The organism is Bifidobacterium sp. W8103, from assembly GCF_016100775.1.
GTDB classification, from domain to species: domain Bacteria; phylum Actinomycetota; class Actinomycetes; order Actinomycetales; family Bifidobacteriaceae; genus Bombiscardovia; species Bombiscardovia choladohabitans.
On the sequence record NZ_JACFRV010000001.1, the window covers coordinates 967,377 to 1,025,047 of the forward strand.

The following is a 57,671-nucleotide window of genomic DNA, read 5'->3' on the forward strand; positions in this document are numbered from 1 at the left end:
GGAAAAGTCGGCGTCGCGAGGAGTCCAGGTGAAGCTCGAACGGGACAATCTGAAACGGTCGGTGGCGGTCATGACCACCTTGTCCCCGGTGATCTCGGTCTTGACGCTGGTCAGGACCGGACGGCTCTCTTCCCTGGAAACAGCGACGATGGACTGGGAGATGGACTGGATAAAGGTCTCAGCATCCACCTGGCCCATGGGCTCGGGAACGGCAGGGAGGTCGGGATATTCACTGTCAGGCATCAGCTGCAGGGAAAAAGTCGATTTGCCCGAGGTTATGGTCATCTTGGATCCCTCGGTTGACAGGTAGGTCTTCTCCGATGGCAGGGATTTGGTGATATCCGCCAGCAGTTTGCCCAGCACCAATGTCGTTCCGGATTCATCGATCCCTGCCTCGATGTGGTTTCTTGCCGAAACCTCGTAATCGAAAGCAGAAAGCTTCAAAGTTCCGTCGGAGGCTTCCATCTTGATGCCCGCCAGAATCGGTGAAGCCGGTCGGGAGGGGATGATGCGCGTGGTCCAGGCCACTGCATCCGAGAGTGCGGATGAATTCACTTCTACTTTCATGGGAGCCTTCTTGTCGACGAATGAACTGGACTCATTCTATCGAATAGGCCGGGTGATGTGGTTGGAGTGAATGGATGTGCTTGAGTGTGAAGATCATTATTGCATAAATATACATAGAGTCATCGTAATAAGCTCGGTGGATGCTGTGGATAAGTTCTCGAATCCTTGCAACGAGGTGGATGGGCATTACCCGTGTGATGTGGATAAGTGGTGAGATTGATGTGAATAAAAGGTCAAGTTATCCACAAGCGCGGATTCTCGGCTAGTTGTCCACAAATGTCTGGTGGTTATTCGCTACAAATTCACCACTTGTCCCCGAAAAATCGGTGGGTTATTCCCAGGGTTTGCCCACATCCGGGGATAAGTAGGTGGATATCTTTTTCTGTTAATCCACACAGGTATCTGCGTGTCGTATCAGTTCTGAGGTTGCTTGAGCCGGACCGTCAGCTCCATGACGTAGTTGTAAATCTCCCGCTTTTCCTGCATCTCGTTGGATATGCGCGTATAGGCATGCATGACTGTGGTGTGATCGCGGCCGCCGAAGACCTCGCCGATATCTACCAAGGACATGCTGGTCATTTCCCGGGCCAGATACATGGCGATCTGCCGGGCCAGGGCGATGTTCTTGGTGCGGGTGCGGCCGACGATATCATCGAAGGTCAGATGGAAGTACTTGGCCACCTGGGAGATGATGTCAGTGGGCTTGATCTCCACATCCGTAGAGAAGAAATCCTGCAGCGTCTGTTCGGCCAGGGCCGTGGTGACAGGCTGATTATTGAGGCTGGCCACGGCGGTTACACGGGTCAGGGCACCCTCAAGCTCTCGGATGTTCTCAGTGAAGCGTTCCGCGATCAGATCCAGAACCTCGTTGGGGATGCTGACCCCGTTCATGGAAGCCATCATTCTGAGGATGGCCACCCGAGTCTCCCGGTCTGGCGGCTTGACGTCTACGGTCAGACCCGAGTCGAAGCGCGAGATCAGTCGTGATTCGAAGCCTTTCAGATTCTTGGGAGCCACATCCGAGGCGATGACGATGCGCTTATTGGCGTCATGGAGGGCATTAAAGGTGTGGAAGAACTGGTCCAGGGTGGCTTCCTTGCCCCCAAGAAATTGGATGTCATCGATAAGGAGCACATCCACCTGCCGGTAGCGGCGGTTGAATTCCGCGATTTGGCCCGATCCTTGGGTGGAGTTCTGCAGGGCGTCGATGAATTCGTTGGTGAATTCCTCCGAGTTGACGTATCGGACCTTGAGCGAGGGGTCCTTGACCAGAGCATAGTTGCCGATGGCGTTGAGCAGATGGGTCTTGCCCAGGCCCGAGCTGCCGTAGATGCACAAGGGGTTGAAGTCCTGACCTGATCCTTCGGCCACGGCCAGGGCCACGGTCCGCGCAAAGCGGTTGGAGTCGCCCGGGACGAAGGTGTCGAAGGTGGCGTTTTTGTTCAGGTGGGTCTGTGGATCGCGCTCCACCCGGTTCTGGCTCATGGGGAAGCGGGGCACGGTGAAGGCGGGCCGGGATGCGGTCCTCTCTGTCTCACTCGGCTGGTCGGCATCAGCGCCTGCCGTTGGTCTCATAGTGGGGGAGGGCTCGGACAGTTCGGCCTGCATATCCAGGGTCATGGGCACATAGGTACCCTCGTGGAAGTCATTGACGGAAACAATCGGGGACTTGGAGGTTCCAGCATTCTCGGTCCGCCAGCCCGAGCGGACCTCCGAGCTTGATGATCGGTCGGCACCGGCCTGACGCTGATAGTCGCCATAGGGATTCTGAGCTGGACTGGGAACCTGACGGAACTCGCCGCTGCCCGGGGCGGAACCAGCCATGGCTGATGCGTGTTGTTCGTTCGGCTGATCGGCAGCCTTCTGCTTGGCCATCTGCTCCGGATAGACGATTTTGATGGCCGGGAACATTTCCTGGTTGGTGACCAGCTGCAGTGCATTGAGGAGCGGCTGGCTGAGCGGTCCCTGCACAGCCTCCTGGGTGGCCTTGGAGGAGACCCGCAGAACGATGGTGGTGCCGAAGACCGCCTCTGGGGTGATGTCCTCAAGCCAGCCCTTGTCCCTGGAGGTCAGTGAGCTGCTGTAGCGGAGCACCTGCAGGACCGAATCCCAGATTCTCTTGGCCTGGGCAGCGGCATCCAGCGGATCCTGCGCCATCAGTGTGCTCCTCTCTTCTCGACGACGGATTTCCCGGTCTTCCTGCTTCTCTCAAAGTAGACAGTAGCCCATTGTTACACCGACTTTGCGCGGTTATCCACAGGATAGCGTGTTGTATCTGCGCCGAATGTGAATAACAGTGATGTAATTTGTGGATAAGTGAAGATGCTCTTTCTCCCTCTATGACAGGGTTTGCACAGGGTATGGAGCGGTTCTCGCCAGCTGGATGGCGGGGGCTCGTTTGACTCCGTCCCGGCTCATGTGTACCGTGATATAGCTTGACTCATAACGAGCCGTACTCGAGTATGTCTACACACGGGAGCAACGAATTATGAAGAGGACATTCCAGCCCAACAATCGCCGTCGTCACATGAAGCACGGATTCCGCGCTCGCATGCGCACCCGCTCCGGTCGCGCCCTGATCAACCGCCGCCGGGCCAAGGGCCGTCGGACCCTCTCCGCCTGAATCGGATCCCAATCCCTTTTCAGAAGGTGGAGCGGCTGAGGAGCCACCGGGAGTTCACGGCGGTGCTCAGGCGACGCCATCGGGTCAGCAGCAGGGATCTGGTCATACATTACTTGATACCCGGATCTGACCGGACGGCGACCCCGCTGCCGGTGACATCGGCTGTGCGTGAAGGGCGGCATGACATCCTGCCTGCAGGCAGACGCCGCATGGGGCTCGCTGTATCCAAAAATGTGGGTAAGGCTGTGACCAGGAACAAGGTCAAGCGCAGATTCAGGCAACTTGCCGGATCCAAGGAGGACCTGCTGCCATCCTCCTGTGATCTGGTCATGCGCGCCAAACCCAGCGCCGCCAATGCCACCTACAAACAGCTGGAAGAGCAAGTGGACAGGCTCTTCCGCGACCTCATGCGCAAGAGCGGAAAGACCGCCAACGGTCTCGATGTACAGGGACAGTCGGAGTTGCAGCTCGCCGCGGGATCCAAGCGTCAACCGGTTCAACTGCCGGAAGTCCGGGAAGGATGCAGGGCATGAGCGGCCTGGCCTCCCGGGCTCTGCAGGGTGCAGTCCGCTGGTATCAGCGCCACATCTCGCCCCTTTCGCCGCCGAGATGCCGTTACTACCCGACCTGTTCCCAGTATGCTTTGACCGCTCTGAGGAGGTTCGGGGCCTTGCGTGGAACCATCCTGGCCGTTCTGCGGCTCTTGCGTTGCACGCCCTTCAACAATGGCGGGATCGATGACGTGCCCCAAAGATTTTCCATCTTCTATCGGTTCTCGTGGTCCAAGGCCCATGAGGAGGCCCGGCTGACCCCCATGGCCCCAGACAAGGAGACGGCCTGACAATGTTCCAGAACAACGACACTTTTACTTTCGATACGGGCATATACGGCTTCTTCTACAAGATTCTGTACCCCATCGAGTGGCTCATGACCTACATCATGACCTACTGCCACAAGTTCCTGACTCTGATCGGGTTCCATAAGGGTCCCGGCGTGGCTTGGGCGCTTTCGGTAGTGATGCTGGTGCTGGTCGTCAACCTGTGCGTGCTGCCGCTTTTCATCAAGCAGCTGCGATCCATGCAAAAGATGCAGGCCCTGCAGCCGAAGTTGATGAAGATCCAGAACAAGTATCGCAACAAAAAGGATCCGGCCAGCCGAGAGGCCATGAGCCGTGAGACCATGAAGGTCTATCAGGACAACCATGCCAACCCCATGGGGTCCTGTCTGCCCGCGCTGGTCCAGGGCCCGGTCTTCATGACCATGTTCTACGTGCTTTCGGCTGTGCCCTTCATTGCCCGGGGCAAGCGGGCACCCCTGGGAGCATTCAATCGACAGGTGGCACGAGAATTCGAGGAGACCACCTTCTTCGGTCTGAGGATTTCTGACAACTTCATGTCCGCCCAGGGTGCCGGCCGCATAGTCATTGTGGTCTTCATCGTGCTCATGTGCCTGGCCATGTTCTACTCGCAGTTCCACAACGTCCGGCGGAACATGCCCCGGTCGGCCATGCAGGGACAGCAGTACAAGATGCAGCAGATGATGGCCTTCATCTTTCCGGTCATGTACATCTTCTCGGGTATCTACTTCCCCTTCGCCGTGCTGATTTACTGGTTGACCAACAACCTTTGGAACCTGGGCCGAACCCTCTTCCAGGTTCGCCATATGCCCACTCCCGGCTCGCCGGCTGCAGAGAGCAAGGAGGAGCGTGATCACCGACATGAGAACGCTCGTCGCAAGCGCCAGGGGCTGCCCTCTTTGGAGGAGGAGCAGCTGATGGAGGCCAAGCGGTTGGAGGAGGAAGCCCGCAACAACAAGAACGTCTCCCACCAGCGTTCTCAGCCCCACCGCAAACGTCGCGGCCGTTGAGGCGGCTGCTGACAGTGGTGACCGGCGTGGTGACCCAGCTTTCGGTCGGGTGGATACTGGAGTAGTCTGCAATCATCACGTCCGTGTATCCTCAATACTGGACACTCGATTGGTGACCAGGAATCAGACCAGGAATCCAGTGGACCTGAGGTTATGAATCGGATGTAAACGCGTGTAAGGAGAGCATAGATGTCTCAGTCTCTGGACCAGGGAAAGACCATCGAGCAACTCAATGAGGAGGCGGATGTCGCCGCCGACTATCTGGAGGGGTTGCTGGACATCGTCGATTACGAGGGTGATATCGAGATGGGGGTACGCAACCACCGTCCAACCGTGCAGATTGTGGCTGACGACGACACGGATATCAAGCATCTGATCGGCAAGGATGGCGAGGTAGTCGACGCTCTTCAACAGTTGACACGGCTGGCCGTGCAACAGAAGATAGGGGAGCGCTCCCATCTGATCGTGGATGTGGACGGCTTCCTGCGGCGCAAGCGTGAACATCTTCGCGAGCAGGCCCTGGACGTGATTGACGAGGTCCGTGAGACTGGCGAACCAGTCAATATGAAGCCTATGAACTCCTTCGAGCGCAAGATCGTCCATGACATGGTTCGCGAGGAGGGGCTGAAGTCACGCTCCCATGGCGAGGAACCCCACCGTTATGTCACCGTCTACCTGAGGGCCAAGAGCGAAGACGAGGACCTGCCTGACGATGTTGAGGGTGAGCCAGTCGGGTATGATGCCCCGCTGGAGGCGGATGAAACCGATCAGGTCGATGATGCGGCCGACTACGCGGCTGATGACGATCCTGCGGATGCCGATAGGGAGTGACTGTAGAGCCGCGCAGGGCTGTGCGCCGATGGAATACTTATGATGTCGGCCTTTTAGAGCGTTTACGGTTTGATGCGGTCGTACTCCCAAGGCTGTGCCATTTGGCGGGTGTATTGTGACAGCTGCCAGCTGTGTCGAGTCGTCTTGTTCATGATGGCGGTTAGTTCGCCATGATGTCTAATCAGAAATGCCCATGGTTGTTGATCCTCTATCGGAGACTGTACCTATGCTGTTTCCGATAGGATACTGATAAATGGCTCTCGACGCTCTTTTGCGGTTGAAGACCATATGTTGGTGGCAGTCTTAGGGATTCGAAGGTTTTCGATTCTGACAGTGTTAAGTCCCGCGGATACGAGACAGTATGACAATGTCGCAGTCTGTAGCTGTGACCAGACTGGGCGCCGAAGGTGAATGTAAGGAGTTGAAATGGCTGTTGTGGATGAAGAGCTGAACGATAGTCCCCTCTTGAGGCAGGTGCTCGGCGATGCTCTGTTGCCCATGCAGCGTTTTCATGACAAACTCTTGCGCGAGGGTGTAGAGAGGGGCATCATTGGTCCTCGCGATGAAGACATTATTTGGGAGCGACACATTCTCAATTCAGCGGCTGTTGTACCTTTCGTGCGAGAGCGATTAACCACTGACAGTCAGACAGCAACGGTGGCGGATATTGGTTCCGGTGGGGGCTTCCCCGGTATTGTACTGGCAGCTTGCCTGCCGCAGTGCAATGTTGTTCTTGTCGAGCCAATGGAGCGGCGTGTGATTTGGTTGCAGGAAGTCGTTGATGAATTGCACTTGACTAATGCGGTTGTGCTTCGAAAACGTGCAGAGGATCTGGTCCGGAAATCATCCCATGCGTCAACGCGGCATAACAAAAAAGATTTGCATGGCCGGCATCACGATCGCAAGCGAAATGCAGAACAATCTGTTTCCGTTTCCGGCAGTGGTTCCTCAGCTTTTGCTGCGGCAAGAAATGGTGACAGCCAACAAGATGCAGTTGTAAACAGTCATGACTCCTCGACGGTAACTGGTAGAGAAGGTCCAGTAAACGTCGACTTCAATCCTTCGGTTCGACAGAGTTTTGATGTCGTGACGTGCCGAGCTGTAGCCCCCATGACTAAGCTCTCAGGATGGACTCTACCTCTTTTGAGATCGGGAGGTCAGCTTATCGCTCTTAAGGGTCGTTCGGCTCAGGCGGAGCTTGATAAGGCTGCCAAAGAGATAAAAAAATTTCATGGAGAGAATCCACGAGTTTGCAAAGCTCCAGTTGCTCCCGGTCTTGAGGATACTCACGTGGTTCTTGTGGACAAACGCTAAAGCACGACACCGATATGCATTAATGAATGACTGCGGTGTCAGAAACTCGGCCTGATGGCACGTAAGAATCGACTATACAAGATAAAACATTATCTCAATTCAAGATAAAACCATATAGAGTCATTGATCGGAGATTGACTGATTATGTCAGATCAGATTTAGTCGGTCTTTTCCGCGCATCAGCTTGACTGATGCTTAATCAAGATGGATGGATTGATGGATTATAAGGGAATGTAAATAGGCGGGTCATCTTTACTGTCTGCCACGGATGTCCTTTCAGTCTGAAACTTACTAGGTTTTTTGATGTTATAGATTGACCTCAGCATCACAAACCACAGTCCACGCGATTTATCATTGCTATATTATTTGAAATATAGATGTTCTATCTCTTGGTTATTCCGAATCGGGCTGCGACTCTTTGGCTTTAGCCTGTCAGTATCATTCCATCCCGATCTAGTATTCCATACAATATTGCTCAAGTAGTATGATGTTTTATCTCGGACTTGGACGTACCGCTATCATTCTGACGTTGTATTTAAATTCTCTGGAGACGTCGTCCTTTAGCTGTTTAGTGATCCATCAATTGACTTGTTTCAATTATTAGACTTTTGTTGCTATGCTCGTCTTACTGTCCCTATATAGATGTTTCCTTCACATCAGGGGAGCCATTGCTTCTTGACCAGTGTGTTGATCTTTGTGCTTCCTCATTAACATTCATAGAGTCATGCAGTTCTAGCGTATGTGCGGAAATCATATGAACCATTGATTAATTAGCACAGAGAAGTCTTCGAATCAGTCCTCGGCATGTAATATTCCTGAGATGTCGGAGTACCGGGACAACTGAATTGAGCATTACGAATCCTATTCACCGGTATCAGATTAGTTCATTTGGTGATGTTTCACGTGAAACATCACCAAACAAATATTGGCTTTGATCCGTTTCAGGTAAACAGTACCCCATTGATTACTGGCTTGGTCGATCCAAATGGCTCAGTGGACCGTTGAAGGTAGGAATTTGCGTATGATTCTATTTTTGAGAAGCGCCGTTCAAACCTATTAGATTTTGTAGCATCAACGCACAGAATTTCATACAGTGAGTGCCACTGCTTGTCGATGGTTTCTAGATAGAGATCGGTTGGAATGTTTCACATGAAACAATCACTTCAAATAGCAAGAATCTAGATCAAGGTTATTGGAGCATAGGGGAAAGAATATCGCAATGCTATTTTAAGTATTAATAAGAAAAGTAGTTCATGGCCCTTTCTTTGATAGTGATGCTTTAACCATAATCGCACAAACTCAAATGAAACATTGATCGGTAAATGTCCGCCCATTACATGGCGATATGAAAATCCACGCTAGGAATAACAGGTTTAGTGGTGTTCACTAAAACCATAAGTAGTTAATGCTCTTGGATGAAAAGATGTGAAAATAAAACAGACAAAGCAATGTCGCTGGACTGTGTAGAACTGATAATCAGCGGAGCAACTATATTTCTGGGGAAGCCTAGATGTTTCACGTGAAACAATATTCTGTTGTTTTAGTATTGGGCTTGTCGCCCAAAGTTCAATCTGGGGATGCTGCAGTATTTATAGCGTCCATCCAATATGCGGATTGTTCATTGATTATAACCATGAATGTTGATGCTTAAATTGACGACGTAAGCAATTTATCGATTCGCTACACTTAAGTTATGCACAATTGAGACCCGGTGGTTGAATTATCCACATTATTGTCTGTGAACCATGGCAGGAGTTGTGAGGTGGCAGAATTGTCAATAATTGCAAGGCAAAACGAATAATCTAAGGGAAGGGTCCATTCCATAGGTGTTGATGAAGCTATCCACACTTATCCACAGTTATGAACAAGGACGGTGTATAACTTGCGGCCGCTCTGACATGTCCAACGAGGACGGGAAAATTGAATGGTTACCAAAAGGAGGAAGGTTCGTGACCGCATCGAAGAAGGTGAAACCCGTTTCGAGAAATACCCCGGAAGTCGGTGAGCAACCCACGCCGAACACATCAGGTATGGAAACGGCAACGGATATTCTGAATCGAATATTCGCTGACGGGACCGGTTCGGTGTCCGGTGCGGAGATGGCAGATCTATCTGCGCGATATCAGGCCTTGCGTAAGGCTGAGTTCCCTCACCCTGCAAAAACTCGCTTCATTGCCATTGCAAACCAAAAAGGCGGGGTAGGGAAAACCACGACCACCGTTAATTTGGCATGTTCGTTTGCTGAATTTGATCAACGTGTGTTGGTCATCGATATGGATCCCCAAGGCAACGCATCCACTGCACTGGGTGTGGCTCACGAATCCGGGACGCCGTCAACATATGATGTGCTTGAGGGTCGTCTTGGTATCGACGACGTTAAGGTGGTTTCCCCTGAATTCCCCAACCTTGAGGTCGTCCCATCTTCGATTGATTTAAGTGGTGCTGAGCTCGAAGTTGCGGATATGCCCAACCGCAATCAACTCATGAAAAAAGCAGTTGCCGACTATCTCAAAGTTTGCCATCAGCATTATGACTATGTTCTTGTTGATTGCCCGCCCAGTCTTGGATTGCTGGTTCTAAATGCTATGTGTTCAGTCAATGAGGTATTGATTCCAGTGCAAGCTGAATACTATGCTCTCGAAGGACTGCAACAGTTGCTGCATACCATAGGGCTTGTTCAGCAGAGCTATAATCCTTATCTCGTAATCTCGACCATGTTGTTGACTATGTATGACAGACGGACACTGCTCAGCAAAGAAGTGTTTGATCAGGTCAAGGAACATTATCCAGAGATAGTGCTTAATACGACCATCCCGCGTTCAGTCAAAATCTCTGAAGCTCCCAGCTTCCGACAAAGCGTTGTCACCTACGACCCTAAGGGAGCAGGTGCTATCGCATATGAAGAGGCAGCGTTAGAAATCGCCCAGAGGTCCGAGCAAGTGCTAGAACACATAGCCAATAGAAGACAGGGGGAGTGAGGACATGACAAGCCGTTCACGGTTGGGCAAGGGCTTGGGGGCTCTATTCCCCGCCCTGCCAGGTGAAGATGACGAAACCAATGTTGAAAAAAGTCGACAACAAGATGACAAAGTACCGAATTCAGGTAACGAGCAGCCTACCCTTCAAGGCTTGTCTAAGCAATCGGCCGGACAACAGGGCCCACTGACGGATGCCTCAGAAAAAGAAGGAGCCAAAAGAGAACGCAAGACAATGCATTCAGGTCGTGCAAGTTCTCAACTTGCTGCAACGGCAACTTCTTCCAAGAGCGGTCGCAAACGTTCCAAGACGGGACAAAGACGTGTCAGCATTTCTGAGTCTCTCGGCGAGGATGTTTCACGTGAAACATCCACTTTGAAGAGGACTACCAAGCGTCGGTCTGTCCCGTCCATCAGCAGCCTGGAACACCCAAGTGATCTGTTCTTTGGACCTACGACGACAAATGTTTCACGTGAAACATCGTCCATGATGGAATCGGGCGAGAGTGTCGACCGTCAGGCAAACGAGACTCGGCAAAGCACCAACCGTGCAGGTGCTGTTCGCAATGATAGCGAGCCGAATAAGACGGAGGGCAACAGCCAAGAGCTGTTGAAACCTGTCCAGGGTGGGTACTTGGCCGAAGTGCGTGTGGATGATATCAGGCCTAACGCCCAGCAACCACGGCATATCTTCGATGAAGACGAGCTGTTGGAGCTATCCCGCTCCATCAAGGAAGTCGGTGTATTGCAGCCTATAGTAGTGCGTAGGTCGACTCTTGCTGACGGCCCACGGACAATCGAGGATAAGACCACCTCGGTTGGCGATGGGAGAAGTAAATCCAAAGCAATTGATGCTGAGACCGGTGAGGAACGATCGAGTCAGCTTCCAAATCAGAAAGAGGCGAATCTGCGGCAAACAACTCATTATGAAATCATAATGGGTGAGCGTCGTTGGCGAGCTACCCGATTGGCTGGTCTGGATACCATACCTGCAATTGTGAAAACTACGAGCGATGACACCATGCTGCGCGATGCCTTGCTCGAGAATCTTCATAGAGTGGCTCTTAATCCCTTGGAAGAAGCAGCCGCTTATCAGCAGATGATTGATGAGTTTGGCTTGACTCAGGACGGTTTGTCCAAGTCAATCTCTAAGTCAAGACCACAGATCACCAACACACTTCGATTGTTGAAGTTGCCCCCGAGTGTGCAGAAAAAGGTTAGCTCAGGCGTGCTGTCAGCCGGACATGCCCGTGCCCTGCTAACTTTGCCGGATGAAAAGTCAATGGCTGCCCTGGCAGACAAGATCATTGCTGAAGGTTTGTCGGTAAGATCTACCGAAGAACTTGTCGCGTTGCAGACAGGGTCGGCGAAGAAGAAAGCAAAAAAGCCTAGAGTAAATGCCTGGGCGGATAGTCCTGTGCGCCAGGATTTGGAAAGTCACTTTGATACCAAGGTGGCTATTAAGGGCACGAAAAAGCACGGGAAGATAGAAATCGTATTTTCTTCACCTGAAGACATGGACCGCATCGTCGCCATTCTCTTGGAGAAGAATCAAACCGCAAGCAATGACGGTCATTCGGGCGATAAAGGCTGGATCTGATCCCGTAGTTTGATACGATTCTTAAAAAGCGACTGCGGGGGTTACTCATCCAAACCCCGCCGCTCATGCAAGCGATTGCTTCGTAGCTTAGTCTGGTTTTGTCTGAGCTGATAAGCAATCGCTGTCTTTCTCTTATTTGTCTTAGTGTCGGAATGATTCGGCAGTTATCAGCATGTGCTACTCAAAGAACTCTGTGTTTGTACTGAAAGATAGTGTGCAATACACATATTGCTGGCAAACTGTAGACTGTGACAACCTGCTGACGAACAAGCCTGGTCATTTTGGCAGGTAACTACTCCTGAGTGGATTGTTATCTCCAATCCTCGGTATCTCAAATGCATAGCTGTCGATAAACGGATGGGTATGTTCAAGAAAAAGATATGCAGTGAGGCGTTGACTGGTTGACTAATTGGCTGGTTGGGAATTATCGGATAGTTGCTTAGGTATGTGTCAGATAGCCATAAAAGTCCTTATGGCTTGTATACGACTTTTGAGGGAGGATAGCTCTGGCCCAAAAGGGAGTTAGCAAACCTCGACAGGCGAGGTTTGTAGGGTTTGCGATGTGTCGATGGGGGAGGGCTGGTCGTGGGGTGCTGTCTCGGCGGAGAGGGTCTTATATGTCAGCGGGGAACGATTGGAGCAGCTTTAGGATTTGTCGTTTTCCTGTTGGGTAGAGGGTCTGGTTGCGGTCAATGAATAACTAAAGGAAACTTGATAGGCAGCTGTGCGTAATCAATAAACAAAGTGCCTGGCATTTACAAACTTCCAGGCACGTAAATTCTTGTTTGTGAAGGCGTATCAAGCCTTATCGGTTATCCAAACTCGTAAGATATTCCTGAGCATCGAGTGCAGCACGGCAACCCATGCCAGCAGCGGAAATGGCCTGACGATAAATCTTGTCGGTGACATCACCAGCGGCAAAGACTCCAGGTACAGAAGTCTTCGTTGACCCACCCTCGACCAGGATATAGCCGTCCTGATCCAGGTCAACTTGGCCATTAAGGAAAGCAGTCTGAGGGGTGAATCCAATGGCGACGAAGACTCCGTTAACTGGAATGGTGGATTGCTGGCCTGTGGCTGTATTGCGTACGTCCAAGGAGGTAACGCCACTATCGTCGCCGTTGATCCGTGTGACGACCGAATCAAGAAGGAAGTTGATCTTGTCATTGGCCTTGGCACGGTCCACCATGATTTTTGAAGCGCGGAAGCCTTGGCGGCGATGGATCAGTGTGACAGAAGAGCCGAAACGGGTCAGGAAGTCCGCGTCACCCATAGCAGAGTCACCGCCGCCAACAACTACGATCGGCTTGTTTTTGAAGAAGAAGCCGTCGCATGTGGCGCAGTAGGATACCCCTCGTCCTGAGAACTCGCGCTCGCCAGGAATGTCCAATTTACGATACTGCGAACCAGTGGTGATGACGACGGATCGAGCTTGGTATTCTTGGCCGCCATCGGTGGTGATCCGCTTGATGTCTCCGTGCAAGTCGACTGAGACGACATCATCGTATTCGATCTGAGCACCAAAATGTTCGGCCTGGTCGCGCATCTGATCCATCAAATCGGGACCGAGCACTGCTTTAGGGAATCCTGGGAAGTTTTCAACTTCCGTCGTGTTCATAAGCTGACCGCCGGGCGTTAGAGCTCCAGCAATAACGAGTGGAGCATATCCAGCTCTGCCAAGATAAATGGCGGCGGTGTATCCAGCGGGTCCGGACCCTATAACAATGGCATCATGAACAGTTTGCTTCATAACGCTACTGTATCCATTTAGGATGACTGGGTCACACGCGGTGGGCGAAAAGGGCGCTTGTATCTCACAGTCAGCTGGGTTCTGACAGAAGCAGGCTATCCTTGAACCATGGAGAAAACCGTAATAGTAGCCATTGTAACCAATATTGGGACGATTCTGGTGCTGATTTGGTTTATGCTCCGAGTTAATCGGTTGCTGCGGGAGCACCCTAGCCACCAAATAGAGGACAAGAGTGAGGATGACAGCTGGTATAGCTGGCGTTTTTGGAATCCTCCGAGTCCCGATGAGAATGACGACGACTTGGATGCTGATTCTCCGATAACAGACAAAAGCTTTGATCCTGATGGAGATGTGACTGCTAGGACTGCCGACCAGTATGTACCCTCAGCTCAGGACGGACCTGGTGAAAATTCTTCGCACGCATCGGACAAGGGCGAGGGAAGCAGCAGGGACAAGTAAGATATATCTAGCCAGGCAGTAACATAGACGGTTCAAACACGGTGGGGCACAGTTTCAACAGATAGTTCGATCTTGCGAAAGTACGGTCTTTCGACAAACATGGATGCGCCTGGATATGTGTATATGTACCCTCTGATTTGCAGGGGATTGATTGTCTTGATCTATGGACTTTTATTGATAGGCTTTGCAGCGGGCGCGTAGGAGCAAACCGCGTAAGCAATATGACCCGATGGATTAATGCTGATATGAAGATCGCACTCTCAACGATGAGGATGAGCGATTCGACGAATGAATTGGTGCATCAATACTGGTGACAGAATAGCAATTTACTGATGCGGACTCAGCTCTCATTCGAAGTCTTGGTGGCAAGTAAAGAGGCTTCGATTCTTGAAGACACTAAAGCGGCGATGCCTATATATCGATATGTGTAGTCACGTCCGCTTGACCGATAACAAGGTAAAACATCCTGTGCTGAATGACGCAGAACTCATGGTGGTTGCGATTCCATGAAGGTTGTGTTCATTTTCATCCGTCCCATATCTTTATTCGACTCGCACTGTTGACGAGCGGGAATCGCTGTCAATCACAGGCGCTGTATCAGTGGGACCTACGCTGGAGTTGATGAAGTAAGTTGTTATTTCCGGGATGTTTCACGTGAAACATTTGATGCCGGCCACGATTGCATGCAAGGGTATGAAGCGATACAGCTGTCTATTGTGAGTTGAGTCCTGGAGAGCGACCAGCCATTCCGGTATTGGTAATTTATTCGCCTGCGTTGCTTCTGCACGTTAGCCTTGTCAACAATACAAAAACCGACACTGAACATCCCTTTGGATCAATCATGGCTTTGGCTGAGAAGTAAAGATGAGGTGGGGTAGTAAAGGAGAAGCGAGTTAGTAAAGGAAGGTAGTGAAGGAGGGGAGTAAGTGGAAACGGAGCATAAAGGGGAAACGAAGAGTCGAGCTTGACGCATGGAGGGAGGAAGGAAATAACCGACGAGGGGTGGTGGATGGTGAACAACTGGCATTTGATTGCCGGAGAAGAATGATGATGAGAATTAAGAATAATAAACGCAGAATAGAGCATCGGGTTTAATGAATACGAACTGTTAAACCTTACTGTGCCAAACTGTTTATCCGTACTGTGTGTAGAGTACCCGCCATGCGTATTATATGCTCTGCCTGTATTTGCAGGCTAGGGCTATTGCAGGTCCGCACGATGTATATCGCGCAAATTGCACACCATACATCGGGCGGATCTTGCTTATGAAAACCGAATGACAGGCAGAACCAGACGGGCCTTGAAGCTTCAGTTGGTCCGTTTTTGATTCAAAACTGATTGAACCAATGCAGTGTATAGCTCTGGTAGATTGTAGCCGGCAGCCAAGGCTGATTGTGGCAGAAGCGAGGTGTCCGTCATGCCGGGCGCTACGTTGGACTCCAGGAATTGTGGCTGTCCTTGGGCATCAACGATGAAGTCGGTGCGTGAGATGTCGCGGAGCCCCAAAGCCCGGTGGGCGGTCAGCGCGGCATCGCTCACAGCCTGTGTGGTCTTGGCATCCAGTCGGGCTGGAACATAGAACTCTGTCGGGCCGGGTGTGGAACGAGCTTCGAAATCGTAGGTGCCTGAGGGAGTCCAGATTTCAAGCGGAGGCAGCACCAGGGGGTGTCCGTCAAACTCGAGAATGGACACAGAGACCTCGGTGCCCGTGACAGCCTGCTCGATCAGCGCTACATCACCATAGGCAAAGCAGTTGATCAGCGCCTGAGTGAGTTGGCTCTGTTCAGTCACCATGGTGCACCCCATGGCTGAGCCGCCCATGGTGGGCTTGATGAAGAGCGGGAGCCCCAGCGAGCCGAGAAGCATATCGATAACGGGTTCGACACCCAGCTCGCGGAACATGGATTCGGGCAGCGTCACGGAATGCGGAGTGTGCAATCCGGCCATACGGACAACGTTCTTGGCGATGGGCTTGCTCCAAGCGGTCCGTGAGGCCTTGGCCCGGGATCCGATGTAAGGCAGTCCCGCCATCTCCAAGACATCACGGATGGAGCCGTCTTCGCCGTTGGCGCCGTGCAGCAGAGGCCAAACCAGATCGGGGCGGGTCGACTCGTCGGTCAGGTACGGCAGAAGCGAGCCATCCATGTCGTGGACGTGGACTGTCCACCCGGCCTCCTCCAGGAATCCCTGGACCCGATGTCCCGAGCTGATGGAGACATCACGCTCATGGCTGAGGCCCCCGCAGATCACCAGGATCGACTTATCAGCACGCTTGGTGGCCTTGCTGGCCAGGGAGGTGACATCGTCCATGGTGACTGGCGTAGCCTCACGGATGGAGCGATGTGAGGTCCGCCTGGCTTTTTTGGCCACTTCGCCAGCAGCTGTGGCTGAAGTGGTGGCCGCAGTGCTGGTCGGGCTTGCGACCGTGGTCGTTGTCGCGCTCGCGGTTGCCTTGGCCTTGCTGGCTGCCGCGGTTTTGCCCCTGGTCTGCTGCCTAGGTGTCTTGCTGTGCTTGGCCGCCATGATTCAGCCCCTTTCCTTGCCGCTGTCAGGCTCGAACAGCCGGACGGTGGCGAGTTCATTCTCGATGACCGTGGATAGTCTGCGTATTCCTTCGCGGATCCGATCGGGGGTGGGATAGCAGAAGGACAGGCGCATATGGTCTGCCCCCTCCCCGTTATCGTAGAAGGCTGTGCCAGACACGTAAGCCACCTTGGCGGTGATCGCCCTGGGCAGCATGTCCTTGGCGTTGAGCCCCTGGGGTATCTGCAGCCAGATGTAGAAGCCACCCTTGGGCTTGAGCCATGAACAGTAGGGCAGGTATTCCTTCAAAGCCTCGTCCATGGCATCGCAGCGTTCCTTGTACATCCCCCGGTAGTCGTTGATCTGTGACTTCCAGTCGAAGTTGTCCAGATAGGTGGTGATAGTCATCTGGCTCATGTTGGAAGGACAAAGGATGGCTGACTCGTTGGCCAGAACCAGCTTCTGTCGGATGCCAGGAGGTGCAACCATCCAGGCCACGCGCATACCCGGAGCGATGATCTTGGAGAAGCTACTCAGGTAGACAATGCCCTCGGAGTCGTAAGAGCGCAGGGCCGGATAGGTCTGGCCGTCGAAGGCCAGCAGTCCATAAGGATTGTCCTCCACAATGAGCACATGGTACTTTCGGGCGATTTCGATGATTCGCGGCCTCCGCTCGACGCTCATGGTGGCGCCGGCAGGATTGTGGAAGTTAGGCACGGTGTAGAGGAACTTGACCGCCTTGCCCTGGCGGCGCTGCTCCAGAATGGTCTCCTCCAGAGCCTCGGGGATCAGCCCGTCGCCGTCCATGGCCACGTTGACCACATCGACCTGGAAGGATTGGAAGACGCCCAGGGCACCTACATAGTTGGGCGCCTCAGCCAGCACTACATCGCCGGGGTCGCACATGATTCTGGTAATCAGGTCCAGTCCCGATTGGGAACCGTTGACGATGACCACATCATCCGGCTGGACGTCCTTGATGCCTTCCAGCTCCATAATGGGCAGCACGTCTTCGCGCAGGTGGGGATCGCCCTGTGCCGATCCATACTGCCAGGCCACCTGGCCCTTGCTCCGCAGCATGTCGCCAAGCTGGTCGGCCAACTTGTCGAAGGGCATCCGCCCCAGGTAGGGCATGCCACCCGCCAGGGAGACCACCTCGGGCCGGTTGGCCACGGCGAAGAGGGCACGGATCTCGGAGGCGCGCATCTGCTCGGCTCGAGTTGCATAGGAGCTGTACCAAGGATCGTTCTTGATGACCTTGGACGCGATATTGGGATCATCCGCCATAACTGACTTCCGCCTTCCTGCCGCCGTTGTCTAAGGAAACTGTATTACCTGTAGGCGCTATGTAGGAGGAAAAATCCAACACATTACCATTTCGGTACACCCATAGTATCGGCATGTGGATGGGTGGGTGGTCATGTCTGCTGATGGGGTCCATGGGGCTTGCAGGCAATTTGCGGCCGACAGATGGTCTATGGGTCGATGTCAGGATGATTCGCCTTTGTTGCCGTCGACCCACAGTCATGCTCAGAAGGCCTGAACGGAGGTGAAGCGCAGGCTGTTTCCCGGCATGCCGTCCATGGGCACCCAGACGACCAGGTCCTGAGTCGTCACCGCCTCGCGCAGGGTGACCTGGGTGGTGCCCGAGGCATCGAAGCTGAAGTCGGCCAGCGGCTGTCCCTGGTTGGGCTGAGCCGCCGTGGAATTCGCATAGACCTGGGCATGACCTCCGCTCTGAGGCGCGACGATGGTCAGGCGGGAGACCTCTTCCGGCTGGGTCAGGTGCATATACCATCCATAGCCCTGCAGGCCGGCAGGCTTGTTGAGGAAGAGCTGGCGACTGGTCTTATAGGCCGTAGTGTTCTTGGGCTTGGGCGGATCGGGAACCTTACCGGCCTCCTTGTCAGCGTGGCTGACCTTGTCTGCATCAGCATCCGCGCCAGCCTGAGCCTGATCGTTGTCATCGCCATTGCCATTGCTGGAGGGGGATGCCTCCTCGTCCCCATTGGTCTTGCCGGGGAAGGGCACGTTGGACATGACCGGCCAGCCACCCTCACTTTTGCCGACCTTGGATCGGGATCCGGTAATGGTCGAGAGGGCCCAGACCAGGGCCACCACAACGATTACAGCCGCTATGGCGATGACCACCGAGCGAGTCGTGAAGCGGCCGAACAGACGGGTGTCAGCCATATCGGCCTCGTCGTCCAGATCTTTATCCTGCTCATCGTCGGGAAGTACCGAGTAAGTCACCGGCACAGGCATGGAGTGGATTTCAGGCGTGAAGCTGGGGGGCAGCGGCTCCATGACCGTGGTCTGCTGCTCCTCCTCGTCGAAATCAGGGCTCTTGGAGGATCGGACTGTCTGGTCAGGTGCCTTGCCGGGCGCCTTGGTCTTGTCCGAAGCAGCGGCGGAAGAGGAGTGTTCATTCCGGGCTGCAGGTTCTCCACTGCCTCCGACAAGAGGTTCGGCGGCCTCAGCTCCTGTTTGGCGCGCACGCGAATCGACGTTGCCTTGTGGAGCGCTCAGGTTGGATGTTGCCTTGGCGGCCTGGCTGCTGCTGTCCGCCGCACCATTCTCCTCGCCGCTGGACTTGTGGAAGTCCCACTGGGAGAAGCCTCGCTCCACGGGGTTGTTGGCAGTCACGCCGTTGCCGCTGAGAGCCTCGGACGGTTTGCGCTGATCGTCTTTGACGGTCGGCATCCGTCCGGTCACAGCCTTGGACTCTTCCTCATTCACGGCTGCGGGTCTGGCCGCCGTAGCTCTGAGTGCGCTCACATCCATGGCTGCGGTCTTGCGGGAGGAGCTGTTCAGCGAACGCAGCCGCTGGCGCTCGTCAAAGAGCGAGAAGAGGTCGGTATCCGTATCCTCCGGATTGAGCATTTCGATCTCGCTGCGGCCGGGGAAGAGCAGTTGGTTGGTCTTCCAGTGCGGCTCATGGTGGGATACGGTCTGCCTGGCAGGCAGGGCCGAGGAGGTCAGCCCCTCGGGAAGCGGGAGTACGTTCTTGGGGTCCACTGGACGCAGGGCGACGGACTCGATGGAGGCACGGCCGTCCAGTCCGGGCCAGATCAGATCGCTGTCGGTCAGCTCCTCGGGCGGGACCCAGGGGCTGAGCAGGGCCGAGAGCTCCGCCAGGGTGACCAGCGGAACCGGCACGGTTCCCTGCTCATTCGCCAGGCCCAGCCCGCGCATGCAGATGATTTTGAACTCTTCCGGGGTCTGCTTGGGCAGCTCCTGCAGACTGGGCTGCCGTCCGTCCTGGTCGGGTCGGCGCGTCAGCATGGCATAGAGCACGCCGGCCAGCTCTCGTATGGCATACTCCTCGTTCGTCAACCCCGTCTCAGTTGAGACTGACGGGTGCTCGAGCATAGGCGATATGGGTGCATCTGCCAGGGTGATCGAGGCCGGGGCCAGCCTGATGGTGCTCGTGGAGACCGCATAGTCGACCATGCCTGCGGCATGCAGGGTCCGCATGGCCTCCGTGACCTCTCCCATGATGGTGCCGATGGCCCGGTCGCTGAGCGTTTCCCCGGCGGGTCCGTGCATGTAGTCCTTCAGAGACATGCCGGCATCGGGGGCGGTGACGATCAGGGAGACCTTGTCACGAGTGTGCAGCTGATAGACCGGGGTGAAACGGCGATCCTTGCTCAGCGCCAGGCTTGAGGCGTTGATGTTGATTCGGTCCATGCAGGTGGAATCCCCCGCGATGAAGAGCTGGCAATCCCTGTCCAGGACCTTGTCCTTGGCCCGCCAGGCGCTCAGACCGTTCGCGCGGCGGAGCAGGGTGACCAGGGTGTATCTGCCGAGGATGGTGTCTCCGATATGCGCGTTCATAGTTGCCGAGCTCTCATCAGAAGTGGGGCGCCGCCTGTAGTCGGCGACACCGTGGTGGACCTTGCTGTTCCTAGGTACAATCCTAACGGGTTGCGGGGTCGGGGGAGCCGGTGGAGGTCCGGCTATCGCGGATTCTCCATCAGCGTCGGACTCGCGGGCCTCCTCGAAGTTCTCCAGCGCTGCGTCCATGCCGGGCAGAGCGGAGTCGGGGGAGGAGGAGTGCACCACCCTGACCGAGCGGTCGGCCAGCCGGGAGGGTCGCTCCTGCAGTGCGTCCAGGCTGCGGACGGGGTGCCGGGCTGTCCTGCCCAGCCGACGGGCCAGATCGACCAGGAGCTGGATGAATTCCTCAGTGCGCAGGGCTACCAGGGTCACGACATAGATGACCGCCGTCAGCAGGGTGATGACCACGCAGATGAAGAGCGCCTGCACCCAGCTCATGTGACCCTGCCGGCCCTGAATCCAGGCGCCGACCAGGTGGGTCACCGGGGTTTTGACCGTCAGGGCGGCCGCCAGGGCCAATCCCGCAGCCAGGAAAGCCTTGGCGTAGGTGATAAGAATCCGCCGCTCGTCCAGATTTCTCTGGAAGGGGCTGCGCAGCATGTGAGCCAGGACAGGGAAGCTGAGGAGGCTGCTCAGGGACAGGCTCAGCCCTACCATCGCCGCCCAGTAACGGGGAGGCAACAGGCGTATGGATACCAGAAGCACTGCCACCTGGATGGTGTTGGAGACGGCCGCGAAGATGAAAGGATGCCGGCCATCCTCGAAGGCGTAGAAGGTGCGCTGAATGAGCAGGAAGGCGCTCGTGGGAACCAGCCCCAGGGAAAGCGTTATCAGCGGTCCTGAGATAAGGACGGACTCGTGGACGCTTACCGAGGGCAGCAGGGCTCGGGTGATGGGCACCGGAATGGCCAGCAGGACTGCGGCGAAGAAGAACATGACCAGTCCGACGTTGCGCAGGGCCTGGCTCAGATCATTGCGGGCATCCCCGATGCGGCCGTCAGAAACCGCCTTGGACAGCTTGGGGAAGAGGGCCGTGCTGACCGAGACGGCCACCAGCGAGTAGGGCAGGATGAAGATGGTGTAGGCGTTCTGATAGGAGCCGTTGCCGGCGATGTCAAACGGGTTGCCCTCCAGGGGGGCGCCGTTGTTGACGCGGGCATTGACCACGTTGGCCAGCTGGTTGATGACGACCACGCACATGCTCCAGGCCGCCACCGAGCCCATGGATCGCAGGCCGATTCCGCGCAGGCCCCAGCGAGGACGATAGCGGAAGCCGCTCATGATCAAGGGGATAAAGAGGACCAGCGCCTGGAAGGCCACCCCCAGGGTCCAGGCTCCGGCGGTCAGGGCCACCTTGCCGTTGTCCCAGAAGCCGACCGGCTGATTGCGGGCGTTGCCGAACAGGAAGATGAAGGCCAGGAAGCCCAGGCAGCTGATAACGTTGGCGCCCACCGAGCTCCAGGCGTATGCGGTGAACCGGCCCTTGGCGGCCAGGATCTGCCCCAGGACCGTGTAGAGCCCGTAGAAGAAGACCTGGGGCATGCACCAGAGCGTGAAGGAGTTGGCCAGGGCCCGCTGTGCCGGGTTCCACTTGGAGTTCAGATAGATGGTGGTCAGCACCGGAGTGCCCAGCATCAGCAGCAGGGTCAGCAGGGCCAGGAGGACCATGGCGACCGTGATCAGCTTGTTCAGCCGGTCTGCTGCGTCCCGCTCCTTGAGGGTACGCACAATCTGCGGGACCAGGACGGCGTTGAAGATGCCGCCCGAGATCAGGGTGAACATGACCTGAGGGATCATGGCGCCGGTCTGATAGGCATCGGCCGCGATCCCGGTGGTGCCTATGGCGGCTGCCAGCAGGATGGTGCGGATCTGCCCGGTTACGCGGGAGGCCGCGGTGCCCGTGGCCATGATGGCGGAATTGCGCCCTACGGAACTCATTCGTCCGGGTCCTTCGTACGGTGGAACTGCCGCCAGAGCCCCAGGAGTCCCAGGAGCACGGCGATGACAATGATGATCAGGCCGCTCATGTCGCTCAATCGCAGATTGCTGGTGATCTGAGCCCGGCGCACCTGGCCGAAGGGACGGCCCTGGCTGTCCAGCAGGCCGATGTCCACGTTGGCTCTGCCGGCTGCCGCTACTCTGACCTTGAAGGTCACCTGGGCCTCGGACCGGGCGGGAATGACCGCCTCCGCCATACGGGAGGTGACGATCTCCATGGAATCGGTTCGGGCGCTGATGCGGGCGTGGACGGGATAGGGGTGGCTGTTGCTGACGGTGACGGGCATGGAGGCCGTCTCGCTGACGACGTTCAAAGACTCGCTGGGTGTGATGCTGATGCCGTCCAAGAGCCGGTGGGATATGGCCTCGGCCTGATCGGCCAGACCAGAGGCGGCTGCGGTTCCGCCCAGGGATTTCAGAGCCAGATCGTCGTGGGCGGCGGTCAGCTGGTTCAGCCACTGATGCGGATCCTTGGGCTGGCGGGCGGTGGTGTCGGCATCCTGGCGGGCCAGGGCCTGGCTGTCGGTCTTGCCTGCTGAGGCGCTGGCGGTGGGTTGGGAATCCTGCTTGTCGGCAGCCAGGATGGAGGTGGCGAATCGGTCGATGTCAGCACGGCTGGCGATCAGGGAGTCCAGGGTGCCTGTCGGGCCATCGCCGTGTTTGGCGCTGCCCTTGGCGTTGCCGAGCTCCAGGGCCTTGAGCAGACCCGAAGATCCGCCGGTGAAGTCGGGCGCCTGCATCAGGTTGTCCATGGAGACCAGTTTGATCCATGGGGCATGCTCCAGTTCGGTCATGATCCTGTCTGCCTGTTGGGTGTCCTGATCGGCGTCGAAGCAGACCAGGAGGGAGCGTTCGGCGTAGGGCTGTTCCATCTGATAGAAGGCGCTCTGGGCTATGAACCGGGCCGTCTGCCCGGCCTGGGTCTGCTCACCGGTGGCACGTGTGGAGCTTGGATGACCTCTGGCCAGGTTGCTGAGTTCGCGCTGGGCCGACAGGACGGTTACCTTTCCGGCCTTGGTCTCGATGGTGTACTTGCCGGTGTGGGCGGAGGTGCCGGCGCCGACCTCGAAGCCCTGGGGGGCGATGACCGTCTGATATCCGGCACGGCGGGCCGCAGCGATGGATTCCATGGTCCACTCCTGTCGGCCCTGCCAGGCGTACGCGCCAGGCGCTGTGTCAGCATAGAGCTTGGCCGCGGTCTGGGCGCTCCAGGAGTCGGTGGTGACTCCAGCCTGGGTGTAACGGTCCTGGTTCTGGGATGCATACCCGGTGATGTCGAAGTCGGCCGGCTGCATCAGCCCTTGTATCTGGGGACGGTTGGCGAAGGCGGACAGGTAGACCGGGTCGCCCAGGGCTTGCAGGGACCCGTGTTTGGACAGCAGCTGGCTCTGGTCCTCCTGGCGGCGGGTCCCCTGGCGGGTCAGTGTCACGCTCCGGTTTTTATTGTTGCCCGGGCCTGACGCGGATTCGGCATTGGACTGGGTCATCAGCGCCGTCATGGCCTTGTCGTCAATGTTCCAGTCCGAGGAGGTCAGCGGCAGGACCATGGTCAGGGACAGGGCGGGGGTGCCTGCAGTGGGCAGGCCATCCCAGGTCCGCGTAAGAAAGGTGAATACGTCGCCCAGGATCCGGCCCTGATCGTCGCTTAGGGAGAGCCGGACGGGCTTGGGCCCCCAGCTGGTCATCTTCTTGATCGCGTCTTGATCAGCCGGTACGTTGACTGCGACCTCGGTGCTCTGCCCGGCCGGAATCGTCGGTACTGTCTGCGTACCCAGCACGTCCGGGGTGGGGATGCGGGCGTGGCCTTCGGACCAGGTCTGCATGTCGGCCCGTGAACTGAAGGAGTAGAGGGCGCTGGTGGACACGCTCAGATGGGCATTCTCCATGGGTTGGTTCGCGGTGTTGGTCACCGCAGCGCGCAGAGCGTAGCCGGACTGGTCGGTCACCACTGGCGTCGACCAGCGCAGGGCTACCTCGGCTGAGCTCTGATGACTGGTGGCAGCCAGGGCTGGTGTCGGATGCCAGGGAGTCATCACCAGGGCCAGCAGAAGGATTGTCGCCAGCAGGACTCGGGTCCACCGGGTCCACCGATTGAAGGCATGAATGTGCTGGCTGGTGCGCCCGCTCGGGCGCAGGGGGGTCTGGATCATGGCTGTTTTTTGTACTTCCTTGCGTAGAGCCAGGCTATTTTACGCTCATTGGGGTAACTGAGCACTGAGGTCAGGTCTGAGAAGTCCACCCAGATGGCATCTTCGGCCTCATGATCGGGGTCGCCCTCCACGCTCAGGGATCCGCCGATCATCCGCAGGACGAAATGATGGACCAGCTTGTGGACCCGCTGATTGGTCCCGGTGAACCAGTAGTCGATGGTGGCGATGGAATCGGTCACCCTACCCAGTATCCCCGTCTCCTCGTGGACCTCGCGCACCGCAGTCTGCTCGGGTGTTTCCCCCTTCTCGATATGCCCCTTGGGCAGGCACCATTCCAGGTGGCCAGAGCGGGAGTGCCGGGCGATGATGGCCACCCGGCCATGCCGGTCAAAAATCAGCCCACCCGCCGAATATTCGCGCACCACCGGCAGCTCCTGGGCATCCAGGGAGGCAAAGGTCGAAGGTCCCGAGGCATGCTTGTGCCGGGGCATGAGGGCAGGTGTGGGAGCGTCATCCTCGGTCTGTATGCGCTCGCGGATCTGCGGATCCAGACGTTCGCTTACAGTCTCCACCAGGTGGTCCCGACTCTGCTGGCCGCGGGCATGGGTATCCGCAGAATCGGCGCTATGTGCAAGCATGCGCGCCATGTCCGCGGGCGTAATCATACTCCAACTTTACGTAAGGTAATGTGCAGGTGGGGTAACGGTATGCTAGTAGGCGCATCAACTCCGTAGGAAAGGGTGAGCGTGGATTTCCAAGTCTGGCCGGAGGCCATCGAGCTCGGGCGCCTCTTCGCCGAGCAGGGATTTGAACTGGCGTTGGTAGGGGGTCCTGTACGTGATCTGCTCCTGCACCGGCCCTCCCACGACCTGGACTTCTGCACCTCGGCCAGGCCCGAGCAGTTCGAACCCATCCTGCGTCACTGGGGGTCGGGCTTCTGGGATATGGGGCGCAAATTCGGCACCCTGGGCGCGCTGCGGCGGCGTCCTGACGGCACCGAGGTCAAGGTGGAGGTGACTACCTACCGGCGAGACACCTATGATCCGGACTCCCGCAAGCCCGAGGTGGACTATGGGGACAACCTTGAGGGCGACCTTTCACGGCGTGACTTCACCGTCAACGCCATGGCCCTGCGGGTGCCCGACCTGGTGTTCGTAGACCCCTACCGGGGGGCCAACGACTTGGCCAAGCAGGTGCTGCGGACCCCGGTGGATCCCCGCCAGTCCTTCGAGGACGATCCCCTGCGGATGATGCGGGCCGTGCGATTCGTGGCCCAGCTGGGATTCACCATCGCCCCGGAGACCGCAGAGGCCATCACCCGCATGACCGATCGAATCAACATCGTCTCGGCCGAGCGGATTCGCGACGAGCTGACCAAGCTTATGCTGTCCGACCACCCCGTGCAGGGCATTGAGGCTCTGGTGCAGTCCGGCCTGGCTGACATCGTTCTGCCGGAGGTGCCGGCTCTGCAGCTGGAGATAGACGAGCATCACCGGCACAAGGATGTCTTCGAGCACACCCTGATGGTGGTGGACCGGGCCATCGCCCTGGAGACAGGACCTGACGGACCGGTACCCGCCCCGGACCTGACCCTGCGCCTTGCCGCTCTGCTGCACGACATCGGCAAGCCCGCCACCAGACGCTTTGAGCCCGGTGGCAAGGTCAGCTTCCATCACCATGATGCAGTCGGAGCCCGGTTGGCCCGCAAGCGCCTCAAGGCCCTGCGCTTCGACCACCACCTGATCGCCGACGTCTGCGACCTGATCTCCATGCATCTGCGTTTCCACGGCTACGTGGACGAGCGGTGGACCGATGCGGCCGTACGCCGCTATGCCCGGGAGACCGGCCCGCTTTATGAGCGTCTCAATCGCCTGACCCGGGCCGATGCGACCACCCGCAACAAGCGCAAGGCCCAGGTCTTCTCCTCCGCCATGGACGAGTTGGAGGACAGGGTGGCTCAGTTGCGTCGGCAAGAGGACCTGGATGCCATCCGGCCCGACTTGGATGGACGGCAGATCATGCAGATCCTGGACCTTAAACCCGGACCGCAGGTGGGACGTGCCTATCAGCATATGCTGGACTACCGCCTGGATCAGGGCCCGGTCGACCGGCAGACAGCCGAGCAGGAGTTGCGGGACTGGTGGCAAAGAGAAGGCGCTGACTAAGCCTGACTCAGGTCGTACCTTTCCGGGCGGGCGCTCTTGGTCGGGAGACTGCGGATGTTGAACCCGGCGGTACGCCGGATCTGCGGTGTCAGGCCTTGGGAGCCTTGGGCAGGTTCTTCATGGAGGAGGGGTCGGCCTGGCAGCCCTTGATGGCTTCGATCTTGCGGCCTACGACAGAGTTGCTGTCCTCGTCGTCCAGATCGGTAAAGGTGGCCCCGATGACCACGTCGATCAAATCGTCGTTGCGGTCGTCCATGATCAGAACCGCATCATTGAATTGGGATCCCACTGTGTAGCCGCGGTCAATGGCTGAGGCCCCGAAGCGTATCTGGGTGCGGGCGGTCTCGGTCTTGCCCGGATAGTCCGCCACATCCTGCATGTTGAATCCCCGATTGCGTAGGGCCGAGGCCAGGGCTGTGGCCAGTCCGGACTTGTTGGTTCCGTTGAGCACGCGCACGCGGATGTCGGGGTGGTTGACCAGCTTGGCATTGTCGGGCGGGCAGGGCACTGCGACCCCGTAGTTGGGCTTGGCGATGGTGGCGTGTTCGGCAGTATGCCCGATGGACCCGAAGATGATCAGTCCGCAGATGATCAGGATGGCCACTAGGGCGCTGACGACTATGGTGAAGACCATCTTCTGCCGCCGTCGCACGAACTGCCTGCGGGCCTCGCGTTCGTCGAGTGGTTCGGGATTCGTCATGTTGCCTACTCTACTGTCCATGGGTGACTCGCAGGGGGATTATCCTGGGCAGGACTGGCGAGTCAGTCTCGATGATCCTGTCCACGGCATTCTGCTCCCGCCAGAGCCTTATCAGTGTGCTTGCCTGCTCGGGGCGAGGGGCCATGACCACCACAGAGGGGCCCGATCCGGAGACGAAGGCCGGACCGGTGCCTGCCCGCCGGGCGAGGTCCAGGGCCTGGCGCGAGCGCGGGTGCAGGGTACAGGCGGTCTCCTGCAGGTCGTTCAAGTCGTCGGAGCCGGGTCCGATCAGATCGAAGGCCTTGTAGACCTGGGCGGTGCTCAGCTGGTCCTCGTAGGCCCCGATCAGGAGGTGCCCGGTCAGCCCGGCCCGGGACAGCCGCTGGGCTTGCAGACCATCCGGTTCCAGGGGTTCCAGAATCTGGCCGAAGCCCGTGCCCCTGCTGAGCCCTCCATGCAGGCAGAAGGGCAGGTCTGCGCCCAGCCCGGCGGCGATACGATCCAGATCGGCGGCAGCCATCCCCAGATTCCAGAGCCGGTTCAGCCCCAGCATGGTTCCGGCGGCATCCGCGGATCCGCCGGCCAGTCCGGCACCCACCGGTATCCGCTTGACGATGTGGATGGCCACATCAGGCTGGTGTCCGGTGGCCTTGGCCATGGCCAGGAGGGCCTTGACGGCCAGGTTGGCATGTGGATCGGCATCACGGCGGTTCAGGTCGCCCAGGTGATCGCCCTCCAGGCTCAGGCGGAATCCACTGCCTGGTTCTCTCCGGCGAAGTTCGACTTTGTCCCAGATTCCCACGGCACTGTATATGGTGTCCAGGCGGTGTCGCCCTCCAAGGTCGGTTCGCGTCGGGCCGACGCGGAGCCTCAGATTGATCTTGGCGGGACAGTAAAGGGCAACGCCCTCCCTCCTGGCTGCCGGGCTCACGCAGCCACCTCGCGGCGGGCTTGCTCCAGGGCGACGAACTCCTCGATGGTCATGGTTTCCCCCCGGCGTGCAGGGTCGATGCCTGCGGTCTGGAAGGCTTCGGCGGTCACCAGGCTCTTAAGTGCGGCGTGCAGGGTCTTGCGGCGCTGTCCGAAGGCGGCATCGATCAGAGAGAAGACCTGGGTCCTCGTGCTTTCGTCCCCGAGCCCGCGTCCATTCTTGTACCGAGTGAAGGAGACCAAAGCTGAGTCCACGTTGGGGGCGGGCCAGAAGACATGGCGCCCAATCCTGCCCGCCTGGGCGGCATGCCCATACCAGGCCAGCTTCAGACTGGGAGCGCCGTAGACCTTGGAGCCCGGGGCGGCCGTGAGCCGGTCCGCCACCTCCTTCTGGACCATGACCAGGAACCGGCTCAGATTGGCGAACCGGGCCAGGAGGGTCAGAATGATCGGAGTGGCAACGTTATATGGCAGGTTGGCCACCATGGCCAGGTCGGTGGCCTTGCCCGCGTCGCCTGCCAGCTGAGGGGTCAGGGTCAGGGCATCCCGGTTGATTACGGTCAGCCGGTCCAGGCTCTCCGGCATGCGCTCGCTGACGGTCTGCGGCAGCTGTCGGGCCAGAACGGGATCGATCTCGTCGGCGGTCACCAGGCAGCCCGCCTCCAACAATCCAAGAGTCAGGGATCCCAGACCAGGACCCACCTCCAGAACGGGCTGGCCAGATTCCACCTTGGCCAGACGGACAATCCTGCGGACAGTCCCTGGATCGATGACGAAGTTCTGCCCCAGCCGTTTGGTGGGGTGGATGCCGATCTGGTCGGCGAGGCGTCGGATGTCGGCTGCTCCCAGGAGGCGGTCACTCTCGGTTTTAGTGTCCATTTCTGTTCGTTGCTCGTAGATGTGGTTAGGGGATCAGTACCAGTTGTATTGCTCCGAGTGGTGCCAGGCTGTACTCGGATTACCGTATTTATAGTTGATGTACCAGAGGCCCCAGTCGATCTGAATGGCAGCATCATCGCGCCAATTGTCTCCATATCTCGCCATCTGAGAGCCTGGCAGAGATTGGGGGATGCCATAGGCGCCTGAATCTTTATTCTCGGCATACCAGAGCCATCTTGATTCCTTGTTCCAGAGTTTCACCAGGTCATCGAATTGCGAACCCGTCCATCCCCGCTGGGCGGCAGCGCCCCCGGCATAGGCCTGGGCTACACCGGGTTTTGCATGCCAAAGACCGTCACGAGATGGACTGGGCGCTGGTGCTGGCGACGGGGCTGGTTTGTTCTCGGGCTTGGTTGGAGCTGGTGTGCTTGGCTGTTTCGGCTGCGTAGTCTGCGGCGGCTTGGTCTGTGTTGGCGCAGGGGCCGGTGTCGTTGCCGACTGCGAATCCTTGCTGGTCAAGGGGCTCGGAGAGGGGGTCTTCTGCGCCTGTTGGGAATCCTTTCCTGTGTCCTTGGACTGCTGCCCGCTGTTCTGTCCCTCCTTCGGCTTGTCGGGACCGACGGCCACCACCTGATCCACCGGTATGGCTACGGTCTCCTCCTTGATCACCTGCTCCGATTCGGCCTGTCCGTCCACGTAGGTGACCCGGATGGTCTGCAGGCGTTGACCTGCTACGCCCGCCTGCCGCATCTGGGTCTGACCGGGCGCCAGGCTCGGGTCGACCACGGTCCTCGTAGCGAAGGGTATGGGGATTGTTCTTTGAGTGTTTCCGTGGGTGACCCGTTGGACCCGCAGCACGGTGGTGCCCTGGTCATGCTCGACGCTGACCCGGTCCTCCTTGCCCAGCACGATGCCCTTGGAGTCCAGGATGGAGGCGGCTGGGAGCTTGCCGTCAGGGGCCACCGAGGTCTTCCCGTCAGCTATGACCGTGACCGGCCCTGTCTGGTTGATGACCAGACCGCCGGTCAGTTGGTTATAGACGTTGTCCACATCCACGGTGACCTTCATGGCCTGCCTGCGGTTCTCCTCGAAGAATCCCAGCAGCTGGTCCATGCTGGTGGCCGTGGTCCAGAAAGGCACCCGCTGGCCCTGGATGACGATGGTGGTCTGGTAGGCGGAACGCACAGTGACCGCCGCATGGTTGCGCAGCTGGCCTCCTGAAGTGGAATCGACCAGGTCGTGGGTCTTGACCTTGATCCCTCGCTCGCGCAGCAGACCGTCCACGCTGTAGGCGTAGGTGGTCACCATTCTGGTCTGCCCGTTGACGCTCAGCGCCACGCTCTTGCGCGCGGCTATGCCGAAGGTCAGGACCGTGGCCAGAACGACCAGGAGGGCACAGGAGACCACGCGGATTCTTCTGAGCACGACGAAACGCCGCGGTGTCCAGCGTCTGGCCATGTGCTCGCCTCCCTGTTCCTGCCTTGTCTGTACCCGGCAATTCTAACGGGGCGTGCATGGAGCGAGGCCGCACAATTCGCAAGGTCGGGCAAACATCCACATTTGTCGCAGACCGTCGGCAACAAAAAAGCCGACCTGGCCGTCATCGGTCAGTCGGCTTTTCAAGACCCGGGCCCTGGGCCGGCGGATCAACGTCAAGAGGACGGGAATGAAGGGGAATGCTCCCGTCCTCGAATACGAACGGAGATGGTTGGGGAAAAGCTCCGTTCGTACTTCGGAGAACGAGCCTCCGAAATGACTTACTCGAGGGAAGTATTTGCAATTATCCAGGTAATGTCCATTATTATAGCCTGCCCGGAGACAAAGCCGGATAGTCGGATTTAATGGTTCGTTCCTGGCGTAGAGCCTCCTGTCAGAGTCGAACTGACGACCTGCCGCTTACAAGGCGGCTGCTCTGGCCAACTGAGCTAAGGAGGCGGTCCCGGTGGTCCATTACAGCATTCCGGGCCGCGGTACGGAATGATATCGTACCATCACCGTGCCCCCAAGGGGACGCTGGGCGCATAATTTCTCTCGACCTGCCCGGTTCAGCTCAGCGAGCGCGGTTGGCCGGAGGCGCCGATGGCCGGCATGGCGCCCTTGACGCCCACCTTTGACTGGTCCAGGCCCAGAGCCTTGAGCAGGCCTGAACTGTAGTCCAAGCCCGCTCGGGACAGGTTGCCCAGCTCCCAGTAATTGCCGTTGATGCGGACCGTGGGCGTGGTCATCTGCCCCTTGTTGGACCCGCTGGGATTCCAGAGCTCCTTGCGCAGGGGGGTGTAGGCGTCCATGGCCTTGATCCAAGCCCGGTAGTGGCCCTTGACCGCCTGATCGGCGACCTTGGGATCAACCCCGGCCTTTATGGCCTGCTGGCGGATCTTGTCGTTGCTGACGGGGTGGTAGTCGGACTCGTCCGGTTGGAAGTCCTTGGCGTAGAGATTGGCGATGAAGGGCAGCAGGTGTTCGGGGTCGTGCTGGGCCACGTAGATGGTGGCCGTGCCCGTCCTGGTCGAATAGTTGTCGGTGGAGAGCCGGTCCATGAAGCTCATGGGGTAGATGACCAGGTTGATCTGTCCGGCATCCACCAGACCGGTCAGGGTGGAGTCCAGCCCGCGGTGCAAAGCGCCACAGCCTGGGCACATGAAGTCCATGTAGATCTCCACGGTCGGAGCCTTGGCCACCGGCTTGCCCAGCCCCTTGGAACTGATCAGGAAGCCGCCCTGGTCATTGGCGGCCGAGGGCTTTTCCTTGACCTTTGCGACGGCCTGACGAGCCTGCTCCAGGTCCTGGGTCTTGACAGGGCGATGGCTGCGCCAGTACAGGAATCCGCCCAGAGCGATCAGGGCGATGAGCACCACGGTGACGATGACGCCGATCATAGTCTGCTGGCGGCGCTCCTTGGCCTCCTGGAGCCGTCGGGCCTCTTCCTGGGCCTTGAGCGCGGCCTTGCGGTTCTGCTTGCCCTTGGACATGACCTGGATCCTTTCCTTGGCGTACTGAGCATAGTGTAGCCGCCAGGGGTGGAGCGCGACCTTAGGCGCGCAGAAGGTGGATGGGGGCCCAGTCCATGGAGGGTTGGGCTATCAGCCCGGCAAGGAGGACGGCAATGATCAGCAGCCAGATCAGGAGCAGAATCCACCTGCGGCGGGGGCTGCCCGGCATCTCGGGGTCCTGGCGGCCCAGGGGAATACGGCCTGCCGCCAAACGCAGGACCATGTTGCCGCTGTCGGCCTTGGGGGTTGAGCGGTCCTGCGTGGGCAAGGTCGTCAACAGCCAGCCGACCAGCGTCGCCAGGGCCATGGCCAGTCCGCCGGCGGACAGGGGCCTGGCCGCCGGGAGGGGGAGGGCCAGCAGGTGTTCGCCCAGGGTCAGGCCTGCGCGAACGGTGGTGAGGGTGCCGGCCCAGGTCAGCGGCAGGGCCACCAAGGCTTGGACAAGGATTATGCCCGGCAGGCGGAGCAGGGCGGCCGCCAGGCCCTTGAGCAGGTGCCAGGGGAGGGCGGCCACGTTCAGCAGATGGTCGGTGCCCCGCCTAGGGCCGCTGCGGCGCAGCTCCCGTTCGATCTGGGCTTTTATGCCCCATCCTGCGGTGCTCAGGACCCACAGGAGGATTCCGGCGGCGACCAGTGCCGAGACCGGGGCCAGGGCTGTCAGCAGGGCGGGGAAAACTCCCAGCATGACCAGGCAGGGGGTTCCGGCTTTCAAGTAACGCAGACGTCGCATCTGTGCGGGGGGCTGGTCTCCCAACCAGTGGGCGTTCGCCTCGTTGCGGTATCCGCTGGGCAGGGGCTGTGCCGGTGGCAGCGGGTCCTGAACAGTGGTGGCCTGCAGATCTTGGCGGTCGGCCAGGGGTTGTTGATCCTGCCAGGTCTGGGTCTGCTCCTGCTGCTCCTGGATAGCGGGAAGGGGGTTCAAGAGGCTGGTGGGTTGCTCCGAGTCGGGCAGGAGGGTCGTCTGTTCATCGGCTTCGTCCTCGGTCGGAGGTCGTGACCAGGCCGTCCGTGGACTGTCTGGATCAGCCTGTCTGATTGGTGGCATGGGCATGGTGGCCGGTTCAACGACCATGGTGGGCGAGTCGGCCTGCCCCTCAGCCCCCGAAGAGCCGGCGCCAAAAGGGCGCATCGTCTCCTGACTGCCCGTATCCTGGTCGTCTTGCTCCCCCTGCCAGGCCTGCGGATCCATGGCATCCCGGCTGATGGCCTCCAAGAGTTCCTGGGGTGTGCAACGCGCGCCTCGGTCGGGGGAGAGGGCCGAGCGCAAGGCTCTCATGGTGCCGGTGGGTAGCCCGGACAGGTCGGCATTGCCTGAGGCCTCCCGCTCCAGGACCGCCATCATGGGTTTGTCGCCGAAGACCGCCCGTCCGGTGGCCGCGTAGGCCAGAACGGCGGCCGTGCTCCACCAGTCGGTTCCCTGATCGGCCTCGGCTCCGTCGATGATCTCCGGGGCGATGAAGCCGGGGGTCCCCATGACCAGCCCGGTCCTGGTCACGTGGCTCTGCCCCTGGCCCATGGCGATGCCGAAGTCCACCAGCACCGGCCCCGAGACCGAAATCATGACATTGGTGGGTTTGATGTCCCTGTGGACGATGCCCGCCTGGTGGACGGCTGCGACGGCATCGGTCAGCTTGCGTGCCAGCCGCTCCAGGTCGTCGCCACGATAGGGGCCGTTGACCGCCACATCGTCGCGCAGGTTACGCCCCTCGATCAGCTCTGTCACGATGAATGCCAAGGCATCATCAAGTTCCATATCCACGATCCGGCAGACTCCTGGATGACGGATCCGCTGCAGGGCCAGAGCCTCGCGTCGCAGGCGCTCACGGGCCGAGGCACGGTCACGTTCGTCAGGGCTCTCTGACGAGACCTGGTCCTCCTCCAGGGATTCCCGCAGAATCTTCATGGCGTAGTCCTGGCCTCCGCCATCCCGTGCACGCCAGACGGACCCCATGGCGCCGCCGCCCAGGGGCTCGATCAGGGTGTAGCCCCCGACCAGCCGTCCCGGCCTTAGGTCCAAACCCTCAAGATCGCTCATATCTCCATTGTGCCCCGACTGGTTGAAAAGCACCTGATTGCGGCCCCGGCTGTTTCGCCGCGTCCGAGGCCGCCAGCGGCATAATGAGCGAACAGGCGTTGATACAATATTCTCGGCGGGAAAATATGCAAAACAACAGAAAGAAGGGGCTTCCATGGAAGCTTCGCGCTTTGAAAAGGGATCCGAGGCCTTGGCCGCTATTGACGGCAAGGGAGGCCAGGCTGTCATCGATTCGCTTCAGGATATAGCGCCGGACCTTGGCCGTTGGATTGTCGAATTCGCCTTTGGCGACATATACACCCGGAAAGGACTGGATCTCCAGCAGCGTGAGCTGGTCACCATAGGCAGCCTGGTGACGCAGGGTGACACGGCCCCGCAGCTGGCCGTTCATATACAGGGGGCCCTGAATGTCGGGCTGAGCAGGGCGGCCGTGGTCGAAGCCATACTCCAATGTGCTCCCTACGTGGGATTCCCCAGGGTCATCAATGCGATCAACGTTGCCAGGACGGTCTTCGAGCGCGATTCCGAAGATTCCGACAAGTCCAAGGATTGAGTAGGCAAGGGTTCGCACGTCGAATTCGGACCTTGGTGTATAGTGGGCACTGGCTCAAGGGAGAGTTTCTCTTAACCACAAAATAGAAAACCGTCGCATGGCCATGCCGATGTCGGTGTTGACCCCGGGACGGAAACCACAGTGAAAAACAACCCTTCACTACGGATCGTTCGGCACGTACCTGCCGATGAAAGGATGAACAATGGCAGAAGTGGTATTCGACCACGTCACTCGTATCTACCCGGGCAACGATGAGCCCTCGGTCAGTGACCTCAGTCTGGACATCAGAGACGGTGAATTCCTTGTTCTGGTTGGGCCTTCCGGTTGCGGAAAGTCCACAACCCTGCGCATGCTGGCCGGCTTGGAAGAGGTCAACAAGGGGCGCATCATGATTGGCGACAAGGACGTGACGACCATGCAGCCCAAGGACCGCGACATCGCCATGGTCTTCCAGAACTACGCCCTTTACCCCCACATGACCGTGGCCGACAACATGGGCTTCGCCCTGAAGATCGCCGGCACCCCCAAGGACGAGATCCGCCAGCGGGTGGAGAAGGCCGCCGAGGTGTTGGATCTGACCGAGTACCTGGACCGCAAGCCCAAGGCCCTGTCCGGTGGTCAGCGCCAGCGTGTGGCCATGGGCCGCGCTATTGTGCGTCAGCCCAAGGTCTTCCTGATGGATGAGCCTCTGTCCAACTTGGACGCCAAGCTGCGTGTCCAGACCCGTACCCAGATCGCCGCCCTGCAGCGTCAGCTCAACGTCACCACCCTGTACGTGACCCACGATCAGACCGAGGCTCTGACCATGGGCGACAGGATCGCCGTCATCAAGCTGGGCGTCCTGCAGCAGGTGGGTGCGCCTACCGAGCTTTACGATCGGCCCGAGAACGTCTTCGTGGCCGGCTTCATCGGCTCGCCCTCCATGAACATCAACATCCACCCCGTGGTCAACGGCCAGGCCAAGATCGGTGAGGACACCATCAGCCTGCCTCGCGAGGCCGTCGACAAGCTGACCCCCGAGGACCAGGGCAAGATTGTGGTGGGCTTCCGTCCAGAGAATGCTGCTCTGGCCGGTGCCGACGATCCGGATGCCTTCTCCCTGAAGGTGGCCAACGTGGAGGATCTGGGCTCCGACGGCTACATCTACGGCAACATTCTGACCGACAACAGCGTGGCTGAACAGGCCATCGTCATGTCCGACCAGAACAAGCTGACCACCATCCGTGTCAACCCGCGTGACCTGCCCAAGGTGGGCGACGTGGTCAAGATCCACATCGATCCTGAAAAGATGCACCTGTTCTCCCCGGCCAGCGAGCTGCGGCTGAACTGAGCGTTCCTGTGACCCTGTGGCTCGGCCATGGTTTCCCGCCGAGCCGCAGGGCCCGTATCGATCATTGATATCATCTCCTTTCCTTGTTGACCGGGTGACCAGGAGCCCCGCGCGGCGCATCCGTGCGGGGCTCTTCCCGTATAGGATGGGCGGCGATGGGATGGATGAAGCATGACTAGCGTGAACATCAACCGGGCGACGGCCTCCTCTCTGGACCCTCGTGCCCTGAAAGCCACCTCGATAAAGACCACGACCGATCCCTCCTCCGAGCAGGAGCCGGCCGCTCTGCACATCACGGCCACCAGCTCCAACCCCAGGATGTTCACCCTGCCCTGGGAGCGGCCGCTGGCCACCTGGCCCCGGGATTTGCTGGCCAACCTGCCCAGGGGTATCTCCCGGCACGTGGTTCGCTTCGTTCACGTGGGCGACGATGTCTACGCCATGAAGGAGATCACCCAGCGTGTGGCCGAGCGTGAGTATGAGCTCCTGCGCAAGCTGCAAAAACTGGAGCTGCCCACGGTCAACCCCATCGCCGTGGTCACCGGTCGGCACACCCGCGAGGGCGAGCCGCTTGAAGCCATGCTGGTCACCCAGCACCTGAAGTTCTCACTGCCCTACCGTGCCCTCTTCGCCCGTAATCTGCGTCCGGATACTGCCGAGCGCCTGATTGATGCCCTGGCGGTCCTTCTGGTTCGGCTCCATCTGGCCGGCTTCTACTGGGGCGATGTCTCCCTGTCCAACGTGCTCTTCCTGCGTGATGCGGACGCCTTCTCGGCCTTCCTGGTCGATGCCGAGACCGGCGATCTGCATCCCAGCCTGACTGATGGCCAGCGAGAGTATGACATCGACCTGGCCAGGACCAACATCATCGGCGAGCTTATGGATCTGGATTCCGGCAACCTGCTGGCCGGCGAGGTGGACGAGGTCGGCGTAGGCAACCGGCTGGTGGACCGCTATCACTCCCTCTGGAGCGCCCTGACGGACGTGGACAGCTTCGATCCGGATGAGATGTGGAAGATTGAGCGCCGAGTCAACCGGCTCAACGATCTGGGCTTTGACGTGGACGAGCTGGAGATGAAGACCGAGGAGGACGGCAACCGGGTGCTGGTGCGCCCCAGGGTGGTCGATGCCGGCTACGCCTCCCGCAAGCTGCTGCGGCTGACCGGCCTGGATGTGCAGGAGAATCAGGCCCGGAGGCTGCTCAACGATTTGGATGCCTACCGGGCATCCACCTGGCGGCAGGGCGAGGATCTGGAGATTGTGGCCACCGACTGGATGCGGGAGGTCTTCGAGCCCACCGTACGCATGATCCCGCCGGAATACCGCTCGCAGATCGAACCGGCCCAGTTCTTCCATGAGGTGCTGACCCACCGCTGGCTGATGGCCGAGAAGGCCGGTCACGATGTGCCCATGGCCGAGGCCGTGCAGAGCTACATCAGTGAGTCCCTGCCCGAGTACCGGCTGGACTCCGAGGACATGAAGACCATCAACGAAGAGGCCGATGCCGGCGTGGTCGACGACGAGATGAACTGGCAGGGCGGCCGTGCCCCGGCTGGTCAGGGTAAGCAAGCCACCCGCGATCAGACCGACAAGGACGCGGACGGCCATGAAACAGCTGACAATGGCGTGAACGTCCGAGCCGATGCTGGCGGCCGGACCGGGGCAGAAACTCAGGCTGACCGTGACCGGGCGGGCGGGAAGGTGCCGTCACAGCCGGCCTTTGAGGATGCGAATGGCGGACGAAGCTCGCTGAGGTCGGTCTATGCCCCCGGCAGCCTGGATGCGGCTGCCGACCAGGACGATCAGGATGATGCGGTCTGGGCTTCCAGCTGATTGATTGGTTTGTGCGGCAAGGGCCTGCTGCATGTTGGTTGTTGCGCACAGGCTGTTGCCGCTTGGCCTGCCTGTCTTCGGATTGCCGGTGCCGGCCTGGGGCTATTTGGTTTGGCTGGTGGACCGTCGGCGTGCCATGGCCACGGCGTAGAGGCTGATGCCTGCTGCTACCGAGGCGTTCAGGGATTCCACCGAGCTGGAGATGGGGATGGAGGCCAGGGCGTCACAGCTCTCGCGGACCAGGCGGCTCAGCCCCTTGCCTTCGGAGCCCAGGACCACCACCAGCGGATCGGTCTCGAAGCCTGTCTCGCCTACTGTGGTGGTGCCTGCGCCGTCCAGGCCGACCGCGTAGTAGCCGCGCTCCTTGAGCCCTTGGATGGCCTTGGTCAGGTTGACCACACGGGCCACGGGCAGGTGGGCGGCGGCTCCGGCGGACACCTTCCAGGCTGCGGCTGTGACCGAGGCGCTGCGCCGCTCGGGCAGAACCACCCCCGAGGCCCCGAAGGCCGCTGCTGAACGGATCACGGCCCCGAGGTTCTGGGGGTCGGTGACCCCGTCCAGGGCGATGAACAGGGGGCGGGCGGCGATCTTGGTGGCCTGGTCGGCCCCGTCCAGGGCGGCTGCGTGTTTTTCTGCCCTGTCGACCAGGCTCTGCAGGGAGGCGTACTGGTAGGGCTGCACCTTGAGGACCACGCCCTGATGATTGCCGGACCGGGCGATGCGGTTCATCTCCAGACGGTCGGCCTCCAGCAGGTTGAGCCCCTCCTGCCCGGCCAGCCGCACGATCTCCCTGGTCCTGTCGTCGTGTTCCATCCGGGCGGCCAGATAGAGCTGGCTGGCCGGGACTCCTACACGCAGGGCTTCCAGGACGGCGTTGCGGCCGATGACCAGGTCGTCGGAGTCGGAGGTGAATCGGTCGGCCCTGCGGCGGGCTGCCAGACGTGGGTCGGCCGCCTGCCTGCGCTGGGCCGCCTGCCGGGCCTTGTAGGCCTTGTGATAGACGCGATCCTCGGCCTTGGGGGTGGGTCCCCGGCCGCGCAGTTTGTTGCGGTGCTTGCCGCCCGAACCCTTGGTCGGGCCTTTCTTGTTAGCCATGTCTTCAGTGTAAAGGCAGGCGGGAACCGGTCAGCCGTCTGTCGAATTCAATATCGGCAGGGGCGAAAACACGCTGTAACTTTGCAGACCGGGCCACGCAGATCGGTCGTGCAGGTCAACCCAGGGCGGCTACCTGATCAGGATCTGGGAACTCCATCCATTCGACCGGGGACTGCCCGATCGATGCCGGGGTGACGGCGATGTGGGCCATGGATGACCGGCTCGAGGCCCCGTGCCAGTGCCTGACGCCTGCCGGGCAGAAGACCACGTCGCCGGGTTCCAGCTTGCGGGGCTGATGTCCCTCCTCCTGCTCCCACCCCTGCCCGGCGGTGACGATCAGCAGTTGGCCATGCGGGTGGGTGTGCCAACGGTTGACACACCCGGGTGCGAAGGTCACATTGCTGGCTGGGCATTCCGCGTCCGAATCGGTCAGGCGGTGCAGCCAGACATGGCCGGTGAAGTTGGGCCCGTCGGCCGAATCCCCCAAGGGGTAGGGCCCTGAATCCGGCTCGGTCCCGGCTTTGGATGGGGTTGCAGCGGTGTCCCGGCTCTCACCGTAGACCTCTTTGGCCAGGTCGAAAGCCGACCATGCTTTGGGCCAGCCCGCATAGAAGGCCAGGTGGGTGATCAGCGCCACCATTTCAGTGCGGGTGACGCCATTGCCCTTGGCCATGGCCATATGGCTCTTCAACTGGGGGAAGAGCCCCATGCTCATCAGGCCTGCGCAGGTGATCATGCTGCGGTCCCGAGCCGAAAGCTCATCTTCACGGGACCAGACCTGGCCGAAGAGCACATCGTCGTTCAGGTGGGCGAATTGCGGTGCGAACCGACCGAGCCTGTCGTGGCCCGCCGTCTGTTTGATTGCCATGGGTTGGTCTCCTTGCCATCATCTTGGCCGGGTCATTCCGGCAGACTCAGCTATACCCCTTCGAGTGCGCTCGAAGTCAAGGTGCCCATACTGTCCCGGATGATCAGCGAGGTAGGCAGGGTCAGGGCTCCGCGGTCCTCGGTAACAGGCGGGATGCCGGCTTTGCGTAGCTGAGCAATCAGGGCGGCTTGTTGGCGGGACTGCCCGGTCTCGGGCTTCCGACCCAGCAGAATATCAGCTGCGGCATGTCCTATGGCTCTGCGGGGGATGCGAATCGTAGCTACGGCCGGCTTGACGACAGGGGCGACCATGGTGTTGTCAAATCCGAGGACACCGACCCTATCAGGCACGGTGATTCCTTTGGATTGCAGTCCCAGAATGACTCCAGCGGCGATCAGGTCATTGTAAGCGACCACAGCATCGGGAGGTTGCCGCTCCAGAACGGCGGCAGCATGCCTACCGCCTTCGACAGTAGGATCCACCGGACCCGTTCGTCGGCATTCCAGCCCCATAGCCCGGCTGAGTGCTTGCAGGCTCTCCCAGCGGGATCGATCGGACCAGGCCCCCACCCGGCTGGCTATGTAGACTACGGACCGTCGTCCCTGCCGCAGCAGCAGTTCCAGGGCTTGAGCCAGGCCGGTGGAGGCATCGGGCAGGACAGAGGGAAGGCCCTCCATGGGACGGTTGAGAACTACAAGAGGCAGGCGGCGTCCCAGGCGCCGGGCCGTTGGTGCCCGGACCTGATCAGTGGCCAGAATGATTCCGCGGGTATGGCCGACCAGGCTTTCCAGCAGGTCTTCCGTACGTCCCAGCTCGGCTCCGGTTTCGATGATGCCGACTGCACCCTGCTCGGGAAGAGCTTCCTGAGCGCCGGCAAGAATCTGGGAGGAGATGCCGTTGGAGGTGTCCTGGACCAGAAAGGTTATCATGACCGGCCCGGTCGTATCGCTGCTGGGAGGATGGTCAGGCAGAGGGTAGCCCATGGATCGGGCCAGGGAGCGGATCTGGCCGGCAGTCTGCGAGTTCAGTCGACCGGGATTGTTGAGTGCGCGGGAGACCGTGGACGGGGACACTCCGGCCCTTGCGGCCACGTCGATCATGCGCACGCGTCGGTGCCCTTCCCGCCCCTGTGCGGGCTCCGGGGATCTCCTGGACAAGCCTGATGCTCCGTTCCTTGCCTGATATGGCTGCACTGGCATTGTATACGGCCTGCCTGCAGGTCGGCGCTGATGCGTCCGAAGACCTCCTCGGTCAGCGGATAGCAGCGGATGAGCAGGACAGAGATGGTGAACATGGCAGCCGGCACCAGGCCTACAGCCAGCCTCATGTTGGCGCCCAGGGCCGGATCCTGGGCGACATTCATGCCCGGCCTGTAACCCAGGAAAGACAGGATGGCCGGCCCCGCCCATCCATTGATGGCTGCTCCGACCTGCCGGGTGATGCTGAGGGCGGCCATGGAGGCTCCGGCGGTGTTCCCATTGCCGGTTCGCCACTGCTCGTACTGGACCGAATCCGCCTGCATGGCCCAGATGCAGGGGGTGATGACCTGCACTCCGATGCCGTTCAAGGCTATGCAGGCGACGGCAGGCCAGGCGGATCGGACCAGGATGAAAGCCAGCGAGGATCCGATGACCACCAGCCCGCCCAAGGTCCAGGTGCCCCGCTTGCCCAGACGCTGCACCAGCCAGGGCGAGCAGGGGGCTACGACCACCCCGGCAAGGACGCCCACCAGCGTCAGGGCGAAGGTGATTCGTCCGGTCAGCCCGGGGTTGCCGACGGTCAGGACCTCCTTGGCGACGATTGGGGCCAGCGAGGCCACCGGGTTGGTCATGAACAGGGTGGCCAGACAGACCACCAGCAGGGGTCGATTGTCGGCCAGGAGCCGCAGATCCTCTTTCAGTGAGGTAGGAGGGGCTGCCGGAGGCAGGTAGCGTTCCCTGGTGGTCCGGGCCATGATCAGATAGCCCAGGGAGCCCAGCAGACAGCAGGCGGCGACCACCGGAAGAAAGAGGCGGGAGGGGTCCATGTCGTTGACCCGCGGAGCCAGGGTAAAGGTCAGGACGACTCCTGCCGCCGCTCCGCCGAAGGTACGGGAGGCCGCCAGGCGCTGACGGTCGTCGGAGTCCCGGGTCATGGCTCCCAGCAGGGCCCCATAGGGCACGCCCCCCAAGGCTCCAAGGAGCTGATAAAGCAGATAGGTGGCGATGGCCCAGCCGATGCGCACCGGCATAGGGGCGCCCGCCGGAATGGTGTACATCAGGGTGATGGAAATCATCATCGGCAGGCCGAAGACGACCACCAGCCGCCGCAGACCGCCCTCCCGGTCTTTGGCGCGTCCGTCGGTGATTCTTCCGGCGACCAGGTAGACCAGGGCCTGGAAGAGGTGGGCCCCCAGGAAGATGTCGGCCACCAGCATGGGGTCCATACCCAAGTAGAGGTAATAGGTGGTCAGGAAGAGGTTGGTCATCTGCCAGCCGACGTTGTTGGCGGCGTCGCCAAGGCCGTAGCCCAGAATGGCGGACCTGGGCAGGGACTCAGCGCTCATGGTCGCCCTCGGAGATGAGGCAGGGAAGGGAGGCGGGGGATTCCGGTCCGGCTCCTGCCGCGTTGATGGCGCTGACGCTGACCGTGTATTTGCCGGGTGCCAGATCATCGAGGGTCAGGGTGGTCTGTTTTGCAGCCAATCGCAGTCTCGTATTCTGCCCACTGCCCATTTCGCGCATGGTGACCAGATAGGCCTGCAGAGGGATGCCCCCATCGTTCGGGGGTGACCAGGATGCCTGCATGGTTTTGTCGGAAGAGGTCAGCCTGGGCTTGCCCGGACGTCCGGGTGTATGCCCCAGGATTAGGGGATCGTCTTGGAATGAGGGGAGCGAGACCCGGCCATCCTCGGTGGTCAAGGCTGCCATGACCCGGTAGATGCCTGGCGGAACCTGCCGGAAACTGTGGGTCTGCCTGTCGGCGGGCAGCCAGACGGTCGGCATGGGGTCATGTTCGTCGGCCGGTTTCAAGGTCAGTTCGCACCCTGAAAACTCCTGAGGGGCCTGGTCAATAGTCAGATGGACGGTCATGGTTGCCAGATCGATGCTGACCTGGGGGTTGCCGGGCCGGGGCAGCGTTGGATCAGTCCTTCCGGCTTCGGGAGGGCCCATGTGCAGCTCAAGCGGGTCTGCAGGTTCGCCGATGCCCGTGGAGTTGCACTCCTGCAGGATCATCCGCCAGGAGCCGAAGGGGATTCCGTCCAGGTCGGCCCGTCCTTGAGACCGGTCCAGGTAGAAGGTCATGGACCTGCCTTTTCGGTCACGCAGAAGGACCTGGGCGGTGCGCGGCGCGTCGGCCTGGTGTCGGATTGGTCCGTGCTGCCAATCCAGTCGCAGACAATGTCCGTGAGGCTGGGCGTCGATGCTCTTGGGAGCTGCAGGTATGGCTGGCAGACGATGGCGGGCGAAGGCCATGACCTGGCTCAGCTGCAGGGCGTACCGTCCTCCCTGATAAGGGTTGGAGCGCAGCCGGGTTGCCTCGATTCTGATGAACCTGATATTGCTCATTGGGGCGAAGTCGAAGGCCTGTGGCCGACCGTCCACCGGCAGCGGATAGTTGTGGCGGCTGCAGACCCGAGTCCAGCTGCGGCCGTCTGACGAGAGGCTGATGGAGAAGTCCAGCGGAAAGCCCTGACCCTGGTTGGGGTCGGTCGATCTGTTGCCGGCAGCGTACTCCACCACGCCGAAGGAATCGGTGCCTGACCGCTGGCTGGACTGGTCCGCGCCTCCGGACGGATCGCGGCCCCTGGGCGCCAGAACCACCTGGGACAGGGTGGCCGCCTGCCGCATCTCCAGAAGAATCCACTCCGGGTGGTTCCGGTTGCCGACGGAGCTGGACCAGCCGAATCGATCGTAGGCGGCTCCGAGACGACCGTCGACCAGGGTAGCCCTTGTCCATCCGGGCAGATCAGCCTGGGAGGAGACCTGAACCCGGGCCCCTGCGGCAAGATTGGCCCGGGCCTGTCGGGGAGGCCGCCGCCCGGCGGTGAAGGTGACCGTCACCGTGGCAGTCTCCTGCAGTTCCCCTCGGAAGCGCACGCGGGCCCGGTAGCGATGCCCGGGTTCCAAGCCAGAAGGATTGACGGTGTAGTAGATATCCTGCTCGTGGCGCAGGTTCCCGTTCATGTTTTCCAAGCTGAAGGCGCCCTCGGCATCCTCCAGGACCTGGGCGCTCCAGCGCTCGCTCATTGCGCCGCCCTCCTGACGCAGATGGATGCAGTGCTTGACTTCCCGTGATATCCATTCCACCCGGCCCAGGTCGATCCGGGGGCGTGCGGTCCCCAGCCGAGGTGGAGCGGCATGCTTGATCCACCCCAGAAAATTCTCCTCCCGGAAGACCTGTCGCCCCTGCTTGCGCACGCACAGGACCAGAAGGAGTCGGGCCCCCCGGCTGGCCTGATCCCTGGGCACGGTGATGGTCACGGGCACGGTCCGCCAGGAGGCGTATGGGACCTGCACCCGTCGGTGACCCCGCTCGACAACTATCCGTCTGCCCCCTGGGCCACGCTGCCAGGCCACTTGCCAGACCAGCTCAAGGTCGGTTCCCCGACGCTCCTCGTCATTGTGGACGATGATGGTGCGTCGGCTGGTCATTGCGTGCGGGTAGATCCTGCGGGGCCGGCCCAGGCGAGATTCACGGTCGAATTCCTTGTCGTAGGCGGCGACATCCGCGAAGGAGGCGGCTATATATCCAAAGGCCGGCCCCTCCTGCCAGGGTTCATCCTCTCCGCGCCAGGGATCGAACTGGGGGCGCAGCAGCCTTTTAGGGTTAAGCCCCCTGCGGATTCTGCGCCGGTCCGGTTCCAGGCAGGCCTCGATGTTGTCGTAGATGAAGGTGGATATGCAGAAGGGCTTCCAGTCGACCACTCGCGTGGTTCGTATGCCCCTGGTCACCCGTCCGACCTCCCGGCCGAAGTCCGCCCGGGAGATGGTGTCCGGATCGCCGTTGAGCCGGCCGTGGTAGATGTCGGCAATCCGTCCCTGCCCGTCGTAGCGGGGGATTCCTGCGGTGGAGACCGAGAATTCCTCACCGGCGGCCAAGGGCAGGGGCGAATCAATGTCGTAGAGGGCATAGATGTCTGGGGCCGAGGTCATACCCGAGGGGTACCCGCCGTAATAGTGGCGGGAATCCTCGTCGGTAATGGGGGCATTGAAGCCGTCATTGACCACTGGCCGGGTGCCGTCCTGCTCATGCACGGCCGCCTGCAGGGCTGGGATGAGCAGGTCGCCGTCCCTGGGGTTCCATGCCTCGTTGGTGGTGGACCAGAGGACGATGCTGGGGTGGTTCCGGTAGGCCCGCACCCACCGCTGCGTCCACTCGACATAGTGGCCGATGGCTTCGGGCCCGTAGCTCATGTGGAAGGGCGGATTCAACTGAACATTGGCTGGAGAGCCCGGATTCCAGAAGGCCGTCTCCTCCTCAAGGAGCATGCCGGTTTCGTCGGCGTGGTCGGCCAGGGCTTGCGAGGGGACTGAGCGGATGTGGTTGCGCAGGATGTTGAAGTTGGCATGTCGATAGGCATCCACCCAGGCCTTGGTCATGTCCTGGCCGGATTGGTTGTCGTCAAGGATCAGTCCATAGGCATCGCCGACCTCGTTGATCAGGTTGCGGCTGCCCTGGTTGAGCAGGCAGAGTGAATCGCCGCGCAGCCGGATGGGGATGCCGTTGAGCAGGTACCGGTCTCCCTGGCGCTGGAATTGCCGGAAGCCGAATCGCTCCTGGGAACGGTCGACCACATGGCCGCCGACGTCGAGAAGAGCCTGCATGACATAGAGAAAGGGATCGGCACGGGACCAGTAGTGGGCATCCGGCCAGGCCGTCTGCAGGTGGACGACCTTGGAGGAGCGGGGACTCAGGGAGCAGGACACCGGGTTGAAGGCAAAGACGGTCCGGCCTCTGCGCATTGAAGGTTTCCACGGGCGTACCTTGGCCCTGAATCGCAGATCGCATGGGCGCTCGCTGGTGTTGATCAGCGTTGCATTGAGCTCCAGCCGGTCGTTGGAGGGATCGGCGTCGCCGCCCAGATCGGGGATGATCTGCAGATCTTCGATGCGGATCTTGGGCCTGCTGTTGAGCCAGACGTCGCCGCCCAGCCCCAGCCGTCCAACCAGGTTCTCAGTGCCGAAGGGGAAGAGCAGCCGACCAGGGCCCTCTGTAGAAGTCAGGGCATCGGCGGGGAGGGATTTGACGCTCCAGATTTCGATCCTTATCTGGTTGCGTCCGGCATGAACCGCCCTGGTGACATCCAGATCATAAGGGAGCAGCGTCATCAGATAACCCTTGGTGGATGACGGCCCCACTGGGATAGCGTTGATCGATACCTTGCCCAGGGTGGCAAGGGCATCCAGGTGCAGGATCATGTCCTCGTTCGGGTCGAGGGCGCCCAGGAAGAATTCCTTGAGGTAAACGCCATGGTGGAGGTCCCGGCTCCAGGAGTCCGGATAACCGGTGGTCTCCGGCAGGCTGTCCCACCAGGTGGGCACCATGACGGGGTATCCCCGGTCTGCGTCGTCGGGGTGGAAGTCCCAGATGCCGTTGAGATTGAGTTTCACGCCGCCTCGCCTCGCTGCCTGCTGCTGTGTCGGTTCCCGACCGGCCGTCATGGCCTCTCAACAGGCAGGGTACATCGTGTTAAGGCATTGCCATTTATTGCCAAGCCGGACCCGGGTACCGGGGATGACCAAGGCTTGTTTCAGGCCTGAGCATTACGGGCTGGTCGGCGAATGTGCAGGCACAAGCATGCAGATGCTGGGCCTTATGGGCCAGGCCTGGGGTTGATCAGTCCGAGACGTCGGCCTTGTAGAAGTTGACGTAGGAGCGGGAAGGAGTTGGTCCGCGCTGGCCCTGGTAATGGGAGCCGTTGTGCTTGGAGCCGTAAGGGTACTGGGCGGGCGAGGAGAGCTGGAAGAAGCACATCTGACCGATCTTCATACCAGGCCAGAGTTTGACCGGCAGGGTGCTCACGTTGGACAGCTCCAGGGTGATGTGCCCCTCAAAGCCCGGATCGACGAACCCGGCGGTGGAGTGGGTCAGAATGCCCAAGCGTCCCAGGGAGCTCTTGCCCTCCAGCCGGGCGGCCAGGGTGGAGTCCAGCTTGACGTACTCCCAGGTGGATCCCAGCACGAACTCGCCGGGGTGCAGGATCCAGGGCTCGTCTTTGGGCACCTCGAACTGCTCGGTCAGTGCACCCTGGTCCTCTGCCGGATCCACGTACGTGTACTGATGGTTGTTGAAGACCCGGAAGTAGCGGTCCAGGCGCACGTCCACGCTGGAGGGCTGAACCATGGCGGGCGTCCACGGGTCCAGATTCAGGTGCCCTGCCTCGTGGGCATCCAGGATGTCATGGTCGCTGAGCAGCATGCCTAGGTATCTCCTTTGGGTTTATTGGTCTAGGGTCTCTCCTCGGGCGGGAAACCATCCGAAATCCAGTCTAACCGGCCCTATGCCCGCTTGTTGGTCTGGCAGGATTCACAGAGAATTTTCAGATAACACTATCGTCACCATCAGGTAGCAGTTCTTTACTATAAATGTCGGCACAAAAACCGAACGGGCGGTTGACCTCCGTCCGACAACTGATTTCCCTTTCTTCTCTCTCGCCCGGCGGTGTGCACGCACCGCCGGGTTCTCTTCATTCTGGGGTATGCATCAGTGCGTCGACGTTTCACGTGAAACCGTATGTCCAACTGCTCGATTGAGTTCGTAAAGGTCTGTTACGGGATGGTCAGGCGGTTGCAAACACATGAGCGTTTGCAAATCCATGAGTAGTCTGATGCTTGTCTGTGCCGGTCATCTGTTTTCGGACTTCTGGCTTCCTTGGATTTAAGACTCATGGTCGGCTGATACCGAAGACAGGATCAAAAGTTCCACGCAGCCGCATTCTCGCATTCCCTCTCTCTGGCATCTGTATAAGTTGTGTTTTATAGGCAAAGGGTTGAAAGCAGGCACAGAAGATATGGAAGAACCCCCGTCAGTTATGGCTATGACGGGGGTTCTCCACCAGGGGGAGGGGCGGCGATCTTCTTGCCTTCGGCGGCTGAGGGAAGAGGGGGACTATCACATTGCCGAAAGCAGTCCGAACTCCGCTCCCTCCCCGGTTCGAGCGGCCGGGTGCCGGTGCCGGGCCCGACTCATTCCCGAGGCCAGGAAGAGTGGACCAAGCAGTGCGGCTATCCGACCAAGTATGTGTGGGTCACACCAGCCTCACTCCTGGGGAGCCTTGGCTGACATGGCCTTGTGGAAGATGGCCACGATGATCAGGGCCAGCAGGGAGGCCAGCGCCATGACCCAGAACATGTTGGCCACCTGGGCCTGGATGCCGGTTTTGACGCCCGCCAGAGCAAGCGACCCGAATCGGGGATTGGCCATGAGCCCGCTGTAGACAGCCACGCCGATGGAGGCCGAGGTGTTCATCATCAGATCCCCGATGCCGATGCCGCGTCCGTTCTGGTCCACCGGCAGAGTGGCCGAGAAGGAGTCGTAGAGGGGCGTGTAGGACATGGTGATGCCGGCGATGAAGACCGAGGCCAGCGCGGTCAGGACCCAGAAGCCCGAGGTGAGCATCAGGGCCGAACCGGCGGCTCCGGCGATCATGAGCAGGGCGGACAGGATCAGCATGGGCAGGCGTCCCATGGCGTTCATGATGACTCCGGACAGGCAGCCCACCAGGGTGGCCACGATGTAGACGATGGTCAGGCAGAGGGAGACCTGGCTCAGGGAGATCCCGTAGATTCGGTCGCCGATCACGTTGTAGATGGGCACGCAGGCGAAGTTGAAGAAGTAGAAGACGAAGAGGGCCAGCAGGACAGCCATGTAGGCGCCGTTGGTCACGAACCCGCGGCTCAGGAAGGGGTTGGCGCCCTTCCAGACGTAGCCGGCGAAGATCAGGATCAGAACGGCCAGCACCCCAAGCATCCAGGTGGCCGGGAAGGAGAAGTAGACGGCCACGAATCCGGCGATCAGCGCGAACAGGGCGATGCCGAAGACGTCAATGCGCTCGCCCTTGATGCCGGTGTCGGGCGTGTACTTGAGCACCGGGGGGATCAGCAGGATGGAGACCAGCGGCACCAGGAAGAGGTAGCGCCAGTCGATGGAGGTGATCAGACCGCCGGCGAAGATGCCCACAGCCGAGGATGCGTAGTAGACGGCGTTGAAGATGCCCAGGTAGAAGGCGCGCTCCTTGTCGCTCAGGTACTTCATGGCCATGACCAGGAAGACCGAGCCCGCCACCTGGCCGCCTGCGGTCTGGATCATGCGGGCCAGGACCACGGCCCAGAAGTTCGATGCGCCGAAGAAGCCCAGAAGGCTGCCGATAATCAGGGCGCCCACGCCGAACAGGGTCATCTTCCTTGGGGAGATGTAGTCGCAGAGGGTTCCGTAGAGCATGCAGACCACGCCCAGAACGATGCCGGGCAGGGTGCTGATCAGTGAGGCGTTGGCGGACATCCCCAGGGAGTCGCCCACGTTCTGGAAGACCAGGTTGAAGGCCTGGATCATCAGTGTGCCCAGCAGGAAGATGGTCAGCAGGGCCGGCAGGGCCCGCTTGGTGCTGCGGCGGTTTTCGTCCACGGTTGCTTCAGTAGCCGTTGTAGTGATGGTTTCGCTCATGACTGCCGTCCTTCTATCGTTCGCTCTCGGTCTTGCGCACCAGGGTCAGAAGCCTGTCCATGAAGCGCCGGGTGAATCGCTCGGTGTCGACCGACAGGGCCACCTTGGTGTTCTTGACCGTGTCCAGAAGCCTGTTGGGGTCGCCGATGGTACGGGCCCGCTGCGGTCCCTCGGTCTCGACCATCAGGTTGGTGGCGAAGGTGGTGACCAGGCTGGGGTCGATGGCCACGGCGGCGGCCAGGGGGTCGTGCAGGTTGCAGCCGCCCAGGTAGGCCCCGCTCTCCTTTTCGCTGATGTCGATGTAGTAGTCGGTCATGTCCGCCAGGAAGCGTCCGGCGCTGGTGCCTGTGGCGCGCAGGGCTTCGGTGTCCTCGCGGCTCATCAGGGCCTGGGTGGTCACGTCCAGGCCGACCATGGTGATGTCTGCGGTGGTGGCGAAGACCCGGTTGGCAGCCTCGGGATCCTGGTTGATGTTGGCTTCCGCGAAGGGTCCCACGTTGCCCGGCTGGGTCAGGGTGCCGCCCATCATGACGATGCTGATGCGGTCGACGATGTCGGGGGCCTTTTCCAGGGCGGCGGCGATGGTGGTCAGGGCGCCGGTGGGCACCACGACCAGCTCGCCCTTGGGATAACGGCGGACCGCGTCGATGATGAAGTCCACCGAGCTCTGCTGGCTGGCCTGCCGGTCGGTCTGTGCGGGGATTTCGATGTTGCCGGTGCCGTTGGCCCCATGGAAGATCTCGGAGTCCGGCGGAACGCTGAAGGAGTCGGCCGTGCTGGGGTGATCGATCCCCTTGAAGACCGGAATGTCCTCCCTGCCATACATGGCCAGCAGCCGCAGATCGTTGTCGACGCCTTGGTTGAGCACAACGTTGCCGTAGGTGCCGGTGATTCCGATCAGTTCGGCGTCCGGGGAGCCCAGAACGTAGGACAGGGCCAGCGTGTCGTCGATGCCAGTGTCCAGATCCAGGATGATCTTGCGGACGGTTCCCTTGCTTGCTGACACGTTGGTCTCCTTCCCAGAAGGATGGGCGGCCCCAACCTTCTGCTTACCTATATCGTGCCTTCCCTAGGCTGATTCGTTACTGCCGTGAAACAAACAACCTGTTTGATGTAACGTTTCATCAAACTGTACGGAGCTAAACTACCTGTGGCTTGGAGGCTTGTCAAAACGCGTCGTGGGGTGTTCGCCATAAGGGCAGAGACCTGCAAATCCATCGGTGATGTCTGCAGCTGCGGGTGATCGGCCGATTTTCCTCGCAACCGACGATAATGAGGGTATGACTTTAGCGACTCCTGAACGGTATGTGGCGATGCTCGATGCGGCCAGACGGGGGTCCTATGCCTATCCCGCCATCAATGTGACCAGCACGCAGACTCTGAACGCTGCCCTGCAGGGATTGGATGAAGCCCAGTCCGATGGGATCATCCAGGTCTCAGTGGGAGGTGCCGCCTACCTGTCCGGACAGCGCCTGGCCGACCGGGTGGCTGGTTCCATCGCCTTTGCCGGATTCGCCCACGAGGTGATCTCCCGCTATCCGAGCATCACCGTGGCCCTGCATACGGACCACTGCGCCCCGCAATACCTGGACGAGTGGGTGCGTCCCCTGCTGGCCTACGAGAAGGATCAGGTGGCCCGCGGTCAGGATCCGCTCTTCCAATCGCACATGTGGGACGGTTCCGGTCTGCCCCTGCGGGAAAATCTGGCTACGGCGGCGGAGCTGCTGGAGCTGTCCCGGGCTGCCCACACCGTTCTCGAAATCGAGGTAGGCGCTGTCGGCGGCGAGGAGGATGGTCACTCGGCTGCTATCGATCAGCGGCTCTATTCCTCGCCCGAGGACGGCCCCAGGGTGGTCGATGCCCTGGGTCTGGGCGAGCGCGGCCGCTACATGGTGGCCTTCACCTTCGGCAACGTGCACGGGTCCTACAAGCCCGGCGTGGTCAAGCTGCGGCCCGATCTGCTGGGGCGGATCCAGGCCAGGACGGCCGGAGCCATATCCGATGGACAGGTCGACGGCATCCCTGCCCCGGGCGCTCCTGCCGACAAGCCCTTCCTCTTGGTCTTCCATGGGGGCTCTGGCTCGCAGCCGGAGGAGATCGCCTCGGCCGTCGCTCATGGCGTGGTCAAGATGAATGTGGACACCGACACCCAGTACGCCTTCACCAGGGCCGTGGCCGGGCACATGTTCGCCAACTACGACAAGGTCCTCAAGGTGGACGGGGAGGTCGGTGAAAAGAGCGAGTACGACCCCCGTTCCTGGGGACGCCAGGCCGAGGACGGGATGGCGGCGCGCATAGTCCAGGCCTGCCAGCAGCTGGGCAGCGCAGGGCGGGCCATGAGATGACTGGCGACTTTCTGCCCTGGGAAGGTCCTGCGGGCGGGGAAGCTGCGATCGGCTGCTGAGCCTGTCCGGGCCTTCTGATGCCTGGGTCGGCGCCTGGGTCGGTTCGTCTTCCGCTCCATACGTCGGGTTAGGCTCGTCTATGGATGGTCTGCCGTTGTTTCCTTGGATGGCGACCAGTGGATAAGGAGCATCGTATGCCTGGAATCGTGATCGTCGGGGCCCAGTGGGGCGACGAGGGCAAGGGCAAGGCAACGGATCTGATCGGCGAGCACATGGACTACGTCGCCAGGTTCAACGGGGGTAACAATGCCGGCCATACCGTGGTCGTGGGCGATCAGGAGTACGCCCTCCACCTCCTGCCCTCCGGGATCATTCACCCGGCCATCACCCCGGTCATCGGCAACGGCGTCGTGGTCGACCCGGCCGCCCTCTTCGAAGAGATCGATGGGCTCCAGTCCCGCGGCGTGGACTGCAGCCGGTTGAGGATCAGCGAGTCCGCGCACATCATCGCCCCCTATCATCGGACGCTGGACAAGGTGACCGAGCGCTTCCTGGGCAAGCATAAGATCGGCACGACAGGCCGCGGGATCGGCCCGGCCTACGCCGACAAGATCAACCGTGTGGGCATCCGGGTGCACGACCTGTTCAATGTCGACCATCTGCGTGACAAGGTGGAGGCCAGCCTGCATCAGAAGAACCAGATGCTGGTCAAGCTTTACAATCGCCGGGCCATCGAGGTGGAGGCCACCGTTGAAGAGCTGGCGGGATACGCCGAACGGCTCAAGCCCTACGTGGCCAATACCTCGCTGATGCTCAACCAGGCCCTGGAACAGGGCAAGAACGTGCTTTTCGAGGGGGGACAGGCCACCATGCTGGACGTGGACCATGGCACCTACCCCTTCGTCACCTCATCCAACTGCACGGCCGGGGGCGCCTGCACCGGCACCGGTGTGGGTCCGACCAAGATCGACCGGGTGGTCGGCGTGGCCAAGGCCTATGTGACCCGTGTGGGCGAGGGGCCCTTCCCCACGGAGCTTGACAACGAGCAGGGCGAATGGTTGCGTCGTCAGGGCCACGAGTACGGGGTGACCACCGGCCGCTCCCGTCGCTGCGGCTGGTTCGATGCGCTGGTCAGCCGCTATGCAGTGCAGATCAACGGCCTGACCGACATCGTGCTGACCAAGCTGGATGTTCTCTCCGGTCTGGAGACCATTCCAGTCTGCGTGGGCTACGACATCACCCGGTCCGATGGCTCCCGTGTCAGGGTGGATCAGATGCCTGTGGACCAGGCCGAGTTCCAATCCGCCCAGCCGGTATACGAGGAGCTGCCGGGCTGGCGCGAGGACATCTCCGGCGCCAAGAGCTTCGAGGAGTTCCCGACCAAGGCCAAGGACTACATCCACCGTCTGGAGGATCTGTCCGGCTGCCGCATCTCGGCTGTGGGCTCGGGCCCGGGCCGTGACCAGATTGTGCAGATCCACTCCCTGATCGGCTGAGGAATCTCCATGGGTCTGCCCTGCCTGGCCGCCTTCCCCAGGGCGGTCGGTACGGGAATCATCATCTCCACGGACAGGCCCCTGGGAGAACGGCTTCACGGCGCCATCGCCGATCTGATCGAGGGTTACGAGCGTGCCTTGTCACGGTTCAGGCAGGATGCCATACCTGCGCAAATGGCCCGTGCTACTCATGGGGGCAGGTTCGTCTTTCCCGACTATTGTCAGGGGCTCTTTGATCTGTATGACAGGCTGTATTGCGTCACCGAAGGGGCCCTGGACCCCATGGTGGGCGAGGACCTGACTCGTCTGGGCTACGGCAGGCAGCCCACCTTCCGGCTGCAGGCCGACGCCGCCGGACATCTGGGACGGATTCATGGGCGACCGACCTGGGGTGATGACCTCAGACGTCAGGGTGCTGTCCTTATGACTGCCGGACCGGTCAGCCTTGATTTCGGGGCGGTCGGCAAGGGCTATCTGGTGGATCTGATTGCCGACCTGCTCGAGCCTCGGGTGGAAGAGTATCTGATCGATGCCGGTGGCGACATGCGTATGCGGACCTCTCACCCGGTCTCCATCGCCATGGAGGATCCCGCTGACCTGTCTGCAGGCGTGGGCCGGGTCGGGCTGTCCCATGGGTCCCTGTGCGCCTCGGCGCCCAGTCGCCGCCATTGGGCCGACCGGTCCGAGGAGGCTGCAGCAGCGGGGTTGACGGCACTTCACCACATCCTGGATGCCATCGATGGCCGTCCGGTCGACCGCGTGCTGGCCTCCTGGGTAGTGACTGACGAGAAGAACAACGAACACCCCACGGGTCTGGCCGACGGTCTGGCCACCGCCCTCTTCCTGACGCCGCCGGATGCGCTGGCCACCCGATTCTCCTTCTCCTGTGCACTGATGTATGCCGACCGCCAGGCCGTGATCTCTGACGAATTCCCAGGTCGGTTCTTCACTGACTCCAATATCCATCCGTCCACATAGTGGACCTGTCTCGCTGGACAAGCCGGTGCCAGGCCTATGGTCGGCACCAATGCGGATGTGCAGAGAACGCATCCGATTCGTGAATGATGAAGGGAGGTTCGCCGTGATGACCAGCTTGACAGACACCCGCCGATTCGGCACCGTGTCCGCACGAATTATTAGCCCGTCCTCACCGGCGGACTGACTCGACAATATTCATTGTTCGACCCCGTCGGAAGGCGGGGCTGGACGCATAGGCTTCATCGCATCAGACCCTGCCAACAGCGGGGTTTTTCTATAAGGAGATGAGATGAAGTGACGGCAAACGACGTCAGTGTTGCTTCCCCGGCCTCGGCAGCCTCCGCGTCCGGCAGAACCCGTGTGACCCGCAGCTCGGTCCGCACGGTCATCGGGGCCTCCATGGTCGGCACGGCCATCGAGTTCTACGATTTCTACGCTTACGGGACGGCTTCGGCCAACTATTTCCCCAAGCTCTTCTTCCCCAAGACCGATCCGACCGTGGCCCTCCTGGCCTCCCTGCTGACCTTCGCCATCGCTTTCATCGCGCGGCCGCTGGGGTCCTTGATCTTCGGACACTTCGGGGACCGTCAGGGACGCAAGACCACCCTGGTGGTCTCCCTGCTGACCATGGGCTGCTCCACGGTCCTGATCGGCGTCCTGCCCACCTACGCCACCTGGGGTCTCTGGGCCGTGGTGGTACTCTGCCTGTGCCGGTTCGTGCAAGGTATCGGCCTGGGCGGCGAGTGGTCCGGCGCGGCCCTGGTGGCCACCGAGAACGCCCCGGAAGGCAAGAGGGCCCTCTACGGCTCCTTCCCTGAGCTGGGCGCTCCCATCGGCTTCTTCCTGGCCAACGGCACCTACTTCCTGCTGGAGATGTTCTGCACCCCCGAGCAGATGCTGAGCTGGGGCTGGCGTGTGCCCTTCCTGCTCTCCGCCATCCTGGTGGTCGTGGGCCTGGCTGTGCGCGTCTCCATGCAGGAGACCCCCATCTTCCAGATGGCCCTGGATCAGCAGAAGGTCGTCAAGACCCCGCTGTTGGAGGTCTTCCGCAAGAGCTGGCGCCAGGTGCTCCAGGCCACCTTCCTGGTCGCGGTCACCTACACCCTCTTCTACACCCTGGCCACCTGGTCACTGGCTTACGGCACCAAGCCCAAGTCCCAGGGCGGCGGCGGACTGGGCTTCACCAACCAGGAGTACCTGCTCATGCTCATGGTCTCCATCCTGGTCTTCGCCCTCTTCATCGTGCTGGCCTGCGTCTATGCGGACCGCATCGGCCGTCGCCGGGTGCTGATCGGCAGCTCCGTCATGCTGGTGGTCTTCAGCCTGGTCTTCCCCTACCTGCTCATGGCCCATCACAACACCTTCCAGGTCATGGTCTTCCTCTGCGTCGGATTCGCCCTGATGGGCATCGCCTTCGGGCCTATCGGCGCCTTCCTGCCGGAGCTCTTCGACGCCAATGTGCGCTACTCGGGTTCCGGTATCGGCTACAACTTGGCGGCCATCGTGGGTGCGGCCTTCGTGCCTACCATCGCCACCTGGCTCTCCTCCCACTGGGGAGTGCGCTCGGTCGGGCTCTACCTGGCCGTTATGGCGGTCTGCTGCCTGGTGGCAGTGCTGACCTGCCACGAAACCAAGGATGTGGACTTCACCAAGTAAGCCCTGGATGCATCCCGCCGGTCGGTTCCTCGAATCGCGCCGGTGTCCAAACAACGAATTGCGGACAGTCCATCTGGCCATATCACGAGTATGGTTGGAGGCATACCGTATCCACAGGGTACGAATCGGGGTCAAGGACAAAATCCGTCGCCCCGGTCGAAAGAGCATCGTCCGCCTGGAACAACGACAGGAATTCACAGTATTTTGCGTTCCCCGGCCTGGATAGAGCCGGTCCGGTTGGACCGCACATAAAGGAGTGTAGATAATGGCAGCACAGATCTGGTATGAGAAGGATGGGGACCTTTCGGTTCTGGATGGCAAGAAGGTGGCCATCATCGGCTACGGTTCCCAGGGACATGCTCATGCGCTGAACCTGCGTGATTCCGGTGTGGACGTTGTGGTCGGCCTGCGCGCCAACTCCAAGTCGGTGCCCTTCGCCAAGGAGCAGGGCCTGGAGGTCAAGACCGTGCCCGAGGCCACCAAGGAGGCCGACATCGTCATGATCCTGGCCCCCGACCAGTACCAGCGCAACATCTGGCGGGACGACATCGAGCCCAATATCAAGGAGGGCGCGGCAGTCGCCTTCGCCCACGGGTTCAACATCCATTACGGCTACATCAAGCCCAGCGCCGACCACCCGGTCTTCATGGTCGCCCCCAAGGGCCCGGGCCATATCGTCCGTCGTGAGTATGTCGCTGGCCGTGGCGTGCCCGTGGTCGTGGCCGTGGAGCAGGATCCGCGTGGCGACGCCTGGGACATCACCCTGGCCTACGCCAAGGCTCTGGGCGCCCTGCGCGCCGGCGCCATCAAGACCACCTTCAAGGAAGAGACCGAGACCGACCTCTTCGGCGAGCAGGATGTGCTTATGGGTGGCGTCAACCACCTGGTCGAGGCCGGCTTCGAAGTGCTGACCGAGGCTGGCTACCAGCCCGAGATCGCCTACTTCGAGGTCTGCCACGAGCTCAAGATGCTGGTCGACCTGATGAACGAGGGCGGCCTGAACAAGGCTCGCTGGTCCTGCTCCGACACCGCTCAGTACGGTGATTTCACCTCCACCGTGGTGGACGAGTCCACCAAGGACAGGATGCGTCACCAGCTGCAGCGCATTCAGGACGGCTCCTTCGCCAAGGAGTTCATTGACGATCAGGATGCCGGCGCCCCCAAGTTCAAGGAGCTCCAGGAGAAGTACTCCCACGAGAAGATCGAGGAGGTCGGCCCCAAGCTGCGCGCCATGTTCTCTTGGAACAAGGACGTCAAGGATGCCGACGAGGCCCAGTCCTTCACCGGCAAGATCGCCCGCTCCCAGGTGCAGTGACCTGTAGGCTCTGTCGGGAGGACCCTGCCCAGTCCGACTGACCATTCAGCAGATGGCCGTTCCCTCATCCGGATGCAACACCGGTGACGGAACGGCCATCTTGTTATCGTGACCTGATGTCCACGTTTCAATCATGCGGTCAGATTGTTTCACCGAAGGGATCGATTACGTGGATGTGTGAAATTTTCAAGTGCCGAAGGATATTTAGTGGTGCCCCCATCCAGATGGTCAATTCCACTTGGGTGGGGGCACCGTTTGTTATAGAGGACTGGCCTTTCTGCAAGGGTGTCCGCTGAACCTACTGCCTCAGTGGGCGGATTCGGCGCCGGACACGTCCATATCCTTGAGGCGCACGATCTTGG

The 57,671-nt window shown here is 60.3% G+C and carries 40 protein-coding genes, 1 tRNA gene and 1 pseudogene (2 of these 42 cut by a window edge); 18 read left to right on the plus strand and 24 right to left on the minus strand.

The features are described 5' to 3' along the window. A protein-coding gene (gene dnaN, locus H3U90_RS03625) for a DNA polymerase III subunit beta (protein ID WP_198177080.1) crosses the window boundary here: on the minus strand, positions 1-567 show its 5' portion. Its footprint begins 558 nt before the window's first position; 567 of the gene's 1,125 nt are visible here — the first part of the coding sequence; the start codon lies at positions 565-567; its stop codon lies off the left edge, out of view. Between the two features lie 414 nt (positions 568-981). After that, positions 982-2,724: a chromosomal replication initiator protein DnaA gene (gene dnaA / locus H3U90_RS03630; protein WP_198177081.1), complete on the minus strand. Its 1,743-nt coding sequence runs from the start codon at positions 2,722-2,724 to the stop codon at positions 982-984. A 331-nt stretch (positions 2,725-3,055) separates the two neighbouring features. On the opposite strand from dnaA, the gene rpmH reads away from it, so the two are divergent. The 8 genes and pseudogenes from rpmH to H3U90_RS03670 all read left to right on the plus strand — a co-directional run bounded on the left by rpmH (position 3,056) and on the right by H3U90_RS03670 (position 11,776). Then, a complete protein-coding gene (rpmH, locus tag H3U90_RS03635) occupies positions 3,056-3,190 on the plus strand; it encodes a 50S ribosomal protein L34 (protein ID WP_015022700.1) in 135 nt (44 codons plus the stop codon). A gap of 26 nt (positions 3,191-3,216) precedes the next feature. Next, positions 3,217-3,609: pseudogene (gene rnpA / locus H3U90_RS03640) on the plus strand (ribonuclease P protein component); the annotation flags it as partial. Between the two features lie 110 nt (positions 3,610-3,719). Continuing rightward, the gene (yidD, locus tag H3U90_RS03645) at positions 3,720-4,031 is read left to right on the plus strand and encodes a membrane protein insertion efficiency factor YidD (RefSeq protein WP_198177083.1); all 312 of its coding nucleotides are present in this window, start codon (positions 3,720-3,722) and stop codon (positions 4,029-4,031) included. 2 nt (positions 4,032-4,033) lie between these two features. Continuing rightward, positions 4,034-5,056 (plus strand): membrane protein insertase YidC, encoded by a 1,023-nt coding sequence (gene yidC, locus H3U90_RS03650; protein WP_024627111.1) that lies wholly within the window; start codon positions 4,034-4,036, stop codon positions 5,054-5,056. 189 nt (positions 5,057-5,245) lie between these two features. After that, entirely contained in the window at positions 5,246-5,887 is a 642-nt protein-coding gene (locus H3U90_RS03655; RefSeq protein ID WP_198177084.1) for a Jag family protein, read from the plus strand. 426 nt (positions 5,888-6,313) lie between these two features. Then, positions 6,314-7,201 carry a 16S rRNA (guanine(527)-N(7))-methyltransferase RsmG gene (locus tag H3U90_RS03660; protein WP_198177085.1) on the plus strand — a complete coding sequence of 296 codons (888 nt, stop codon included), beginning with the start codon at positions 6,314-6,316 and terminating at the stop codon, positions 7,199-7,201. A 2,030-nt stretch (positions 7,202-9,231) separates the two neighbouring features. Beyond that, the gene (locus H3U90_RS03665) at positions 9,232-10,179 is read left to right on the plus strand and encodes a ParA family protein (protein WP_198177601.1); all 948 of its coding nucleotides are present in this window, start codon (positions 9,232-9,234) and stop codon (positions 10,177-10,179) included. Positions 10,180-10,183: 4 nt separating this feature from the next. Beyond that, positions 10,184-11,776, plus strand: a complete 1,593-nt coding sequence (locus H3U90_RS03670) for a ParB/RepB/Spo0J family partition protein (protein WP_198177086.1) — start codon at positions 10,184-10,186, stop codon at positions 11,774-11,776. An 805-nt stretch (positions 11,777-12,581) separates the two neighbouring features. Here the strand turns inward: H3U90_RS03670 and trxB are convergent. After that, on the minus strand, positions 12,582-13,526 hold the full coding sequence (gene trxB / locus H3U90_RS03675) for a thioredoxin-disulfide reductase (RefSeq protein WP_198177087.1): 945 nt from the start codon (positions 13,524-13,526) through the stop codon (positions 12,582-12,584). A 108-nt stretch (positions 13,527-13,634) separates the two neighbouring features. Between trxB and H3U90_RS03680 the strand changes: the two genes are divergently transcribed. Next, entirely contained in the window at positions 13,635-13,985 is a 351-nt protein-coding gene (locus tag H3U90_RS03680; RefSeq protein ID WP_198177088.1) for a hypothetical protein, read from the plus strand. 1,308 nt (positions 13,986-15,293) lie between these two features. On the opposite strand, the gene H3U90_RS03685 is transcribed toward H3U90_RS03680, so the two are convergent. The 5 genes from H3U90_RS03685 to H3U90_RS03705 all read right to left on the minus strand — a co-directional run bounded on the left by H3U90_RS03685 (position 15,294) and on the right by H3U90_RS03705 (position 25,134). Then, positions 15,294-16,508 (minus strand): D-alanine--D-alanine ligase family protein, encoded by a 1,215-nt coding sequence (locus H3U90_RS03685; protein ID WP_198177089.1) that lies wholly within the window; start codon positions 16,506-16,508, stop codon positions 15,294-15,296. A 3-nt stretch (positions 16,509-16,511) separates the two neighbouring features. Then, the gene (locus H3U90_RS03690; RefSeq protein ID WP_198177090.1) at positions 16,512-17,795 is read right to left on the minus strand and encodes an aminotransferase-like domain-containing protein; all 1,284 of its coding nucleotides are present in this window, start codon (positions 17,793-17,795) and stop codon (positions 16,512-16,514) included. Positions 17,796-18,038: 243 nt separating this feature from the next. Continuing rightward, positions 18,039-22,286 carry a murein biosynthesis integral membrane protein MurJ gene (locus H3U90_RS03695; protein ID WP_198177091.1) on the minus strand — a complete coding sequence of 1,416 codons (4,248 nt, stop codon included), beginning with the start codon at positions 22,284-22,286 and terminating at the stop codon, positions 18,039-18,041. Next, entirely contained in the window at positions 22,283-24,496 is a 2,214-nt protein-coding gene (locus H3U90_RS03700; RefSeq protein WP_198177092.1) for a DUF6049 family protein, read from the minus strand. The genes H3U90_RS03695 and H3U90_RS03700 overlap by 4 nt, the downstream gene beginning before the upstream one ends. Then, positions 24,493-25,134, minus strand: a complete 642-nt coding sequence (locus H3U90_RS03705; RefSeq protein WP_415873741.1) for an NUDIX hydrolase — start codon at positions 25,132-25,134, stop codon at positions 24,493-24,495. Before H3U90_RS03705 ends, H3U90_RS03700 begins: the two co-directional genes overlap by 4 nt. A gap of 108 nt (positions 25,135-25,242) precedes the next feature. On the opposite strand from H3U90_RS03705, the gene H3U90_RS03710 reads away from it, so the two are divergent. Next, the gene (locus H3U90_RS03710; protein WP_198177094.1) at positions 25,243-26,661 is read left to right on the plus strand and encodes a CCA tRNA nucleotidyltransferase; all 1,419 of its coding nucleotides are present in this window, start codon (positions 25,243-25,245) and stop codon (positions 26,659-26,661) included. Between the two features lie 88 nt (positions 26,662-26,749). Here the strand turns inward: H3U90_RS03710 and H3U90_RS03715 are convergent, their stop codons facing one another. The 7 genes from H3U90_RS03715 to H3U90_RS03745 form a co-directional block, all read right to left on the minus strand. After that, on the minus strand, positions 26,750-27,361 hold the full coding sequence (locus H3U90_RS03715; protein WP_198177095.1) for a LytR C-terminal domain-containing protein: 612 nt from the start codon (positions 27,359-27,361) through the stop codon (positions 26,750-26,752). A gap of 10 nt (positions 27,362-27,371) precedes the next feature. Continuing rightward, positions 27,372-28,292, minus strand: coding sequence for a 4-(cytidine 5'-diphospho)-2-C-methyl-D-erythritol kinase (locus tag H3U90_RS03720; protein ID WP_198177096.1), 921 nt, complete (start codon positions 28,290-28,292; stop codon positions 27,372-27,374). After that, the gene (rsmA, locus tag H3U90_RS03725; RefSeq protein WP_198177097.1) at positions 28,289-29,170 is read right to left on the minus strand and encodes a 16S rRNA (adenine(1518)-N(6)/adenine(1519)-N(6))-dimethyltransferase RsmA; all 882 of its coding nucleotides are present in this window, start codon (positions 29,168-29,170) and stop codon (positions 28,289-28,291) included. Before rsmA ends, H3U90_RS03720 begins: the two co-directional genes overlap by 4 nt. Before the next feature lie 33 nt (positions 29,171-29,203). Next, positions 29,204-30,628 (minus strand): G5 domain-containing protein, encoded by a 1,425-nt coding sequence (locus H3U90_RS03730; protein ID WP_198177098.1) that lies wholly within the window; start codon positions 30,626-30,628, stop codon positions 29,204-29,206. A 403-nt stretch (positions 30,629-31,031) separates the two neighbouring features. Further along, a tRNA-Thr gene (locus H3U90_RS03735) sits at positions 31,032-31,105 on the minus strand. A gap of 110 nt (positions 31,106-31,215) precedes the next feature. After that, the gene (locus tag H3U90_RS03740; protein ID WP_198177099.1) at positions 31,216-32,139 is read right to left on the minus strand and encodes a DsbA family protein; all 924 of its coding nucleotides are present in this window, start codon (positions 32,137-32,139) and stop codon (positions 31,216-31,218) included. Between the two features lie 61 nt (positions 32,140-32,200). After that, the gene (locus H3U90_RS03745) at positions 32,201-34,195 is read right to left on the minus strand and encodes a serine/threonine-protein kinase (RefSeq protein WP_198177100.1); all 1,995 of its coding nucleotides are present in this window, start codon (positions 34,193-34,195) and stop codon (positions 32,201-32,203) included. A 154-nt stretch (positions 34,196-34,349) separates the two neighbouring features. Between H3U90_RS03745 and H3U90_RS03750 the strand changes: the two genes are divergently transcribed. The 3 genes from H3U90_RS03750 (at position 34,350) to H3U90_RS03760 (ending at position 37,911) form a co-directional block, all read left to right on the plus strand. After that, the gene (locus H3U90_RS03750; protein ID WP_198177101.1) at positions 34,350-34,748 is read left to right on the plus strand and encodes a carboxymuconolactone decarboxylase family protein; all 399 of its coding nucleotides are present in this window, start codon (positions 34,350-34,352) and stop codon (positions 34,746-34,748) included. 202 nt (positions 34,749-34,950) lie between these two features. Continuing rightward, the gene (locus H3U90_RS03755) at positions 34,951-36,078 is read left to right on the plus strand and encodes an ABC transporter ATP-binding protein (RefSeq protein WP_198177102.1); all 1,128 of its coding nucleotides are present in this window, start codon (positions 34,951-34,953) and stop codon (positions 36,076-36,078) included. Between the two features lie 171 nt (positions 36,079-36,249). Beyond that, positions 36,250-37,911 carry a DUF4032 domain-containing protein gene (locus tag H3U90_RS03760; RefSeq protein WP_198177103.1) on the plus strand — a complete coding sequence of 554 codons (1,662 nt, stop codon included), beginning with the start codon at positions 36,250-36,252 and terminating at the stop codon, positions 37,909-37,911. A gap of 102 nt (positions 37,912-38,013) precedes the next feature. Here the strand turns inward: H3U90_RS03760 and rlmB are convergent, their stop codons facing one another. The 8 genes from rlmB to H3U90_RS03800 form a co-directional block, all read right to left on the minus strand. Beyond that, positions 38,014-39,006 carry a 23S rRNA (guanosine(2251)-2'-O)-methyltransferase RlmB gene (gene rlmB, locus H3U90_RS03765; RefSeq protein ID WP_198177104.1) on the minus strand — a complete coding sequence of 331 codons (993 nt, stop codon included), beginning with the start codon at positions 39,004-39,006 and terminating at the stop codon, positions 38,014-38,016. Positions 39,007-39,121: 115 nt separating this feature from the next. Then, positions 39,122-39,874 (minus strand): carboxymuconolactone decarboxylase family protein, encoded by a 753-nt coding sequence (locus H3U90_RS03770; protein WP_198177105.1) that lies wholly within the window; start codon positions 39,872-39,874, stop codon positions 39,122-39,124. 50 nt (positions 39,875-39,924) lie between these two features. Continuing rightward, positions 39,925-40,974: a LacI family DNA-binding transcriptional regulator gene (locus tag H3U90_RS03775; protein WP_232340600.1), complete on the minus strand. Its 1,050-nt coding sequence runs from the start codon at positions 40,972-40,974 to the stop codon at positions 39,925-39,927. Continuing rightward, the gene (locus H3U90_RS03780; protein ID WP_198177107.1) at positions 40,971-42,419 is read right to left on the minus strand and encodes an MFS transporter; all 1,449 of its coding nucleotides are present in this window, start codon (positions 42,417-42,419) and stop codon (positions 40,971-40,973) included. Before H3U90_RS03780 ends, H3U90_RS03775 begins: the two co-directional genes overlap by 4 nt. Then, positions 42,409-46,467: a fibronectin type III domain-containing protein gene (locus H3U90_RS03785; RefSeq protein ID WP_198177108.1), complete on the minus strand. Its 4,059-nt coding sequence runs from the start codon at positions 46,465-46,467 to the stop codon at positions 42,409-42,411. The genes H3U90_RS03780 and H3U90_RS03785 overlap by 11 nt, the downstream gene beginning before the upstream one ends. Before the next feature lie 226 nt (positions 46,468-46,693). Continuing rightward, positions 46,694-47,275, minus strand: a complete 582-nt coding sequence (dcd, locus tag H3U90_RS03790; RefSeq protein WP_045935940.1) for a dCTP deaminase — start codon at positions 47,273-47,275, stop codon at positions 46,694-46,696. An 840-nt stretch (positions 47,276-48,115) separates the two neighbouring features. After that, positions 48,116-49,519 (minus strand): MFS transporter, encoded by a 1,404-nt coding sequence (locus H3U90_RS03795; RefSeq protein WP_198177109.1) that lies wholly within the window; start codon positions 49,517-49,519, stop codon positions 48,116-48,118. Between the two features lie 13 nt (positions 49,520-49,532). Continuing rightward, positions 49,533-50,525: a nucleoside hydrolase gene (locus H3U90_RS03800; protein ID WP_198177110.1), complete on the minus strand. Its 993-nt coding sequence runs from the start codon at positions 50,523-50,525 to the stop codon at positions 49,533-49,535. Positions 50,526-50,799: 274 nt separating this feature from the next. Here H3U90_RS03800 and fbaA point away from each other — a divergent pair, with 274 nt between their 5' ends. From fbaA to ilvC, 5 genes are all read left to right on the plus strand, one after another. Beyond that, complete coding sequence (gene fbaA, locus H3U90_RS03805) at positions 50,800-51,864, plus strand: class II fructose-bisphosphate aldolase (protein WP_198177111.1); 1,065 nt, start codon at positions 50,800-50,802, stop codon at positions 51,862-51,864. A 194-nt stretch (positions 51,865-52,058) separates the two neighbouring features. Next, positions 52,059-53,360, plus strand: a complete 1,302-nt coding sequence (locus H3U90_RS03810; RefSeq protein ID WP_045935936.1) for an adenylosuccinate synthase — start codon at positions 52,059-52,061, stop codon at positions 53,358-53,360. Positions 53,361-53,369: 9 nt separating this feature from the next. Further along, positions 53,370-54,338, plus strand: a complete 969-nt coding sequence (locus tag H3U90_RS03815) for an FAD:protein FMN transferase (protein WP_198177112.1) — start codon at positions 53,370-53,372, stop codon at positions 54,336-54,338. 399 nt (positions 54,339-54,737) lie between these two features. Continuing rightward, a complete protein-coding gene (locus tag H3U90_RS03820; RefSeq protein ID WP_195760154.1) occupies positions 54,738-55,994 on the plus strand; it encodes an MFS transporter in 1,257 nt (418 codons plus the stop codon). A gap of 265 nt (positions 55,995-56,259) precedes the next feature. Continuing rightward, positions 56,260-57,309: a ketol-acid reductoisomerase gene (gene ilvC, locus H3U90_RS03825; RefSeq protein WP_015022635.1), complete on the plus strand. Its 1,050-nt coding sequence runs from the start codon at positions 56,260-56,262 to the stop codon at positions 57,307-57,309. 306 nt (positions 57,310-57,615) lie between these two features. Here the strand turns inward: ilvC and H3U90_RS03830 are convergent, their stop codons facing one another. After that, a protein-coding gene (locus H3U90_RS03830) for an amino acid permease (RefSeq protein WP_198177113.1) crosses the window boundary here: on the minus strand, positions 57,616-57,671 show its final stretch. 1,450 nt of this gene lie beyond the right edge of the window; only the last 56 of its 1,506 coding nucleotides appear in the window; the start codon falls outside the window, past its right edge; it ends in the stop codon at positions 57,616-57,618.

What these genes read in the sequence shown, in the direction of transcription:
- dnaA (WP_198177081.1), bottom strand. Translation starts at nt 2,724, where the DNA reads ATGGCGCAGGATCCGCTGGATGCCGCTGCCCAGGCCAAGAGAATCTGG.
- rpmH (WP_015022700.1), top strand. Translation starts at nt 3,056, where the DNA reads ATGAAGAGGACATTCCAGCCCAACAATCGCCGTCGTCACATGAAGCAC.
- yidD (WP_198177083.1), top strand. Translation starts at nt 3,720, where the DNA reads ATGAGCGGCCTGGCCTCCCGGGCTCTGCAGGGTGCAGTCCGCTGGTAT.
- yidC (WP_024627111.1), top strand. Translation starts at nt 4,034, where the DNA reads ATGTTCCAGAACAACGACACTTTTACTTTCGATACGGGCATATACGGC.
- H3U90_RS03655 (WP_198177084.1), top strand. Translation starts at nt 5,246, where the DNA reads ATGTCTCAGTCTCTGGACCAGGGAAAGACCATCGAGCAACTCAATGAG.
- H3U90_RS03660 (WP_198177085.1), top strand. Translation starts at nt 6,314, where the DNA reads ATGGCTGTTGTGGATGAAGAGCTGAACGATAGTCCCCTCTTGAGGCAG.
- H3U90_RS03665 (WP_198177601.1), top strand. Translation starts at nt 9,232, where the DNA reads ATGGAAACGGCAACGGATATTCTGAATCGAATATTCGCTGACGGGACC.
- H3U90_RS03670 (WP_198177086.1), top strand. Translation starts at nt 10,184, where the DNA reads ATGACAAGCCGTTCACGGTTGGGCAAGGGCTTGGGGGCTCTATTCCCC.
- trxB (WP_198177087.1), bottom strand. Translation starts at nt 13,526, where the DNA reads ATGAAGCAAACTGTTCATGATGCCATTGTTATAGGGTCCGGACCCGCT.
- H3U90_RS03680 (WP_198177088.1), top strand. Translation starts at nt 13,635, where the DNA reads ATGGAGAAAACCGTAATAGTAGCCATTGTAACCAATATTGGGACGATT.
- H3U90_RS03685 (WP_198177089.1), bottom strand. Translation starts at nt 16,508, where the DNA reads ATGGCGGCCAAGCACAGCAAGACACCTAGGCAGCAGACCAGGGGCAAA.
- H3U90_RS03690 (WP_198177090.1), bottom strand. Translation starts at nt 17,795, where the DNA reads ATGGCGGATGATCCCAATATCGCGTCCAAGGTCATCAAGAACGATCCT.
- H3U90_RS03695 (WP_198177091.1), bottom strand. Translation starts at nt 22,286, where the DNA reads ATGAGTTCCGTAGGGCGCAATTCCGCCATCATGGCCACGGGCACCGCG.
- H3U90_RS03700 (WP_198177092.1), bottom strand. Translation starts at nt 24,496, where the DNA reads ATGATCCAGACCCCCCTGCGCCCGAGCGGGCGCACCAGCCAGCACATT.
- H3U90_RS03705 (WP_415873741.1), bottom strand. Translation starts at nt 25,134, where the DNA reads ATGCTTGCACATAGCGCCGATTCTGCGGATACCCATGCCCGCGGCCAG.
- H3U90_RS03715 (WP_198177095.1), bottom strand. Translation starts at nt 27,361, where the DNA reads ATGACGAATCCCGAACCACTCGACGAACGCGAGGCCCGCAGGCAGTTC.
- rsmA (WP_198177097.1), bottom strand. Translation starts at nt 29,170, where the DNA reads ATGGACACTAAAACCGAGAGTGACCGCCTCCTGGGAGCAGCCGACATC.
- H3U90_RS03730 (WP_198177098.1), bottom strand. Translation starts at nt 30,628, where the DNA reads ATGGCCAGACGCTGGACACCGCGGCGTTTCGTCGTGCTCAGAAGAATC.
- H3U90_RS03740 (WP_198177099.1), bottom strand. Translation starts at nt 32,139, where the DNA reads ATGTCCAAGGGCAAGCAGAACCGCAAGGCCGCGCTCAAGGCCCAGGAA.
- H3U90_RS03745 (WP_198177100.1), bottom strand. Translation starts at nt 34,195, where the DNA reads ATGAGCGATCTTGAGGGTTTGGACCTAAGGCCGGGACGGCTGGTCGGG.
- H3U90_RS03750 (WP_198177101.1), top strand. Translation starts at nt 34,350, where the DNA reads ATGGAAGCTTCGCGCTTTGAAAAGGGATCCGAGGCCTTGGCCGCTATT.
- H3U90_RS03755 (WP_198177102.1), top strand. Translation starts at nt 34,951, where the DNA reads ATGGCAGAAGTGGTATTCGACCACGTCACTCGTATCTACCCGGGCAAC.
- H3U90_RS03760 (WP_198177103.1), top strand. Translation starts at nt 36,250, where the DNA reads ATGACTAGCGTGAACATCAACCGGGCGACGGCCTCCTCTCTGGACCCT.
- rlmB (WP_198177104.1), bottom strand. Translation starts at nt 39,006, where the DNA reads ATGGCTAACAAGAAAGGCCCGACCAAGGGTTCGGGCGGCAAGCACCGC.
- H3U90_RS03770 (WP_198177105.1), bottom strand. Translation starts at nt 39,874, where the DNA reads ATGGCAATCAAACAGACGGCGGGCCACGACAGGCTCGGTCGGTTCGCA.
- H3U90_RS03775 (WP_232340600.1), bottom strand. Translation starts at nt 40,974, where the DNA reads ATGATCGACGTGGCCGCAAGGGCCGGAGTGTCCCCGTCCACGGTCTCC.
- H3U90_RS03780 (WP_198177107.1), bottom strand. Translation starts at nt 42,419, where the DNA reads ATGAGCGCTGAGTCCCTGCCCAGGTCCGCCATTCTGGGCTACGGCCTT.
- dcd (WP_045935940.1), bottom strand. Translation starts at nt 47,275, where the DNA reads ATGCTGCTCAGCGACCATGACATCCTGGATGCCCACGAGGCAGGGCAC.
- H3U90_RS03795 (WP_198177109.1), bottom strand. Translation starts at nt 49,519, where the DNA reads ATGAGCGAAACCATCACTACAACGGCTACTGAAGCAACCGTGGACGAA.
- fbaA (WP_198177111.1), top strand. Translation starts at nt 50,800, where the DNA reads ATGACTTTAGCGACTCCTGAACGGTATGTGGCGATGCTCGATGCGGCC.
- H3U90_RS03810 (WP_045935936.1), top strand. Translation starts at nt 52,059, where the DNA reads ATGCCTGGAATCGTGATCGTCGGGGCCCAGTGGGGCGACGAGGGCAAG.
- H3U90_RS03815 (WP_198177112.1), top strand. Translation starts at nt 53,370, where the DNA reads ATGGGTCTGCCCTGCCTGGCCGCCTTCCCCAGGGCGGTCGGTACGGGA.
- H3U90_RS03820 (WP_195760154.1), top strand. Translation starts at nt 54,738, where the DNA reads ATGGTCGGCACGGCCATCGAGTTCTACGATTTCTACGCTTACGGGACG.
- ilvC (WP_015022635.1), top strand. Translation starts at nt 56,260, where the DNA reads ATGGCAGCACAGATCTGGTATGAGAAGGATGGGGACCTTTCGGTTCTG.